Below are 57,671 nucleotides of genomic sequence, written 5' to 3'. Positions count from 1 at the left end.
GCCCAAGGTCGCCGAGTGGCTGGACGCCCTCCTGCACGGTCTACGGGACCGGATCGGCGCCCCGTCCGGCACCGCCTCCGGCACCGCCTCCAGTACCGCCGACCCCCGCTTCTCGCCGCACCTGGTCCTCGCCTTCAGCACCCCGGAACTCGTCGGCCCCGGCGCCAGGACCGGCGACCAGATCCGCTGGGTGGGCCCGTCGGTCACTGCCCGCCCCGCCCCGCCGGGCTTCCCCTGGGACTGGCTCGACCCCGCCCGCAGCACGGTCCTGGTGACCCTCGGCACCGCCAACACCGATGTCGGCGCCCGCTTCCTCCGCGAGTGCCTCGACGCGCTGCGCGCCCGGGCCGACCGGCTGCAGGCGGTGATCGCCGACCCGGCGGGCGTCCTCGGCGCGGCCGATGACGACGACAAGGGCGTGCTGATCCTCCCCACCGTGCCCCAACTCCCGCTCCTCGAACGGGTCGACGCGGTCGTCTGCCACGCAGGCCACAACACCGTGTGCGAGGCCCTCTGGCACGGCGTCCCCCTCGTCGTGGCCCCCATCCGCGACGACCAGCCCGTCGTGGCCGCGCAGGTGGCCGACGCCGGAGCGGGGGTACGGGTCAGATTCGGCCGGGCCGACGCCACCCGGCTGGGCGCGGCGATCGACGCCGTACTCCACGAGCCCGGCCACAGCGCCGCCGCCGGCCGGATCCGTACCGCCTTCCGCGCGGCGGGCGGCGCGAGCGCGGCGGCGTCCCACCTCGAAAGACTCGCCACCGGCGCAACGACCCCCGAGGAGACCCCATGAGCGACGAGCCCGAGTCCGGAGCGCCCGTGACCACCCGGCCGGAATCCAGCCGCTCCGAAGAGGTCGCGGCCCTGCGGCCGGTCTACCAGGCCGACTTGGGCAAGGGACTGGACCGCTTCTTCGAACCGCGCCGCACCACCTGCCCCTGGTGCGGCTCCGCGCGGCTCAAGACCCGCCTGCGCACCACCGACCTCATCCAGCACAAGCCCGGCCGCTTCGTTCTCGACCGCTGCCAGGACTGCCGGCACACCTTCCAGAACCCGCGCCTGAACGGCGAGGGCCTGGAGTTCTACTACCGCGACTTCTACGACGGCCTCGGCGAGAAGCAGCTCGGCAACACCTTCGCCGGCCGCACCACGATGTACCGGCGCCGCGCCGAATCCCTGCTCCCCTTCGCCTCCGCCCCCAAGAACTGGCTCGACGTCGGCACCGGCCACGGCCACTTCTGCGAGTCCGCCCGCACCGTCTACCCCGGCACCACCTTCGACGGCCTCGACTTCACCGACGGCGCCGAACTCGCCGAGTGCGCAGGCCGCGTGGAACGCGGCTACCGGGGCAGCTTCCCCGACCTCGCACCCGGCCTCGCAGGCCACTACGACGTCGTCAGCATGTTCCACTACCTCGAGCACAGCACCGAGCCCGACCTCGAACTCACCGCCGCCCACCAGGCCATCCGCCCCGGCGGCCACCTCCTCATCGAGGTCCCCGACCCCGACAGCCGCTACGCCCGCCTCCTCGGCCGCTTCTGGCTGCCCTGGCTCCAGCCGCAGCACCTCCACTTCGTCCCCGTCGGCAACCTCCGCGACCGCCTCACCGACCTCGGCTTCACGGTCCTGGCCGAACAGCACGCGGAGCCCCACGACCCCGTCGACCTCCTGGCCGCGACCTGGCTCTGCCTCGACTCCGCCGCCCCCCGCGACAACCTCCCCTGGCTCCCCACCCCGCCCGGCCCCCTGAGCCGCATCCTTCGCGGCGCCATGGTCATCGCCGGCATCCCCGCCCTCATCCTCGGCACCCTCCTCGACCGCTTCGCGGTCAAACCCGTCTCCCACCGTCTCGGCGTCTCCAACGCCTACCGTCTGCTGGCCCGCCGCGACTGAGGTCTCGTGGTGAGAGTGGACTTGCATGAATGATGCGAGAGGTCTACATTCATGAGAGTCAGCCCTCACGAAAAGGACCCACATCATGACTGCCCCCACCTCTGCCCCCACCACCCGGACCGTCGGCCTGGCCCACGGCCTGTCCGTCAGCATCGACGAGTACGGCGTCAACTCCGACGGCAGCGCCGTGCTGTTGCTGCACGCGGGCGCCGGCCCCCGTACGATCGCCGGCCTGGCGGCCGCGCTGTCCGAGCACGCGTACGTCGTCGTCCCGACCCACCCCGGCTTCGACGGCACGCCCCGCCCGCAGTGGTGCGACTCCGTCGCCGACCTGGCCTTCGCCTACCTGGACCTGCTCGACACCCTCGACCTGACCAAGGTCCTGGTCATCGGCAACTCGGTCGGCGGCTGGACGGCCGCCGAGATGGCCCTGCGCGACACCCGCGGCCGGATCCGCGCCCTCACCCTGCTCAACTCGGTCGGCATCCACGCCCACCTGAAGAAGAACCACGTCGTCGACCCCCGCACCCTGGCCCCGGCCGAGGTCAGCAAGCTGTCCTTCGCCAACGCGGCCTTCCGCCCCGACTTCTCCTCGTTCAGCGACGAGCAGCGGGCCGCGGCCGCCGCCAACATGCAGACCCTCGCGATATACGGGGGCGACGGATTCACCTACGACCCGAAGCTGCGGGGCCGCCTGCACCGCGTCACCGTCCCGGTGCTGGTCGCCTGGGGCGAGCACGACGGCATCGCACCCCTTGCCTACGGCCGCGGCTACGCGGACTCCTTCCCCAACGGCCACTTCGCGCTCATCCCCGAAGCCGGGCACTTCCCGCACATCGAGCAGCTGGGACGCACCCTCGAAGCCATCGGTGAATTCGCCGGCACCGTCGTGAAGCCCGATGAGGCCGTCTGATCCCTGCCATGCGGACCGGGCATGACGCAAGCTTCCTCTTATCATGGGAGTGAACTCGCTACCGGCCGCGGACAAGAGGTGCACCGATGACGTCGCAGAGCACGGCGGGCCGCGCCAACCAGAAACTGCGCACACGCAACGCCATCGTGCAGGCCGCGGCCGAGCTGAGCCGCACCGGCCGCGAAGTGACCATGCCCGAGGTCGCCAAGGCCGCCCTCGTCTCCGAGGCCACCGCCTACCGCTACTTCCCCGACCTGGTCAGCCTGCTGCGCGAAGCCATTGCCGACCAGCTCCCCACCCCGGCCGAAGCCCTCGCCCCCGTCGCCGGCTCCGACGACCCGGTGGAACGTATCGCCACCGCCACCGAGTTCCTGCTCCGCCACGTACTCGCCCGCCAGGGCGTCGTCCGCGCCATGATCGCCGCCACCGTCACCCGCCCCGCCGAAGCCGGTGCCCGCCCCGGCCTCCGCTTCGGCCTGATCGACCACGCACTCTCCCCTTTGGCCGAAACCCTCGGCGCCGCCAATCCGGCCGCGCTGGCCCAGCTCAAGAACGACCTCGCGGTCGTCGTCAGCGCCGAGGCCTTTTTCAGCCTCACCGACCTTTGCGGAATGGACCCCCAGGAAGCCATTACCAGCATCGTCCACACCGCCACGACTCTCACGCGGGCCGCACTGACCGGCTGATACCGAATTCCCTCCTCGCTTTCCGAAGGTCGCAGCGCCGGGAGCGCCGTGGCCAGCGACGACGTGGCCGTGTGAACCCGGACGGACCGCGATACGTGGCATGGGTGTGAGCGCTTCGGAAGTGCCGGAGCGGTCAGAGAACCGACCTTCGGTCTTTCCCAGGGGGATTTCCATGTTCCGTACACGTGCCACTGCTCTTGCCTCATTCGCGGCCGTCGGTATTCTGCTGCTTTCCGCCTGCGGTGGAAATGACGAAAGCAACGCATCGGCGGCTTCATCGTCCTCGGCCGGCGCAATCGACCTGGACTTCACCTCCGGCAGCGCCCAGCAGAACAACGCGGCCGCGAATTCCGGTGACTGGGCGACCGGCGCGGCCCCGGCCGCCGCCGCGAAGAAGCCCGTGGCCCGCAAGTGGGTGCAGCTGACGGCGGGACAGGCCGGGGCGCTGAACCCGGTGGTGGTGAACGGGGCGGGCTTCACCCTGTACCGGTTCGACAAGGACACCGCCAATCCGTCGGTGTCCAACTGCAGCGGTGCCTGCGCCACGACCTGGCCGCCCTATCTGGTGGCCCCGGGCGGCCGGGTGTTCCTCGACGGAGTGGACAAGTCGGCCATCGGCTTCATCCGGCGCGACGGAGCCTTCCAGGTCACCGTCGGCGGCTGGCCCGTCTACCTGTTCAGCAAGGACACCAAGGCCGGGGACACCAACGGCCAGGGCGTGGGCGGCACCTGGTTCGGCGTGACGCCGGACGGGCAGAAGGCCGGACAGGCCGCCGGCGGCACCGGCACCGGCTCGACCGCGCCCTCGGCTTCGCCCACGTCCTCGCCCGCGAGCAGCGTGACCGTCTTCCAGGGCGCGAACTTCGCCGACCCGGCGCAGGGCGTGGGCGGCCCCGGCTGCCAGAACGTCACCTTCTCCGGTTCGCTGCAGGTGTCCGGCTTCGTCAAGATCTGGGACGGCGCGAACTGCACGGGCAACTCGAAGATCGTCGAGTCCGATGTGGCCGACCTGAGCGCCATCGGGTTCCCCTCGGTCAAGTCCATCCGCTTCTTCAACTGACGGCCCGTGCCCGGCAGCCGACTCCGAGGGGATGAGAATCGATGCGCCAGATCCGCCAGATCCGCCAGATCCGCCAGATCCGCCAGGTCCGCCTGAACCGCCGCCCGGCAACGGCAGTCGCCTGTCTTACGGCCCTGCTGCTCGCGCTCTCCGCCACGGGCTGTGGTACGGACGCCCGGCAGGCCTCGGCCGGCTTCTCCAACCCCGTCGTCCCCGGCCTGTGGACCCCTGACCGGATGGCGGCTGCCGAATCGCCCGACCGGGCCGTGGCGAACGACCTCGGAGCCGACGCGGGCACCACCGACCCCGAGCCCGCCGCCGTACCCGCGCAGGCCGAGAACACGCCGTATCACGACAACGCGGCGGTGGTCGGGAAGATCTTCTTCGACTCCGCCGACGGCCCGGCGGTCTGCTCCGGCACGGCGGTTCAGGACCCGGCCGCCCCCGGCGCCTCCGGCCTGGTCTGGACGGCCGGCCACTGCGTGCACGGCGGCAAGGGCGGCGACTGGTTCCGCAACATCGTCTTCGTGCCCTCGTACAACAACCAGGGCCTGACCGGCGGTGCGCGCCGGACCGCCACCCAGGACCAGGTCGCACCGTTCGGAACCTGGTGGGCGGACGCGGCCGAGACCTCTCCGCAGTGGATCAGCGAAGGCACTGCGTCCGGCGGCGGCGGATCGCCGTTCGACTTCGCCGTGTTGCATGTGAAGCCGCAGCGCGGCACCGCCTCGCTCCAGGAGACCATCGGGCAGGCGGCCCCCGTGTGGTTCAACGCGCCCTCGGCGACCCGGATCCCGGCCATGGCGGCCTGGGGCTATCCGGCGGCGCGGCCCTTTGACGGGGAGCGGGTGTTCACCTGCCAGGACAGGCCGGGCCGGCTGTCGATCCGCGCCGACCAGCCGTCCCTGTACCGGATCGGCTGCACCATGACCGGTGGCGCGTCCGGCGGCGGCTGGTTCGCCAGGAACCCGGACAGCGGCGAAACGGCGCTCGTCAGCAATACGTCCATCGGCCCGGCCGACAACATCTGGCTGGCGGGACCGAGGCTGGGCGAGGGTGCGAAAGCGGTTTACGAGGCGGTCAGCGACAGGGCCGCCCTGTGATGTGCTTCTCGAACCAGTGGTGTGCGTAGGGCTCGTCGTTGAACGCGGGGACCTCCTGGAAGCCGTGCGAGTGATACAGGCTGATCGCGGCGGTGAGCGCCTTGTTGGTGTCCAGGCGCAGCACGTCGCGGCCGTGCTCGGCGGCCCGCGCCTCCAGCTCGGCCAGGAAACGGCGGCCGAGGCCGAGGCTCCGCACGTGGGGCGCGACCCACATGCGTTTGATCTCGGCCGGGGCGCCGGGCGGCAGCTTCAGACCGGCGCAGCCGACGGGCTCGCCGTGGAGCCGGGCGAGCAGGAACAGGCCGTGCGGCGGCCGGAGTTCCCCGGCGTCGGGCAACAGGCTCCGGGCCGGGTCGAAGCCGGTCTCGAAGCGCTCCTGCAACTCGGCGAAATACGACCGCAGACAGTCCTGGGCGTCGGGGTGGTCCGGGTCGACGGCGTCCAGCGTGACCGTCGCCGCGGTGAGCAACCGGTCGACCTCGGCCATGGCGGCGACCAGCCGGGTGCGCTGGGCGGCGTTGAGCGGCTCCAGCAGGGAGCCGGCCAGCTCGTCACTGCTGCTGTCCAGCGCGGCGCGCTCCGCGCGGCCCGCCTCGGTGAGCCGGACGGTGCGCACCCGTCTGTCCCGGGGCTGCGGCTCCACCGTCACCAGGCCGTCGGTCTCCAGTGAGCGCAGCAGCCGGCTGGCATACCCGGAGTCGAGCCCGAGGCGCTCGCGCAGCCGCCGTACGTCCTGGCCCTGGCCCCGCTCGCCGATCTCCCAGAGCAGCCGGGCCTCGCCGATGGGCCGGTCGCGGCCCAGGTAGTGGTCGTGGAGCACGCCCACGCGTTCGGTGACGGTGCGGTTGAACCGCCGCACCTGGTCGATCTGCGTCGCATCCATTCTCTGACTCTAGTCAGAGAATGGATCTGCGGCATGCCGTCACGCCAGCGGCAGGCGCATCCGCACCACGGTGCCGGCGCCGGGGCGGCTGCGGATCTCGCACTCTCCGCCGTGCCGGGAGACCACGGCCTGCACCAGCGCCAGGCCCACACCGCTGCCGGGGATGTCCCGCACTTCGCTGCCACGCACCAACTCGTCCCAGATGTACGGGAGTTCGTCGGCGGGGATTCCCTGGCCGGTGTCGGCCACCTCCACCACGACGTGCGCGCTCTCCTCGAAGGCCCGCAGCGCGACGGAACACCCCGGCCCGCTGTACTTGACCGCGTTGGCGACCAGATTGTGCAGCGCCAGCTCCAGCAGATCCGCGTCACCGGGCGGCTGCGACAACGGCCAGGGCACGTCCGGCACCGTCACGGTGATCTTCCGGTCGTCGCCGTCCGGCAGTTCGCCGGCCGCCTCTCCGGCCGCCTCCAGCAGTCCCGCCAGCGGCACCGGGAGGCGTTCCATCGGCTGGTCCTCGATGGCTGCCAGCTTGCGCAGATCCCTGGTGATCCGCACCATCCGCAGGACCTGGTCGTCCACTCGCGCGGCGGTGCCGCGGGCGGCCTCGTCCAGATCGGCCGCCGAGAGGTTGGCGACCCCGAGCCGGATCGCGGTCAGCGGATTCTTCAACTCGTGGTCCAGCCGCCGCAGAAAGCGCCGGTGTTCCTCCCTGGCTTCCTTCCCCGCGGTCTCCAGCAGCTGCCCGCGCATCCGTTCCGTACGCAGTCGCACCACAACGACAGCCGCCGCCACCCCCGCGGCCCCGGCTGTCAGCGCCGCGACACCCAACGCCGGGGCGAACCGCACGCTCACCATCACTTCGCCCAGCAGCAGCGCGGTGACCACGGCCGCCGCCCCGCCGGCCGACAGCACCGCCACGGCGGGCAGCCACCGGCGTATGCCCGCGCTCATGCTCCGGCCTCGACCGGGGCGATGAAGCGGTACCCCTGGCCGGTGACGGTGTCGATCCACCGGGGCCTGGCCGGATCGTCCCCGAGGACCCGCCGCAGCTCGGCGATCCGGTTGTCCACGGCACGCGTGGTGCTGGCCGTCTCCCAGCCCCACAGCACCTCCAGCAGCCTTTCCCTGGAGAGCAGTTCATCCGGGTGGGTGACCAGATAGTCCAGCAGCGCACCGGCCTTCGGAGTCAGCACCAGCTCCTGGTTCCCCAGCCACGCGCGGCGGGCGGTACGGTCCACCCGCAGCTCTCCGGCCCGCAAGGTCCTCGACGCGCTCAGCGGGGGCTGTCCGCGTCCCGACCTGCGCAGCACCGCCCGTAGCCGGGCAGTGAGTTCATAGGGATCGAAGGGCTTGTTGAGGTAGTCGTCGGCCCCCTCTTCCAGCGCCATCGCACGCTCGGCCGACTCACCCACCTGCGTCAGCAGAATGACCGGCAGCCAACTGCCGGACCGGCGGACCCGCCGCAGCACCTCACGGCCGTCCAGCACCGGCATCTGCACATCGAGAACGACGAGGTCCGGCCCCGGCACCGCCATGGCGCCGCGCAGTGCCGCCCCGCCGTCATGGACCACCTCCACCATGAAGCCGGAACGCTCCAGCAAAGGGGCCAGCTGAGCAGTGATCGCCTCGTCGTCATCGGCAAGCAACACGTGTGGCCGATGGTCCCCGCCCGTCGTGCTCACTTCGCTCCAACACCTGCCACTGGTCTCTTTTTCCATCCTGCCAAGCCATACGAATGGGGCGATTCGCCGGAAGAGAACCGTCGCGCCGAAACGATCGTATTCCGGTCCCGCGACGAATACTTACGTAGCGAGGTTGCGTAGAACTACGGAATTTCGACGGACGACGACCGCGGGGTGGCCACTGACCATCGTGGTCAGTGGCCACCCCGCCGTGGGCCGTTACCCCTCAGTCGACGCCGGTCAGGAGTTCGACGCGGCTGCCAGCACCGCCACCTGCCGATCGCCGTCGAACTCGATCTCCGCCGAGGCCCAGCAGGAGATGATGCTGTAGCACATCGCCGGATCGGCCCCGTGCGGCCGTTCTTCCTCCGCTGTGAGCATCTGCAGTGCGTCGAGGGTCAGTTCCATGGTGCTGCCTCCTGATGGTTGGGGTTGGTTCTCATGTCCCGGCTTCCGTTCGGTCCGGCATGAGCATTCGGGGCCCGCCGTACCGTAGGCGGAGCAGAAAACCGATCACGCCGGTGAGGCCGACGCCGAAGTCGGCGCAGACACGCGTGCCCGACTCGTCCGGTACGACCATCTGCCCGTCGCGTACGGTGTGCTTGGCGTACAAGCACTCGGCCAGTTCCTCGGCCCAGCCGTGGTACGGCCCGCCGAGCGCCTGCGCCATGTCGAGAAGGAACTCGCCGTCGCCGGCCAGTCCGTGGCAGACCGAGGATCCGGCGGTCCAGCGGGACCGGTGGACCGCGGTGGCCGCCTCCTCGGCCAGTTCCCGGGCCACCGGGTCACCGGTGGCCCGCCAGAGGCGCACCAGGAAGGTGCCGACCCCCGACGCCCCGCTGCACAGGTGGTGAAGCATGCCCTCGCCGCCTCTGCCCGTACGGTCGGTGCGCCAGCGCGCTCCCCAGGGGCCGCGTTCGGCCGCGTCGACGAGGGTCCGACCGGCGGCGCGGGCCAGATCGAGATAGTCCCCCCGGCCCGTCGCCGTGGCGGCGCTCACCAGGAACGAGCCGATCCCGGCGACCCCATGGGCGAAGCCCAGATGCGTAATCCCGGCCAGCACGGAATCGAAGTCGGGCGGTATCCGCCAGAACACGCCGTCGTCGGCGTGCTCGGCACAGGCGACCACACTGTCGGCGCAGTCGACGGCCCTGTCGAGGAACTCGGGCCGCCCGGTCAGCTGCCAGAAGCGCAGCTGGGTCAGGCCGGCGCCGGCGGTGCCATGGAACACGTCGGGGTTGGGCCAGCGCACCGGCAATGCCAGCGCGAGCTGCGCGGCGTGCTCCCCGAGTTCGTCATCGCCCAGATGCCGGGCGGCGTCGTGGAGCGTCCACGCGGTTCCGGCTCCGCCGAAGTAGAGGCCGGGCAGCGCCTTGGGCTCGGCGGCTCGGCGTGCGTCGATCCAGGACGCCACCCGAGCGACCGCTGCGCGCAGGTCGTCGCGGCCGAGCACCTCGTCGGCACGCGTGAGCACACCGAGAATGCCTGCCGCACCGTGCTGGACGTTGCAAGGGTCCGTGCCCGTACCCGACTGCCCGTTGGGCCACAGGCGGTCGGCGTCGCGCGCCCCCATGGTGGCGAGAACATGGGCGAGGCCGCCCTCGATCAGCTGGTCCGGCCGTGCCCGGTCACGTACCGCCGACGAGGTACGGGCGACAGTGGCGGACGCCGACGGGGGCGCCGGATCGGCGAGGAACGCCGTGAGCCGGCCCAACGACCAGCGCCGCGCGGGATCGTGCGCGCACAGGCCGCGTATCGCCGGTGCCAGCAACCGTGCGGTGCGGTTCCGCAGGCCGACCGGGCCGAGCACGTTGTCCAGCCGTTCGACCGGCGGCCGGGGGTCCGCGGGGGCGGACGCGAAGGCGGGGTCGACACCGGTCGCGAGGTGGAACAGCATGGCCCCGAGGGAGAACAAGTCGGCTGTCTGCTCCGGCGCCGGTCCGTATTTGGGCCCGGACGCGTACTCCGGCGCGCCATAACCCGGCGTGTAGACACGATGGCCCCATTGGTCGGGCTCCGCGACGCACTCCGGGTCGATCAGCCTCAACCGGTCCCCGTGGGTCACGATGACATTCGCCGGGCTGAGATCCCGGTACACCAGCCCCCTGCCGTGGACCTCGCCCAGCAGAGCGGCCAGCCGGGCCGCCAGAGCGACGGCCCGGGCCGTCGGCAGACCGAGATCACCGGCGTCCAGCGCGCGGAATTCCTCCCGCACCCAGCGGGCCAGCGTGACACCGGGGATCTCCGCCTCGACCAGGAAGACATGATCGTCCTGCTCGAACAACTCGACCATGTCGGCGCTCAGACCATGGAGCGCGGCCAGTGCCGCCGCCTCACCGCGCAGCCCGTCCCGCGCGTCCCGTCCGGTGAATCCCGCACCGACATGCGGGCGCGCCTGCTTGATGACGACATCCCGGCCCGTCTTACGGTCGACCGCGCGGTACACACCGCCACGTGCCGAGTGCCGGATCGCGGCGCGGACCGTGTACCTGTCGCCCAGGAGCACCTGCTGCGGCTGTGCGGGCGGCCCGTCACCCGGCTCCGGACAGCCGACGGGCGGCAGCCCCGCCCACGGCGGCGGGCAGAACCACGGCTTGCGCTCGTCCTTGACGACGGTGCCGTCCGGCGCGCGCAGCCGCGTCTCCTCCACACCCTCGTTGTTCCGGTACGGCACCCCGCGGAACGCGCCGTAGCGGTAGTGGACCACGCTCCCCCTGCGGTACGGCCGGTCCGACAGGATCGCCGGACCGGGCAGCCCGGCCGTCGCCGCGTCCAGCGCCTGCGCCAGCTCCGAAAAGTGCTCGTCGTCCCGTGGATAGGCGGTGATGAACTTGCCGCACTGTGCCCGGTCGCAGCGGCTGGAAGTCAGGGTCTCCACGTACTCCGTACGGGCCGCGAACTTGAACGCGCACCCGTGCCGTACCAGCACCTGCGCCGACCTGTGCAGTGTCGCGGGGGCGGACAGCGGGGTGGCCGAGACATGCAGCTTCCAGCCCTGGACGCGGGACGCACGATCAGGCGGGCTCACCCGGCACCAGAGGTCGTCCTCGGTCAGCTCCCAGCCGCTCGCGCCCCGATCGGACAGCACCAGCCGCACCAGCCCCTGAAGGGCGAATCCCCCGGTGGGGACCGCCTCCTCACCGATCGGCATGGTTTCTCCCGTCCTCTCCTACGTCGGGATCGCCCGACAGTGATTGCTGTCGGGCGATGCGCCAAGCCAACGGGGCGGCATTCAAAGAACGGTTGGCGAACGGTTTGATACCGGTTAAAGGGTCTCGCTGTGGGTGCTCCAACCGAGGCTGCTGAAGCAGAGATAGCCGGATTCCGGTTCGACGTCGAGATTCTGGAGGGCGAGAATCTGATTCATGTGTGATCGCCTGCGCTTTCAATTGTGCCGGTGAATTACGTGATGACATCATGGTGACCGGCGAGGAAAACTCCTGCCATGGCACCATTGGCCCATATGAACTCGCCCTTGTGCGCACATACAATGTCGGTGTCGGGGAGCCAGCCCTGTCCGAACCGCCAGAACCGCAGCCTGAGTTCGGTCGGTCACGCCCAACTTGGCGAACACCGCACGCAGATGATTTTTGACCGTGCTCTCGGAGATACCCAAGGTGCGTGCGATACGCCGATTCGCCATTCCCTGGGCCACCAAGTCCAGCACCTGCTGCTCCCGCCCGGTCAGCGGCCTTCCGCGCTGCTCGTTCCAGGTCATCCGGAACTCTCCTCTGATCGTGAGGGCTGCGCGGCGCGATCCAGGGTGAACAACTCGTCACCCGGACCGTGCAGGACGCGTTGCAGTGCCAGCAGTACGCCGGCGGCGCCACTGGACAGATCGGCGCTGAAGCGGAGCGAACCCTCGCCGAGGTAGCGGACGCCACGGCTGTGGGGGACGGCGTACTTCAGCAGCCCGGTGGCGACCCGAACCGCGTCCCGGCGGTGGGTCTCGCCGCCGGTCAACTCGGCGTGGTCCGCGAGGAAGTAGGCCAGTCCGGCGAGTCCCGTGTACAGGCCCGGCTCCATGGCGCAGGTATTGCGGGTGTTCGCGACCACCCGGGGCAGTGCCCGGGCACAGCGTTCGTCCGGTGCGGTCGAGACATAGCGGGCGAGGGCCGTCCCCACTCCGGCCGAACCCACGGCCAGGTAGGGCATCACACGTCTGACCACGGCGTTGTCGGAGAAGGAGAGGGTGCCGTCGGCCAGGGCGCTCCCGCGGTCCAGTTCCTCGTGGAGCAGTCGGCGTCCGGCTTCGAGGTAGCGTTCGTCGCCGGTGTCGCGGGTCAGGTAGTAGAGGAAGAGAGCCGGCCCTGAGCGGCCGTGGAACAGTCCGCGGGCATCGTGCCGGCCGAGGGTCGGGACCAGATCGGCGGTTCGAAGGATCGCGTCCCCCGCCGCGGCAGCCCGCTCCAGGTGGTGGGCGTCCCGCGTCTGCTGGTGCAGGGCGAGCCAGGTCAGGCCGACCCCGGCCCGGCCGCCGGCCAGGGTGGTGCACGACGCGGTGATGGGATGGCTGTCGGCGGCCTGCGCCAGGTCGATCGCCTCGTCCAGGTGGCCGAGTGCGGCCAGGACCCGGGCGACGCCCGCCGACCCCACGTTCAGTCCGGGTGGCAGTTCGTCACGGCGGGCCAGAGCGTCGCGGCGCAGCCGCTTCTCGATGTCGTCCGGAATCCCCAGGCCGGCGCGGTGCAGGGCGTGCACGACTCCGGCGGTTCCGTAGGCCACGCATACGGTGTTGGTCCGGAACGCCGCGGGCGGCGGCGGGAAGACCCAGTCCTGTCTGCCGGCGTCGGCCATGTCGAGCAGTCCGGCCGCCACTTGCCCGGCGAGTCGCTCAAGGCAGCCCAAGGGATCGGCATCGACTTCGGCGGGGGCCGGCAGGCCGGTGGAATCGTCCGCATTCGACTGATGGAAGGCTGTCGCCCGCGCCCACAGATCCTCCGGCAGCGGCGCCATGGCCGTCAGATCGCGCCGCAGAAGCGCGAGGTTGGACGGCACGCGCGCGACGACACTGTGCAGGGGCGCGAACAGCGCGAGAGCGAGCGCGGCCATGCCGAACCGGTCCGGCAGGAGAGGATCGGATCCGTCGGCGGTCAACGCGGGAGGCGGCACGAATCCAGGGGTGCCCATGGCGGCAGGAGGCCCGCTCACCGCCGACACGGCCTCGAAGTCGACGAACCTGGCCTCACCGGTGGGCGTGACGATGACATTCCCGGGGCTGACGTCCCCGAACCGGTACCCCAGGGCGTGCAGCCGATCGAGGGACTCGTCCAGAGATCCGAGAATGCGCCGGCAGCCGGCGAAGTACGCGGCGAAGTCCTCGGCCGGCCGGGCGGCCTTGACGATGGGGGACGTACGACCGACCCAGCTCCGGAGCGGATCTCCCGCGACATGCTCCATGACGAGGAAGTCGTGCTCCCACTCCGTGAAGTGGTCCAGCGGCTCCGGGCACACTCCAGGCGCCGCTTTGTGCACGATGCTGAGCACCTTGTGCTCATGGCGCAACTGCTCCTGCGCACTGGTGCCGTCCCAGGTGAGGCCGTTGTGGGCGCGGGCCTCCTTGATGAAGACGACACGTCCGGTACGGGTGTCCCGTGCCTGGTACGCCCCGCCGGCGTTGCTCGGCTGCAGCACTCTGATGATCTCGTAGTCACGGATGAGGATCGGACCCTCGTGATCCACCGGTTCCTCGGCGACGAAAGGGTCGGTGACGCCGTCGGGAAGGAAGAAGGCAGGCCGGCGGATGTCCGCGACATCGCGACCAGCGCCGTCGCGGACGAGTTCTTCCCTGGTGCCGTCGGGCAGCAGCCGGCTTCGGCGTTTGAACGCGCCGTATCGGTAGTGGACGGTCCGTGAGTCCCGGTAGCGGCGGTCGGAGAGAACATAGGCCCCCTCCTCCCCTTGCAGCGCGTCCGAGAGGAGGTCGAGGAGCCGTCGCGCGGTCTCGGTGTCCGGCGGATAGATGGCGCAGAACTTTCCCGCCTGCGCCCGATCGGCATGTTTGTGATGGAGGAAAACGAAGAAGACCCGGGCGGCGACATGCTTGAACGTCACGTTCTCGGTGAAACATATGTCCGCCACCACGTCGAGGACGTGCTGTGCCCGTTCCAGTCGTGCCGAGACATGAATCTTCCAGCCCTGGTCGGCACGTTGGACCTGCGGGCTGCTCCAGACCGTCCAGATGTCCTGCTCTGTTCCACGCCAGCCGGACGGCGCCCGCCCGGGAGCGAATCGCGGTCCGGGGTCGGCGATCGTGGCGAGAGGGGCGTAGTACTGCTTGTCCGCGAGCGCCTCGGCGAGAGCCTCAAGCACGGGGATTCTCCTCGGGGTTGTGTGACGAAACCGGCGTGCCGCTCACCGGCCGGTGGTGTCGGCCAGCAGCCTCTCCAGTTCCTCCACCAGGCGGACCGCCGCGGCGCGCCGGTCCGCGGCGAGGCCGCTGGGAGCGCCGCCCTGATCCGTGCGCCGGTCCGCGATGATGCGCAGGGCGATCGCGGCCTGCCGCGCGAAGAGAGCGAGCAGTTCGAGTTCGGGGAGGCTGGAGCGGGCCTGGGGAGCGGGGTCGAGGACTTCGAGCACGCCGAGTACGCGGTCGCCGTGGATCAGGGGGGCGGCCATCAGCGAGTCGGGAACGTACTCGGTGGACTCCGCCACCGAGCGGTCGAAGGAGCGGTTCTTCGAGAGATCGTCGACCACCATGGGCTCCCCCGAGGTGGCCACCCAGCCCGCGATGCCGGTGCCGGCCGGCATACGCCGCCCCACCAGGAATCCCTCGCCCTGCCCGGAGACGGCCTGGAAGACCAGCTCGTCGGTCGCTTCGTCGAGCAGCAGGACCGAGCCGGCCTGGGCGCCGAAGATGGCGCGGGCGACTTCGACGACGGACCTGAGGAGGTCCAGAGCCAGCGGATCGTCGGCCGGGCCAGGGGAGGCAGGGCCGGAGGCAGGGTCAGCGGATTCGGTTCTGCGGGGCATGTGACTCCTCTGCTACGGGGTGGCGCCGGGCACGACATGGACATTGGCCGCTGAGAGGTAGAGCGCGCTCTTGAGCTGAAAGGGCGTCATCCGGGGGTGTCTGGACAGGATTCGGGCGCACAGCCCGGTGACGAAGGGAGTGGCGAAGCTGTTGCCCGTGGTCCGGATGGTCGCGCCGCCCAGCCAGGCGACCTGCACGTTCTGCCCCGGTGCGAAGAACTCCACCGGGGGTTCGGGGTTGTACAGATACAGCCCGGGGTCGTCCTCCTGGTGGCTGCCGACCGAGATGACGGAGGCGAACCGCCAGGGGAAGCTCTCCACGGGAGTGTTGTGGGCGGAGGCGACGATCACCGTACGAGCGAAGTAGGCCTCGTCCGCGAGGGCGTGGAGCTCCTCGGCGAAACGCGTCCGGGTGGTGGACAGGCTGAGGTTCACCACGTCGAATCCCTGCTGTACGGCCCACCGCAGCCCGGCGAGCAGCACCTCGCCGGTGCCGGAGAAGCGCTCGCCGAGTACCCGCACGCTGTAGAGCTCGCAGTCCGGCGCGGTCCGGCGGATGATTCCGGCGCAGGCGGTGCCATGGCCGCAGGTGTCACCGGTGTCCGTCTCCTGGACCCGGATGCCGGTGTCGTCCTTGACCACGACCCACGAGCCGTCCACCCGGCCCACCAGAGGGTGGTCCCGTTCGACGCCGGAGTCGACCACGCAGACTCGCACCCCGCGTCCGGTGCCACCGTCGGCGGACCGGGTGGGCGGCGCGGACTCGCTGTCCGCCGCCACCGGAAGGTCTTCGGGGCGTCTGCCTCGCAGACTCCAGGTGAGCCCGTGGCCCTGCTCGGTTCCGGCGGTCGTCATCGCGTCCATTCCTCTCTGCCCGGCCCGGCGGATTTGCTGAGCGCGGTGGCCCAGCGCATCCCCGGCCGGTGGCCCTTGGCCGAGAACCGTGCCGCTGCCGTGGCCGCTGCCGCCGCCGCTTCCCTGCGCCGGCCCAACAGCCGGTAGGTGTGCGCCTGGTCGAGTGCGGCGAGTGCCTGGACGACCGGGGAGTCGGTCAGTGCCGCCGCGTCGACCGCGCGCGTGGCCAGCAGCACAGCCTGGTCGGGGCGTCCCTGGGCAGCGGCGATTCGGCTGTGCAAGCCGTCCAGGTCGACCGCGTCGGTGAGTGGCTCACCGGACCCCGCCGTTGGGGGGCCGAGCATGTCCAGCGCGGCGTCCTGCTGCCCGGTGTCGAGAAGGAGCCGGGCGGACTCGACGGTCACAGTGCGCGACAGCGTCACGGCGCCCGTTCGCCGGGCGGCATCCGCGGCGGCTTCCAGCAGCCCGATCGCCTGCTGCTGGTTGCCTGCCAGTGTCTCCACCATGGCGGTGAACACCGGGATGAAGACCTGGGCCTCCGCATAGCCGAGTTCATCGGCCAGCTGTCCGGCCTCCACCAGGCAGTCCCGGGCCGCGTCCTGCCTGTCCTGGAGGGCAAGGAGGACGGCCAGCGGGCAGTTCAGCGTCATCCTGACGGTCCGCCGTTCCCGGCCGTGCTCGGCGAGCAGACCGCGGCACCGGGCCACCGCCTCCGCAACCGGTTCCGGGCCCCGCCACAGGGAGATGCCCACAGCCCCCAGGGCGGCGGCCCGTTCGGGCTCGCCGTCCGCGTGCACCGCATGGGCGATAGCGCGGGTGAGCAAGCGGTCCGCCTCGCCGTGCCGGCCCTGCGACTGGCGTTGCTGCGCCATGCGCAGACACGCCCGTGCCTGCCCGAGTTCATCATGTGCGGCCTCGAACACCGGCAGCGCGGCCCGGGCGGTCTCGGCCGGCGAACCGGCACGGGCCTGGGGATCCACCGCCGCCAACGCCAGCCGGGCATGAGCTGCCTCAACCGGATTCGCAGGAGCGGCCAGCACGTCCCCGAGCAGCGAGCGGGCCTCGTCCGGGTGCCCCAGGGCCAGCTGGACTTCGCCGAGTCGCCGGGCAGCCGGCGTACGGCTCGGCTCGTCCGGCCCGTACAGCGTCAGTGCCCGGGTGAGCAGGTCACCGGCCCAGGGGAGGTCGGACCGCGCGAGGGCCTGCGCGCCCGCCCCGGAAAGAGCCCTGGCGGCGCGTCGGCGCAGCCCCTCGGTTCGCTCGTCCAGCAGACCGAGTTCCGCACGGCAGCGGTGCGCCTGCTCCAGGTGACCGCCGACCGCCCCCTCTCCACCGGCCTGTACGGAAGGCAGCTCAGCGGCCCGTTCGTGCCGTTCGGCTCGTGCCCGCTTCGACATGGACTGGTACGCGACTTCCTGGACCAGCCCGTTGGTGAAGCGGAAGGAGATGTGCCCGGGGCCTGACCTGTCGGCCGGCTCCACCAGCCGGCGACCGCTGAGCCGCGGCAACGCGGCGCGGACCAGGTCGTCGCCGGCGATTCCGCCGCCGGCCAGTTCGGCAAGCTCATCGGCGCCGAACTCCCGGCCGATCACGGAGGCAAGGTCGAGGACCATGCGCTCGTCCGGGTCGAGCGCGTCGATCCTCGCTCCCAGCAGGGACTGCACCGTGGGCGGCAGCGCATCCTGCGTGCCCGTCTCGGACACCATCGCCAGCAGTTGCTCCAGGTGCAGCGGATTGCCCTCCGCCCGCTCCAGCAGCCGTGTCCCCACGGCGTCCCAGTGGGCACCCACCTCCACCAGCTCCGCTGCCAGCACCGCAAGATCCTCGTGCGACAGACCGGACAGCGGCATGGGCCGGACCGCATACGAGCCGCTCGCCCAAGCGGGGCGGGTGTCGAGGAGCTCGGGCCTGGCCAGGCAGACGAGCAGTACGGCGGCGCGGCCGAGTTCCCCGGTCAACCGGTCCAGGGCGTCGAGCAGCAGCGGTCCGGCCCAGTGGCAGTCGTCGATCACCAGCACGACCGGCCGCCGCCTCGACAGCGCGGTCAGTACGCGGACGAGCGCGGCGCAGGTCTCGTCCAGCGAGGGGTTGGGCGTGCCGTCGAGCAGCAGCCCGTCGGAGAGGACTGCGACTGCCTCTGCCATGCTCACGCGGTCAGCGGAGTCGGCGAGCCCCGCCGCGTCGCAGAGGGTGTGCGGGTCGTTCGCTGCCTCCGGCAGGAGCGATGCCACCGCGTCGGCCAGCGGCCGGAGGCTTCCCTGCTCCCCATATGGTCGGCAGCGCCCGGCCCCCCGGAGCGCCGCCGGGCCGCCGGTACGGTCCAGCCACTCACGGACCAGCCTGGTCTTTCCCAGGCCCGCCTCACCGTGGACCAGGACGCACTGCGTGCCGTGCCCGCCGGCGACCCGTCCCAACGCCGCGTCGAACATGGCCAGCTCGGCGGCCCGCCCCACGAAACCGACGTCGAAGCGACGCAGCAGTCCGGGATCGTCCTGGCCGAGCCCGAGCAGCCGGTAGGCGGTCACCGCGTCGGTCTTGCCCTTCAGGAGCAGCGGTCCGACCTCGGTCGCGCGGACCGTCGGACCTGCCGCGAGCAGGGTGTGCTGTCCGATCAGGATCTGGCCGGCCGCGGCGTTCTGCTCCAGCCTGGCGGCGACGTTGACTGTTTCGCCCGAGATGAGCGTCTGCCGGGCCGAGGCATCGGAGCCGGCCACCACCGGACCGGTGGTCACGCCGATCCGGACCGTCAGCCGCACGCCCAGTGTCGCGTCGAGTTCGGTGTTCAGCCCCTCCAGGGCATCGAGCATCCCCAGGGCCGCGGCCAGAGCGCGACGGGCGTCGTCCTCGTGCACGGCCGGCACGCCGAACACGGCCATCACCGCGTCTCCGATGAACTTCTCCACTGTCCCGCCGTGCGCGGATATCTGCTGCCTCATCAGCTCGAAGTAACGAAGCGTCACGGAGCGCAGCGTCTCCGGGTCGAGAGTGCCGGACAACGCCGTGGAGCCGACCAGGTCGCAGAACAGGACGGTCACCACCTTGCGGCCCTCGACCGGTTCGGCCGGCGCCGCCGGGGCGCACGGCGAGCCACAGGACGGGCAGAAGCGGGCATCGGGTGGCAGCGAGCGCCGGCATGAGGAGCAGTGCATCACCGGTGTCCTTGGTCTGTGCGTGGCCGGCCTGACGGCCCGGCGGGTTCGGATCGGGTGTGACGACGCGGGCCCTCGGGCCCTCAGAAGAGCGCACCGCCGGCGATCTCGCTGTGGGCCTGGACCTCGGGCCCCACCTCGTCGAGTCGCTGCTTGACGTCGAGCAGCAGTTCCAGTTCCTGCGGGGTGAGGTGGCGGAGCACCTCCTGCTGCTCCTCGTTGAGCGCGTCGAGGGCGAACCCCGCCGCCTCCAGCCGGCCGAGCGTGGCATGGCGGTCGGTCATGAAAGGCCTCCTGGGTCCGCGCCGGATGGGGTGTTCGCGAGCTGAAGGAACAGCCGGGTAATGCCACGGGCGGTGTGCAGGGCGCTGACGGCCACCGCTGTCTGCTGGCCCGTGGTCAGCGGGAGACTGTCCAGCAGCTCGTCGAGCGCCGCCATGTGTCCGGTGTCCAGATCGGCGTGCTCGCGCACGGTCCGGAACGCCGCCTCCGGCAGACCGGTGACCGCGGCCAGCCGGTCCGCCAGCCAGGGCGCCGGGGCGTTGCCTTCCAGCACCGCGATGTAGCCGAGCAGGGTGACCGGGTGGTGGTGCTCGATCCAGTAGTACTGCGCACCCGCCAGCTCGGCGACCCCGACCGGGGGAAGCCCGCCGAGGACCGCGTCGGGGTCACCCCCTGCCACGGTGAGGTCGCTGAGCAGCCAGCCGTCGTGGCCCCGCTCCTCCTCGGCGTGCTCTTCGAAGTACCTGCCGAGCGGGCCCGCGACCCGGTCGTCGGCAGGCAGTTCCGCGCAGCGCCGGGCCGCCCGTTCCATCAGCGGCACCGACGCCCGGATCAGGGCGTGCATGGTCCGTACGTACGCGAGATAGCGCACGCCGAGACCGGACGGCTGCCACAGCGCGGCCGTCGCGGCCCGCAACGTGGGAGCGGCCAGGCCCAGCTTCACCCGCAGGGCCGCGGAGGCAGTCGGACGTCTCATCGCGAGCTCCCCGCAGCCCCCCGGGATACGGGGAACGGCAGCGACACAAGCTCCGCGTATCGCGCGCAGCCGTGCCGGCGCACCAGCTCGACCGGACCGGCTTCGGTCTGCATCCTGGCCGCCTCGCGGTCGAGCAGCTCCCCGAGCGGTCCGGATGCGTCCCGGACGGCGCCCGCGATAACCTCGGGATGGGCAGGCAGACTCCGGCAGCCGCCGCAGTATCCCGGGGCGGTACTCACACGTCCGTAGCGGCTGTACAGGTGGCCCGGCCCGACGGCGCGCACCATCCGCAGCACAGGCGAGGCCAGCGAACGGCGGCGTACGGTCGCCCAGCCGTCCTCGGCGATGTGCCCCAGCCGCAGGTGTTCGGGTGCGGGGCGCCGGTCGACCGCCTGCTGGTTGCAGCAGGCCAGTACGGTCCCGTCGAAGGCCACCACCGGCCAGGCGGCCATGGCGCAGGGCAGCACTCGCCCTCCACCGGCCGCCGGAACGGCGGCGGTGGCCCAGGCAGCGGCTCGGCCCAGCGGTCTGATCTCGTTCACCAGCATGGGCACGCGGTCGTCGAACTCCCGCCGGATGTTGGCGGTGACGTCGGCGAGATAGGGGTCCTCCGGCCCTGACCCCGCGAGGTGGAAGCTGACAGCCACCCCGGCGTCGAGCACCTGCCCGACGGCCCGGAACACGTCCGCGCGGGGGACCTCTTTCTCGTGGAAGGCGTCCAGGCTCGCGGAGAAGTGATCGGCGGCCGTTATCGCCCGCATGATCCTGGCCGGAATCCGGCCGCCCTTTGCGAAGAACATCCCGCTGAGGAGCGCGCTACGGGAACCGGCCGCCCTGGCCAGGCGGGCAAGGCCGGCCGCCAGACCGGGCAGCAGCAGCGGCTCACCGCCCGTCAGCATGACAACGTCGGGACGGTCGTTCGGGGTGAACGAGCCGACGAACCGGAGCAGTTGCCCGGCGTCCGGCTCCTCGCCGGCCATCGTGGACGAGGTGGAGCAGTGCGCGCAGCTCAGCGGGCAGCGCCGGGTGAGCGTCAGCAGCAGACCGGCGCAGGGGACAGGCCGCAGCCCGATGAGTTCGGCGAGTTCCATGCGCCCTCCCCGGCCACGGTCGGTGCGCCGCCCGTGGCGGCTGTCCTCAGCAGCCTCGGGGGCAGCGGTTCGATCCTGGTTGGCGAGTGCTTCGGGACCGGTATACCCGCTGACCGGATGGCCTCAGGACGGTCGGGCGGGCCGAAGTGCCCGCGTCCCGCCACTGGGCCCGGGCCTTCGCCAACGCTCTTTGAACTGCGCGGATACCGGTATCGAACCGCCTGTTGACCAGTCGCGAAGTGGCCCTGCCTAACTTTTGGTGCATAGCCCCGACGACAACCACGTCGGGCTGTTCCAGCCTTTGGACAGGAGATCACCATGTCTGACAACACCGAGCCCGTCATCGACGAGACCGAGGCCACGCCCGAGGTCGAGGCGCACAGCTCTGTCCTGGACCTGCAGGGCAAGGACCCGGCCAAGACAGAGAGCAGCTGCGTGAGCCTCGTGAGCGTGGTCGAGGCGAAGTAGGGCCATCTGCCGCGTGCGGGACGGTTCCTCTCCCCGGAAGGAACCGTCCCGGACACCGCTTTCACCGCCCTCAGGGCCTGAGCAATCGGAAGGCTGCCTTGAACCGCTCATCACCCGGCAGTGACAAGCCTGCCGGTAACAAGCTCGGCGGAATGAGAGAGTTCCGCCTGTTGTGGGTCAGTGGCCTGCTGGCCGGTCTGGGCGCTCAGATGTCATCGATCGCCCTTCCCCTCCTGGTGCTGCGGCAGACCGGTTCAGCCGTCCAGGCGGGCGTGGTGGGCACCGTGTCCGTCGGCGCGCTGCTCGTGACCATGCTCCCCGGAGGCGCGCTGGCCGACTCGGTCGAGCGGCGCCGCCTGATGCGGCTGTGCGACGTGGGCAGCCTGGCGGCCGCCGGAGCACTCGCGATCGCCGTACTCAACGGCCGGTCTCCGCTGGTCCTGGTCCTGCTGGTGGCGGTCGCCGGCGCAGTGATCAACAGTCTTTACGGGCCGGCGGCACTGGGCCTGCTCCGGACCATCGTGCCCGAGGACATGCTGAGTACCGCATCATCGCGGATGCAGGCCAGGGGCGCCGCTGCCCGGCTGGTGGGCCCCATGGCCGGCGGAGCCCTCTTCGCCGTGCACCCGGCGATGCCGTTCGCGGCCGAGGCCCTCGCGCTGCTTGCGTCGACGACCTGTCTGGCCTTCATGCGCACCCGTTCGGCGCCGGAGCCGAGCGCGGGATCGGCCTTCAGCAAGAAGGAGTTCACCGCCGGTGTGACCTTCATCTGGCACCGGCCCTATCTGCGTACGGTCCTGCTCGTTTTCGGGCTCGGCATGAACGCCGCGTTCAGCGCCACCATGTTCGTGGCGCTGGCCGTCGCGTCGCGGGGCGGCAGCTCCGGAATCGGCGCCGGCTCGGTCGTTTCACTCACCGCGGCAGGTTCGCTGGTGGGGGCTCTGGCGGCGCCGCGCCTGCCACCGGGCATTCGTCCCGGGGTTCTCATCGGCGGGACGTGCTGGGCCTGCGCGGCGGCGGTGGTGGTCATGACGCTCAACCAGAAAACGCTGCTCATAGGTCTGTTGTGCGCGATGTGCATCACTGTGGCATCCCTGGCGAGCATCGGGTTCCTCACTTCGCTGCTGGTGGCGACCCCGCAGGCCATGGTCGGCCGGGTGCAGAGCGCCGCCGGGTTCATCTCTTCGCTGGTCCAGCCCCTCGGCCCGCTGGTGGGAGGCGTCCTGCTGTCGGGCTGTGGCGCGAGCACCACCTTCGGACTGCTCGGCGCGGTCTTCGCGCTCTGCGCCGTGGTGGTGACCGGAGCCCGGTCGGTACGCAAGCAGCCCGGGGCCGCCCCGGCGGACGTCACCGCACCCGGGACGCCGCACAGGTCATCGGCACCGTAGTCCGAACTCGACAGACCCATGGGAGAACAGCCGTGCCAGACCCCCGGGAGACCCAGGCCTACTGCGTGGCCGACCGGCATTTCTACGAGACACCGAGCCGTCTGGCGGACGAGGCGGACCGGTACCCGCTGTCTCTCAGCGAGGCCCCTCCGGGCTGGCGGCGCTCCGGGCGCGGGCTGTGGACCAGCCTGATCCCGGTCGGGGTCCAGCCGGCCGAACAAGGCTGGAAGATCCACGTCTCCGCCACGCCGGAGACGGCCGAGGCGACACTCGACACCGCCGCGCGGATCTGCCTCGCCCGTGGCGTGCCGTTCAAGTTCCTCCGCAGCACAAGCGCCTTGCTGTTCGTGACGGGCAAGAACATGTCGCGTTCCAGCAGCGGAAAATTCGTCACTGTCTATCCCGAGGACGACGAGCGGTTCCGCGAGTTGGTCGCGGAACTGGCCGCCGCTCTGGACGGCAACCCGGGCCCCTACATCCTGAGTGATCTCAGAATCGGCCCGGGCCCTGTCCATGTGCGGTACGGGGCCTTCCTGGAGCAGTGGTGCCCGGGCGACGACGGCCTGCCGGTCCTGGCTCTGCGCAAGCCCTCCGGCGAGCTGGTACCCGACGACCGGGGGCCTGTGTTCCGGATCCCCGAGTGGGTGGACGTACCTCCCATGCTGGAACCCCACCTGTCCGCACGGCGGGCGGCGAAGGACGACGACTTCCCCTACGTGATCAGCAAGGCCCTCCACTTCTCCAACGCGGGCGGCATCTACCTCGCCGAGCATCGCGATACCGGTGAACGGGTGGTACTCAGGGAGGCGAGGCCCTACAGCGGGCTGGACGGCACCGGCAGTGACGCGGTCGAGCGGCTGCACCGGGAGTACCGGGCGCTCACAAAGCTCAAGGGCCTCGACTGCGTTCCGCAGGTGTACGGAGTCCGCACCGTGTGGGAACACCACTTCCTGATCGAGGAGTACATCGAGGGCGAGCGACTGCTCGAAGCCGTCGTGAGCCGGTACCCGCTGGTAAGGCATCTTGAGCCGTCCGAAGAGCAGACCACCGCTTATGTGCGCTGGGTGGCCACTGTCACCGGCGGTCTCGTCGGAGCACTGGACGCACTGCACCGACGTGGTCTGTCCTTCCGCGACCTGCACCCCGGCAACGTCATGGTGCGCCCGGACGACTCGGTGGTCCTGGTGGACTTCGAGTACGCCGCCGACCTCACGGACCGCGGCCTCCCGCCTGTGGGTGCCGCGGGGTTCGTGGCGCCCGCCGGGGCGGAGGGGGCAGAGGCCGACCAGCACGCCCTGTGGGCGACCTGGCTGATGATGCTGATGCCGATGGTGGAGATGGTGCAGCGTGATCCCGCCAAGGCCGCAACGCTGGAGGCGTTCGCCCGGGAACGCTTCCGCCTCTCACCCGAGGACGGCCCGAGGAAGCCGGTGATCCGTCGGCTCTCCTCCACGCCCGACACGCCCGACGCGGCGCCCGCAGACCTGTTCGCCGACCCGGCTGCCAACTGGCAGGCGATCCGGGACCGGCTCGTTGCCGGCATCCACGCCTGCGCCACCCCGGAACGCGAGGACCGGCTCTTCCCCGGCGACCCGGCCGTCTTCGGCACAGGCGGGTTCACGCTGGCCCACGGCGCGGCCGGTGTCCTGCACGCGCTGCACCGAGCGGGCGTACCGGTACCGGCCGAGTACAGCGCATGGCTGGTGGCCTCCGCCCGCCGGTCTCGTCCGGCTTCGCTCCGGGGCCTCTACGACGGTCTGCACGGCGTGGCGACGGTGCTCGACGAACTGGGTCTGCGGGACGAAGCCCTGGAGCTGCTGTCCCGGGCCGGTGAGGCCGGCGAACCGATGCGGGCAGGCCTCTTCGGCGGCCGGGCGGGAGTGGCACTGAACCAGTGCCACTTCGCCGTCCGTACCGGAGACGAGGCACTGCTGGACTCGGCCTCGCGCACCGCCGACCGTCTGGACGCCCTGCTCCGCGACGGCTCCCAGGAGGGTCTCGTACTGCCCGCCTCAGCAGGGCTGATGCACGGCCTCAGCGGTGCGGCACTGCTGCATCTCCGGCTGTACCGGATCACCGGGGAGAAGCGGCGTCTCGCGGCGGCGCGGGCCGCCCTCGACTGGGAACTCGGACATTGTGTGCCCATGCCGGACGGAACCGTCCAGGTGAAGGACGGCCACCGCCATCTGCTGTACCTGGACGGCGGCAGTGGCGGCGTCGCTCTCGCGGCCCGTGAGTACCTGGCTCACGCCGACGATGCCCGCCTCGCCTCCTTCGTTGCGTCCGTGCGGCGCGGCTGCGCTTACGAATTCGTACGGGAGCCGGGGCTTTTCCGGGGCCGCTCCGGGCTGATCGCCGTGCAGCGCCTCCTCGACGGGCCCGAAGCCGCGGAAGACGCCCTGCCTTCGGTCCGCAGGCTGGCCTGGCACGCGGTGTACCGGGACGAAGGCATGTTCTTCCCGGGAGCTGGCCTGCTGCGCTTCTCCGCGGACCTGGCCACCGGCTCGGCGGGGGTTCTGCTCGCGCTGCACGGTGTGTTCGAGGGGAAGGGCGACTTCCTCCCGTTGCTCCCGGCCGGTTGACGCGGCCCGGGGTCACCCCGCCAGGTCCCGGGCCACCAGGCCACGCGCGTAGATATGAGTCAGCCGTGGCAGGGCGTACAACGCGGTGTGCGCGGTGACCTCGCTCAGCGGCGAGGTCACCGCTCCGGTCTCGATGAGGCGTTCCAGCTGGCGCAGGGCGACTCCTGGCGGGCTGCCCAGCACCGCAGCGGCCTCGTCCAGGGTGAACGTCTGCGACAGCGGCAGGAGCCCGAGGCGGTGCAGCGCGGAGCGTTCCGCCTCATCCAGGTCATGCCACCCGTTGGTCAGGTGATGCCTGACCGCGATGTCGCCCGCAACGAGCTCGTCCAGCATCGTCAGGGGATCGGCGAGGCGGGCCGCGAACTCGCTGAGCGGGAGGTGGCGCAGTACGGCGAGCTTGAGGCCGCTGACCCGTACGGCCAAGGGCAGCATCCCGCAGTGAGCGACGATCTGCTCGGCGGCGGCCTGGTCGGACCGCACCCGGCCCAGGCCGAGGACACGGGTGAGAAGTTCGACGGCTTCCGCCGCGGAGTACGGCGGCACCTCGATCCGATGGGCCGAAGCGAGCCCGGCGAGCTGGGTCCGGGCTGTCACGATGGCCGCGCTGGGCTCTGCGACGGGCAGTAACGAGCGGACTCCGGCCTCGTCCAGGACATCGTCGAAGACAATCAGCGCCTTGTGGTCCGCCAGCCAGGCGCGCCAGAGCGCGGCGGCCTGTTCGGCGTCATCGGGCATCCGGTCGGCCGGCCCCGTGAGCCGCCGCAGCTCGGCCAGCAGTGACGCGCCGGTCCGCGGTGAACCGTCCTCCTCGCGGGTCCGCACCAGGAGTGTGCCGTCAGGGAACTCCTCACCCAGGCGGTGCGCGACGTGCACCGCGAGAGCTGTCTTACCCACGCCTGGCGGCCCCGCGAGGACGACCCGGCCACCGCGCGCGACCGCCTCCAGCAGCTCGCGCACCTGGTCCCTGCGGCCGGTGAAATCCGGGGTGTCCGGAGGCAGCAGCGTGGCTGCGACGTGGCGGGGGTGGTCGGCGTGACGGCCCGTACCGGTGGAGGACGAGTTCCCGGATCCTGCCTCCTTGCCGCCGAGGATCGCGCGGTAGAGCGTCTCCAGCGCTTGGCTCGGCGCCAGGCCGAGTTCACGCGACAGGTGCTGTCGCAGTCCGTCGTAGGCCGCCAGTGCCTCGGACTGACGCCCGGACCGATGCAGGGCGGTCATCTGCACAGCCGTGAGCCGCTCGCGCGACGGGTGTTGTTCCACCAGGTCGGCGAGGGTGTCGGCGACCTCGCGGGTCTGCCCGGACTCCAGGGCGGCCTCGGCCCAGTCCTCGCAGACGCCCAGGTAGCGGTTGGTCAGCCGGTCCGCCTCGGCCTGGATCAACGGGAACCGGCTCAGTTCCGGAAGCGGGGGTCCGCTCCACACGTCCAGCGACTGCCGGAACAGCCTGGCCGCGGTCCCGAAGGTGCCGTTGACGGCGGCCTCGCGCCCGGACCGGGCGAGGGTCCGGAACCGCAGGGCGTCCAGTTCGGGTTCGGCCAGCTGGAGCAGATAGCTCCCTGTGCGGTGAACAAGGCGATTCCCCGCCCCTGCCTCGCACAGCAGCTTGCGCAGCGCCGAGATGTAGACCTGGAGGTTCTTGCGCGCGGTTCTCGGCGGCTCCTCCTGCCACACCGCCTCGGTCAGCAGGTCGACCGAGACCAGCGTGTTGGGGCGGCACAGCAGCAGGGCGAGGACCAGCCGTTGCTTGAGCGGACCGAGCGGAAGTGTCCGGCCCGACACCTCCACGGTGAGCGGGCCGAGTACGGAGAATCGCACCGAGCCCGGCGTTGGCGGGACCGGTGCGGATCGTTGACCGAGGCCAGTTCGCATGGGTTCGACTGTCACAGCTGCCCGCCACAGGCACATCAGTTGAACTACGCAAGGGCTCTACGTACCGTCCGGCCCCGGCCCCGACCCTGGGGACGCCGTGCCGCTGCGGGCCACCAGGGAGGCCAGCGCGGCGCGGGAGGACACCCCCGTCTTGCGGTAGACCCGGGCCACGTGACTCTCGACGGTGCGTGGGCTGAGGTAGAGCCTGGTGGCGATCGTCTGGTTGGTGAGCCCTTCCGCGACCAGCTCGGCGATCTCCCGTTCGCGTGCGGTCAACCCGGTCAGGCCGCCGACCGGGTCGGACGTGCGGGACGGAACCCCGAACACCGCAGGGCGCACCCGTTCGGCCAGGCCGGCAAGTAGCCGCGCTCCGCCTTCTGAGGCCAGGCGGGAGCCACGGCGCCACATGACGGCCGCCCGGGAGCCGTCGCCGGCGGCTTTCATGAGGGGAGCGCCGAGCAGCAGGGATTGCGCCTCCCGAAGTGACGCCCCGGACCGCGCGCTGTCCGCCGCGGCTTCGGAGAACATCCGGGCCGCCTCGGCCGCGTCACCGCGGTGCGCGGCGACGTGGGCGAGGCAGCGCAGCGCTGCGCTCCGCTGGAGGGGCAGGCCGAGCTGTTCGGCCTCCTTGTGGGCGCGCTCGGCCCAGCGTTCGGCGCCTTCCACGTCGCCGGTGGCGACGGCGGCGGTGACGAGCAGTTCCAGATAAGTGGGGCGTACCGAGGGCTGCAGCCGCCGCAGGCCGCTTCCACCGCCGGCGTGCACCAGGACGTCCGGCACTCGGTGCGGATCGCCGGCGCTCAGCGCCGCGTAGGCGAGCATGCACCAGGCCAGCGACGCCCACCAACTGTCGTTGGTACCGGCCGCCGCCACGGCCTCCTCGGCGCAGGCCAGCGGGCCGGGATCGCCCGGAGGACGGGCCTGTAGCAGGACCTGGGCTCTGAACGCCAGGGCGAAGGCCAGCAGTTCGCCACTGCCCAGGGCACGCGCGATGGCCGCGGCCTCCTCGACCAGCTCCAACGCGTTTGTGATCCGACAGGTAGTGAGGTCGATATAGGCCTTGCACACCAGGATCTGCGGCAACAGGTAGAGCTGGCCGGTACGCCGGGCGATCTCCAGCCCCCGGTCGGCGTGCCGCGCGGCGTCGGTGTAGCTCTCCAGGAATGCCTCGGCCCAGCCGAGTATGCACAGGGATTCACACAGAGCGGCGAGGTCGTTGTCGGTGAGCGCGTCCGCGAGCCTGGCCGCAGGTTCGGCGAACTTCCGGGCGGCGGCCACGTCGCCCTCGTACGCCTCGCCCATGGCGGCGAGCGCCAGGGCGCGCACCTCACGGATCTCGTCACCGAGAGAACGAGCCATCGTCAGAGCCTCGGCGACCTCCGACCTCATATCCGGAAAGCGGACAGCGGACATCAGCCCGCAGAAGCCCAGTTCCAGGCGGAGATCGATGGTCTGGGAACGCGGTCTTCCAGGCGACCGGGCCAGTTCGCGGCGCAGCATCGCCTCGCACTCCTGAAACCGGCCGAGATGACGTTCCACCAGGGAACAGTGGACGACCGCGGAGGTGCGGATGGCGTCGGCGTCGGCGTCCGCACCAGGCATTTCGATCACCTGGTGCAGCAGGTCCCGGCTCTCCTTCAGCCCGCCGCTCACGCCGAGCGCGCGGGCGCGCAGCAGCATCAGTCTGCGGCGCCCGGAAAGGTGTTCGGGGGTGTCCGGCAGAAGCCGCAGCACGACCTTCAGCCAGTGGGCGGAGGTGGCGGGAGCGGTCGCGGCCGTCTGCTCGGCGGCTTCGGTCAGTACCGTGGCCGCCTGCGCATCCCAGCGGGTCAGCGACTGTTCGAGGTGGTGTGCCCGCTCGACGACGGACGCGCCGGCCCGGGCCAGTTCCGCAGCCGCCCGCCGGTGGAGCTCTTCGCGCCGCCAGGGGTTGATGCTTTCGTGGACCAGGGTCCGGATCAGCGGGTGGCGCAGCGCCAGCCGTCGTCCTCCCTGGCCCGGCCGGACGAGGTCGCGCCGCATCACCTGGTCCAGCGCCTGGATGACGTCGGTGACGTCGGAGTCGGTGAGGGCGCCGATCATGGCGGGAGTGGTGTGGTCCCCGAGGACCGCGGCGGCCTCGACGGTGAGGCGTTCCATCGGGCTCAGCGGTGACAGTTCGGCGAGCAGCAGCGCCTCGAGGCCGGCGGGCAGACCGTCCGGGCCGCCGTACGCGGCAGCGGCCGGGGGCGTTGAGAAAGGCGTCCGGGGCAGCCGCGCCCCGCGATGGGCCTGGAGGAGAGCGAGGAAGTACAGCGGATTGCCCTCGCTCGCCGCGTAGAGCTCGGCCGCCTGCGGCTGCGGCAGGTCGCCGGCCAGTTCTTCGACGCAGTCGCGTTCGCCGAGCGGCCCCAGAGCGAGCCGTAGCACCGCCCCGGTGTCCACGCCATCGGCCAGCGCGGTGGGGAGCGTTGCCGGCGCCTGACGGTCACGGCGAGAGACGACGAGCACCAGCGGCGCCGGTACGGGGTGCCTGATGAGGTGGTCGAGAAGTTCCAGCGACGCCGGGTCGGCCCAGTGCAGGTCGTCCAGTATCACCACCAGCCCGGCGCCGCCCAGACGGCTCAGTACGGCGACCGCCGCCTGGTACAGGCCGAAACGGTCACCCGCACCCGGCGCGCCTGCTTCTTCGATGTCGCCTCGCAGCACAGCGGGGAGCTCCGCCAACGCGGGAAAGGCTCGCAGCGCCCGTGCGTCGAGGTCGGCGAACGCGTCGGCGAACGGCCGGAACGGGCTGTGCCGCTCGTACTCCGTGGCCCAGCCCCGCAGCACGGTCAGCCCCCGGCGGCGAGCCCGCGCGCCGAACTCCGCCAGCAGCCGGCTCTTGCCGATACCGGCCTCGCCGGTGATGTCGACGACCGCCGGACCGCCCTCCCCGAGGCCCTCCAGCAGCGAGTCCAGCAGACCGATCTCCGCTGCCCTGCTGACGAACGGCGCCATGCCCGCACGCCGCCCCGACCCGTCATACGCCTCAGCCACGACGCCCCCTTCTGGACGAACGCGCACCATGCGCCGGGGTCCCCGTTCTGCCCCGGCAACCCGAGCCGGGGGCAGAACGCTGACTTCCGCTTTCCGTCCATGGCACTTTTGTACAACATCGCTGTGACAGCGCTGTGAGCCGCGAAGGCGGCGTCCACAGGGGGAAGGGCCCGCCGGCGGACGTGGCAGCGGGTGGCCGCCGAAATTGCGTAACCACATTATGTAGTTCGACTGATGTGCCTTCGTGTCCTCGCGGCTTGACTCGCCGTGGCAACCCATCTCGCGAGCACCCAACGGGTTCCGGTCCAAGCCATCAGGTGATGCCGGGCGTCCCGTCGCTCGCCGCGGTCCGAGCGATGAGGACGGCGAGGGCGGCCCGCGAAGTGACGCCGGCCTTGCGGTAGATACGGCCGAGATGGGTCTCGACCGTGCGGGGGCTGAGGTAGAGCCGGGCGGCGATCGCGGAGGAGGTCAGGCCTTCGGCGACCAGGGCGGCGATCTCCTGTTCGCGTGGGGAAAAGGACAGGAACACGGCGGCGGGCCCGTCGCCGGCCGTCGGCATGCCGGACACGGTGGGGCGGATCACGTCCGCCAGTCCGGTCAGTTGACGGGCACCGCCGGTCACGGCGAGGCGCCGGGCCCGCTCCCACATGGCGAGGGCACGGTCCGGGTGGCCGGCGGCCGCGGTCACGGGGGCTCCGATCAGCAGGCCGAACGCCTCCCACAGGACCGTGCCCCCGCGGGCCGCGAACGCCGCGGCTTCCTCGAACAGTTCGGCGGCCGCTGCCGTGTCGCCGCCGGCGAGCAGGCACTGGGCGGTGCTGCGCAGCGCCGAGGCCCGCTGCGCCGGCAGGTCCAGCTGCTCCGCCTCCTTGCGGGCCCGCTCCGCCCAGGCCGTCGCGGAGTCCGTGTCGCCGGTGATGACGGCGGAGGTGACCAGAACCTCCAGGATGAGTGGGCGCATGGACGGATGGAGGGCTTTCAGGTCCTCGCCTCCCGCGTGCAGGACGGCGCTCCGCGCGCGATGCGGATCGCCGGCGTACAGTGCCGCCTGCCCGAGCAGGCACCAGGCGATGGACGCCCACCAGTTGGTGCTCGTTCCGGCTGCGGCCACCGCTTCCTCGGCCACCTCCAGTGCGGTCCGGTCGCCCGGCGGAAGCGCGTAGGTCAGGGCATGGGCCTTGTTGGCCAGGACAAAGGCCAGCAGCTCGTCGCTGCCGATGCCGCGGGCGATGGTCTCGGCCTCGTCCGTGAGTTCCACGGCCGAGTCGACCCGGAGGGTCTGCAGGTGGACTTGCGCCTTGCACAGCAGCAGGTGCGGCAGGACATAGAGCTGGCCGCCGCGCCGGGCGACGGCCAGGCCCCGGTCGGCGTGCCGTTCGGCGTCGGCGTAACGCTCCAGGAACGCCTCCGCCCAGCCGAGGCGGGCCAGCGGCTCGCAGAGGTCCGCGAGGTCGTGATCGGTGAGTGCGTCGATGAGCTGCGCCGCCTGGTCGGTGGCCTCCCGGGCGGCGGGCATCTCGCCTTCGTACGTCTCGCCGAGGGCGGCGATCGCGAGCGCGCCCGCCTCGGCGGCCTCGTCGCCCAGTGACCGGGCCAGGCCGAGGGTGCGGGCGACGTCGGCACGCACCTGCGGGTATGCGGTGGCGAGCGGGGCGGACGAACCCAGTTCCAGGCCGAGTTCGAGGGCCTCTGCGGGAGGCGGGCCCGGCGTACGGGAGAGTTCGCGGCGGAGCAGCGCGACCGCCTCGGTGTAGCGCCCGAGGTAGCGCTCGATCGCGGCGCAGAGCGTCACGGCAGAGGTCCGCACGCCGGTCGCCCCGGGCTCGCCAGGTGGCGACATGGCGATCACTTGGTGCAGCAGGTCCCGGCTCTCCCGCAGCCCCCCGCACACGCCCAGGACCCGGGCCCTGCGCAGCATCAGGTCACGGCGCAGCGTGGCGTGTTGCGGCTGGTCGGGCAGGTGCCCGAGGGCGACGCCCAGCCAGTGGGCGCTGCTCGCGGGTGCGGTGGCGGCGGATCGTTCGGCCGCTTCGGCCAGTACGGCGACGGCCTGCGGGTCCCAGCCGGTCAGCGACCGCTCGACGTGGTGGGCGCGTTCGGTGGCGGGGGCGCCGGCGTCGGCCAGTCCGGCCGCGGCAAGGCTGTGCATGTGGATGCGTGGTACGGGGTCGGTGCACTCGTACACCAGGGCCCGCAGCACCGGATGGCGCAGCCTCCACCGACCGACGGGGCCCGGACGCAGCAGATCGCGGCCGGCCAGCGCCTCCAGGTCCGCGCGGATCCCGGCCTCGTCCCGGCCGGTCACCACGGCCAGCAGGGCGGCGGTGCCGTGGTCGCCGAGGACGGCCACCGCCTCGGCGGTACGGCGCTGCACGGCGGTCAGCGGCGTCAGTTCGTCCAGCAGGAGGGAGCCGAGCCCGGTGGAGTGCGGTGACGAGTCGTGTCCCCGGGCCTGTTCGGCTTGGAGGAGGGCGAGGAAGTACAGCGGGTTGCCTTCGCTGGCGGCGTACAGCTCGGCGGCCCGGCCGGGCGGCAGGCCGGGGGCCAGATCGGGGGCCAGGATCTCGACGCACGCGCGCTCGGTGAGCGGTCCGAGGTCCAGCCGGAGCACCGTGCCCAGGTCGATGCCCCGGGTGAGCGCGGCGGCGAGGGAGGCCGCGGTCTGACGGTCGCGACGGGCCACGACCATCACCACGGGGGCGTCCGGGGGATGGCGTACGAGGTGGTCGAGGAGTTCCAGGGACGCCGGGTCCGCCCAGTGCAGGTCGTCCAGTGCCACGACGAGCCCCCGACCGGGCCCGGCCCCGGCAATCCCTGCGAGCAGCTTCGCCACGGACCGGTACAGCCCGAACCGGTCGTCCTTCAATTCCGTTTTCCGGCCGCCGAGCGCATCGCTGAACGGCCGGTACGGGATGTGCCGTTCATACTCGGTGGCCCGGCCGCGCAGCACCGTCATCCCCCGGGCCCGCGCCCTGCGGCAGAACTCGGCCATGAGCCGGCTCTTCCCGATGCCCGCCGCCCCGGCCAGGTCCACCACGGCCGAACCGCCGTCCCCACCGAGTGTCCTGTCGAGCACAGCGTCCAGGCGCTCCAGCTCGGCCGTCCGGCTCACCAGCGGAGTCACATCCACACCTGTCCTCCCCCCGGGCACTAGGGCCTGTCCGGTCGATCTTGGCCGGGTCCGCGACGCCCAGCACGGCACCTCGCGGCGTTGCCGGAGCGCCCACAGGAAACCACCCTGCGGGCGCTCCGGCGCCTTGCGATGCACCACACCGGACGCCGCGGCCTGTCCGACCGAGATCGACCGGACAGGCCCTAGGCCGTCGGGGACTTTTGCGTACGGCGATCCTACGTAACGGATCCTTGTCAGATGCCGTGGGCGGCCAGGGCGATGAACTGGGTCACCTCGCGTGAGGCGAAGTTGTCGTCCGACACCAGGACGACGGTGCGGCGGCCGTCGGGCAGGCGGGGGCCGAGCGTGATGCCCTCGATGTTGTCCACCCGGGGCAGGCCGGCGATGTCGGACAGGTCTGTCACGAGCGTCTTGCGGACCGGCTGCACGGGGCCGTCGGCCAGGGAGTCGCGGCCGAGGACGTCGGTGGCGCCGTGCAGGTCGACCAGGAAGATGCGGGCCTTCCAGTTGTTGGCGCTGAATATGGAGGCCCGTTCCAGGACAAGGAAGCGGTCGTGGCCGAGCGCGACCAGGTCGCTGACGCCGTTGGTGTCGGTGCTGCCGTCCGGGGGAGTGGCGAACAGCGGCTCCAGCGGATACGCGTACTGCGCTGTCGGCAGGCCGGTCCGCGCGTCGTGGACGGTGAGGCGGGTGAGCGCGCCGTGGGCTGGGGTGGGGTCGTCGCCGTCCTGGTAGAGGGGGTCCTCCATGGCGGTGACGATCTGGCGGCCGTCTGGGGTGAAGGTGACGCCTTCCAGGGTCTGGTTGCGGCGGGGGCCGGTGGACTGGGAGTTCATGTGCAGCTGCGGGGGGAGCGGGAGCTGCCCGGTGTACTCGCCGGTTGTCGTGGCGCGCCGGATCCAGGGGTCGCCGAGGACGGCGGGGCCGTCGGCCGGCACGATGCGCTCGCCCTCGCTCGTCCAGGCGAGACTGCCGTCGCGTGGGTCGACGGCGATGCCCTCCGGGTCCGGGGCGACGGCGCCGGTGGCGGTCGAGGTGGGCGGGTAGGTGGTGCCGTCCGGGCGCAGCAAGGGCTGGGTGCCGGTGAGTTCGACGCCGCTGAGGCGGCTGTCGGCGAAGTCCAGGCGGACGGTGTAGAAGCGGGCGGGGCCGGTCTGCGAACGGTCGTCGCTGATGACGTAGTACGAGCCCGTCCTCGCGTCGTAACTGATGGCCGACAGCCCGCCGACGGTGGTGCCCTGGAAGGCCATGGCGTTCGGCAGCTCCTGCTCCCCGATGAAGTCCAGCCGTACGCCGCTGTCGCGGTCGGCGGCCGAGGCGCCGGTGAGGGCCGGGAGCGAGGCGAGGACGACGACGGAAGCGACGATCCGGGCGCGGGTGGCGGCACGGACGTTCATACGGACTCCTTGACGAGGCGGCGCCAGGCGAAGAACGCCAGGGCCAGCAGGGTGAAGACATACGGGATGGCCGAGACCAGCTGCGACGGGATGTCGAGGTTGCCGAGCTGTACGGCGAGGGCCTCGGCCGCGCCGAAGCCGAGTGCGGCCAGGAAGACGCCCCAGGGGCGGAGCGCGCCGAGGAAGACGGCGGCCAGGGCGATGTAGCCGCGCCCGGCCGTCATGCCGGTGACGAAGAAGGAGACGGCGCCCATGCTGAGGAACACCCCGGCGGCCCCGGCCAGCGCGCCGCTGAGCGCCAGCGCGAGGAACTGGACCCGGTGGACATGGATGCCGACCGAGCGCGCCGCCTCCGGGAACTCGCCGACCGCGCGCAGATGGAAGCCGAAGCGGGCGCGGTACAGCAGCCAGGCGACGACCGGGGCGGCGGCCAGCGCCACCCAGGTCATCAGGTTCTGCCCGCTGAGCACCGGGCCGAGGCCCGGGATGTCCTCGATCAACGGGAGGCGGACCGAGGGCAGCGCACCGCTGTGCAGCCGGCTGGTGCCGCCCTTGTCGCCCAGCAGCGCGTACACGGTGTACGCGGTCGCGCCGGACGCCAGCAGGTTGAGGCCGATGCCCGCGATGATCGCGTCCGCGCCCAGATACAGGTGCAGCACCCCCAGCAGCAGGGTGAGCAGCGCCCCGGCGGTGATCCCGCAGGCGGCCCCGGCCCACACCGAGCCGCTGTATCCGGCGACCAGGGCCCCGGTGCAGGCGGCGGTGAGCATGGAGCCTTCCAGGGCGATGTTGGGGACACCGGCCCGCTCGGCGAGCAGCCCGCCGAGGGCGGCGAGTACGTACGGCGTCGACACCCGCAGGATCGCCGCGAGGAAACCGGTGCTCAGCACGACTTCGAGGACGGAGTTCACCGGCCGGCCTCCTTCCGCGCCAGGTGGCGCTTGACGAGTTCGGGCAGCGCCCGGGCGGTTACGAGCAGCACGATGACCGCCTGGATGATCGTCACGGCCTCGGACCCGACGTCGGTCTGCTGCTCCATCACGTCGCCGCCGACCCGCAGGTACGAGTAGAGAAGCGCGGCGGCGACGACTCCGACCGGGTTGTTGCGGGCCAGCAGGGCGACGACGATGCCCTCGAAGGCCAGGCCCCCGGCCATGTCGGGCTGCAGCCCCCCGTACACCCCGAGGGCGAGGTGGGCGCCGGCCAGCCCGGCCAGCGCGCCGCCGATGACGAAGCTCCACTCGATGGTGCGCGGCACGTCGATGCCGCCGTACAGGGCGAATTCCGGGTTGGAGCCGGTCATGCGGATGCGGTAGCCCAGGGGCGTCCTGGCGAGCAGGAACCACACGGCGGCGGCGACCGCGAGCATGCCGAACAGGCCGACGTTGGCCTGGTCGAGGGGGACGCCGAAGAAGTCCGAGAGCAGCGGCAGCGCAGAGTCCGGGCGGACCGGGTCGGACTGGATGGCGGCGCTGGCGGGGGACTTGAGGTGGTCGGTGAGCAGGTAGTCGAAGACGCGCACGACGACGGCGTTGAGCATGAGCGTGGCCACGATCTCGTTGGCCCCGAGGCGTGCCTTCATCACCCCCGGCACCGCGCCCAGCGCGGCACCGGCGAGGGCGGCGGCGCCCAGTGGCACGAGTACGGCGGCGACCGGCGGCAGCGGGACGTGGATCGCCACCAGCGCGCTCGCCAGCGCCCCCGCGTACACCTGGCCCTCGGCGCCGAGGCTGATCTGCCGGGCCCGGAAGGGGATCGCGACGGACAGGCCGAGCAGCGACAGCGTCGTGGCGTCGGCGAGCCAGCGGCCGATCCGGGGGGTGCGGTCCAGGGGGCCGGTGAGCAGGGCGTTCAGGGCGCCTGAGGCGTCCTTGCCGGTCGCCAGGACCACCAGGAAGGCGATGAGGACGGCGACGGCGACGGTCAGCACCGTCATCGTCAGCTCTACGGCCGTCGAACTCCGCCGGGCGGCCAGGAAGGCGCTGCGGCCCTCCGGCTCCTCGGTCTCCGAGGTCTTCATGGTCTTCACGGTCGTGGTCATCCGACACCTGCCGTGATCCGCTCGTCGGTGTGCTGCTCCACGCCGAGCATGTAGAGGCCGGTGGCCTCCTCGGTGAGACCGGCCGGGTCGTCGAAGCGGGCGACCAGCCGGCCGTCCTTGATCACCAGCAACCGGTCGGAGAGCGCCAGCAGTTCGCCCAGGTCGGCGGAGACCAGCAGGACCGCAGCGCCCGCGTCGCGGGCTTCGACGAGCCGCTCGTACATGAAGTGCATGGCGCCGATGTCCACGCCCCGGGTGAGCTGGGCGGCCAGCAACAGGCGTGGCCCGGAGGACAGTTCGCGGGCGACGACCACCTTCTGCAGGTTGCCGCCGGACAGCGCCCCGGCCGGTACGGAGGGGTGCGGGGCCCGGATCGCGTAGCGGCGGATCAGCTCCTCCGCCAGGTCGCGTACTCGGCGCGTGCGCAGTGTGCCGCGCCGGGCGAGCGGGGGGCGGTCGTAGCGGTCGACGATGAGGTTGTCGGCGATGGACTGGTCCAGGGCCGCGCCGTTGGACAGCCGGTCCTCCGGTACGTGGGCGATGCCCGCCCGGCGGTGGGCCGCCGCGTCGAGGTGGGTGACGTCGGTGTCGTCGACGGTCACGGAGCCGGCGGTGGGGCGGCGCAGTCCGGCGAGGAGCTCCACCAGTTCGGTCTGGCCGTTGCCCTCGACGCCCGCGAGGCCGACGATCTCCCCGGCGGCGATGGCGAACGAGACACCGTGCACCGACGGTCCCGCGAGGTCCCGCACCCGCAGCACGGTGGCCCCGGGCCGCGCGGGTGACCTCGGGACCTCCAGGGACATCTCCCGGCCGACCATCATGGACGCCAGCCGGGCGGCGCTGGCCTCTTCGGTTCGTACGGTGCCGACCACGGATCCGGCGCGCATCACCGTCACCCGGTCGCTGATCTCCCGTACCTCCTTGAGCTTGTGGGAGATGAACAGCACCGTCATGCCGGAGTCGCGGAGCCTGCGGACGGCCTCGAAGAGGTCCGTGGTCTCCTGCGGGGTGAGGACGGCGGTGGGCTCGTCGAGGATGAGGATGCGGGCGCCCCGGTGCAGGGCCTTGAGGATCTCGGCGCGCTGCCGCATTCCCACGGACACCTGGTCGACCCGGGCCTCCGGGTCGACGGCCAGGCCCGCCTCCTCGGCCAGTGCGGCGGTGCGCTCGGCGGCGGCGGCCCGGTCGACGCGGCTCGCGCGGCCCGGCTCGACGCCGAGGACGACGTTCTCGGCGATGGTGAACGACGGGACCAGCATGAGGTTCTGGTGGACCATGCCCACCCCGAGGGTGATGGCGTCCTGCGGGCCCGACAGCCTGACCTGCAGGCCACGGATGCGGATCCGTCCGGCCGACGGGTGCTCCAGCCCGTACAGCAGCTTCATCAGGGTGGACTTGCCGGCGCCGTTCTGGCCGACGATCGCCCGGATCTCGCCGCCCGGTATCTCCAGGTCGACGTCGCTGACGGCGCGGGTGCCGTTGGGGTAGGTCTTGCCCAGGCCGGTGACCTCCAGGGCGGGAGGGGGCTTGTCCAGGTGTTCCACCAGTACTCCTCAGAGAGCAGAGGTCAGGAATCAGAAGGCCGAAGGGACCGTGACGGCGCCGGACTTGACCTTCGCGGCCTGCTCCTTCAGCTCGGCGCGCAGGGCGGCGGGCACGAGCTTGTCGAAGTTGGCGTTGTCCACGTAGCCCACGCCGTCCTCGGCCAGGCCGACGGCGGCGCTCTTGCCGTAGGCGAGGGTGCCGGCCTTGTTGGCCTTGGCCGCCAGGTAGAGCGCGTTGCCGGCGTTCTTGAGGATGGAGGTGACGACGGTCTGCCGCTGGTCGGCGTCGGTGAGCGTCTTGTACTGGTCGGAGTCGACGCCGAAGGTGTACCGCTTGGCGGCGACCGCCGACTCGAAGACCCCGAGGCCCGACGAACCGGCCACCGGCCACACCAGGTCGGCCCCTTGCGCGTACATCGCCGAGGCGATTTCCTTGCCCTTCGCCGGATCGCCGAACGGGTTGTCACCGCCGACGTACTGCACCAGCACACCGGAGGAGGGATTTCCGCCGGCCGCCTTGAACCCCGCCTTGAAGCCCACGACGAAGTCCTCGATGACCGGTATCTTCACCCCGCCCATCAGTCCCACCTTCCCGTTGCCGGGACTGCCGGGAAGAGCCTTGGCGGCGGCCAGCTTGTCGGCGAGGAATCCGGCCAGATAAGCGGCTTCGTTCTGCTTGAAGGTGACCGAGTAAACATTGGCGCACTTGTTGGAACAGCCGCTCTTGCCCGTGTAGTCGACGGCCGCGTCGAAGAGCCAGAACTTCTTCTGCGGGTACTCCGGGGCCAGTTTGGAGATGAAGTCGACGGTGTCGAAGGTGCCCGCGGCGAGCACGTCGTAGTCGTCGCCGGAGGCGGCGTCCTCGAATCCGGCGGCCCACTTCGTACGGTCGCTGCCCAGCTCGACGACCTTCAGGCTGTAACCGAGATCCTTCTCGGTTCTCTTCAGGCCCGCGTACGCCGAGTCGAAGAAGGAACGGTCGCCGAGGTTTCCGTTGATCACGAACTTGATTCTCGGCTTTCCGGATTTCCCGGAGTCCGTAGCGGTCGAGGAGGTTGACGCGCCGCATCCGGCGAGTGTGATGGAGAGCGCGGCGACAGCCCCCAGGATTTTGATCTTGTTCATTGTTGCGTTCTCCTTCTCGACCGGGGGAACTTCTTTTGCCATTGGCCGAAAGCTATGCAATGCAAAACGTTTTGGCTATACGCCTCTGTGTTAGGAGAATGTTTCCTGCTGCCGGGGCCGGGCAGTGAGCAGTGCGGTGGCCGCGATCGTGACGGCGCGGTCGAAATCCGCCTCGCGCTCGGCCGAGGTGAGCGCTTCTTCCCGGCTCACGTGGTCGCTGACCGTCAGTACGGCCAGTGCGTGGCCGCCCTCGGCGGCGGCGGTCGCGTAGAGGCCGGCGGCCTCCATCTCGACGGCGAGGGTGCCGTGCGCCTCCAATCGCCCGAACAGGCCCGGGCGGTCGAGGTAGAAGTGGTCGCTGGTGAACACCGGCCCGATGTGCACGCCCGTTCCGGTTTCCTCGGCCGCGCGGGCGGCCGCTCGTGCCAGGTCGAAGGAGGCGGCGTGGCTCAGGTGCACGCCGTCGATGCGATGGCTGCTCATCGCGGAGTCGGTGTGGGCGGCGGTGGCCACGACGACATCGCGCAGGCCCACCGAGGCGGGTATGCCGCCGGCGGTGCCGACGCGGACGATGCTGCGCACCCCGTAGAAGCGGAAGAGTTCGGTGGCGTAGATCGTGACCGACGGCATGCCCATGCCGGAGGCCAGGACGGACAGCGGTCTGCCCTGGTAGGTGCCGGTCCAGCCCTCGATGCCGCGTACTTCGGTGACGAGGCGGGCGTTCTGCAGGAACGTTTCGGCGATGCGCCGGGCCCGGCGTGGGTCGCCGGGCATCAGCACGTCCGGGGCGAAGTCGCCGGGGGCGGCCGAGATGTGCGGGGTGACCATCAGACGTCCTCTCTCACGGCCTGGGACAGCCAGCGGACCAGCCGGTCCCACAGCTCCGGGTAGCCCTCCCAGGCGAGAAAGCCCGGCGGGGCCCAGTGCGGGGCGAGGTCGGAGGTGAAGGCCGCGGACCGCCCGGCGCCGTATCCGCCGACCACCAGGAGCGGATGGCCGCCGCACTCGGCGAGCAGCTCGGCCCCGTCCCGTACGGTCACCTCGTTGAGCCCGAGCAGATCCGGCCATGTCCCGTCCGGCCCGCCCAGCCCGTCCACCACCGGGTGCCCGGCGACGACCCGGGGCGCGGCCCCGGCCGGCAGCTCCACCCGGTCGTCCCGGTCGTGCAGCCCGACCGGCAGCGCGGCCGCCAGCGGCGTACGGCCCCAGCGGGCCTTGGCGTCGATGCCGGTGAAGGTGAGATAGCCGCCCACCATCAACAGGCCCCCGCCGCCCTCGACATACGCCCGCAGCAGCTCGGTCCGGTCCGGCGAGGGCCGCGAGTGGCCGAATGTCTCCGGCGGGAGCTGGAAGCTGTTGGCCCCGACATCGCTGATCACGACGACGTCGTACGGGGCGAACCCCTCGGCGGTCGTGGGCAGTCGGCGGGGTATCTCGTGCGACGGCACGTACGTCACCTCGTGGCCGCGATCGCGCAGCGCGCCGAGGAAGGCGTCCGCCCCTTCGACGTACTCGGAGCTGTGGAAGGAGTCGAAACCCTTGTGGTGGATGGAGTGGGTGAACCATGACTCACCCACGAGGAGGACATGGGGCATCGCTGTGCGGCCTTTCGTTGGAGGTGTTTGCCGGCCCGTCCGGCGTTCGGGGGTCAGGGAGCTAGGGTCTGTCCGGCCGATCTTGGTCGGATAGGCCGCGGCGTCTGGTGCGGTGCATCGCAAGGCGCCGGAGCGCCCTCAGGGTGGTTTCCTGAGGGCGTTTCGGCAACGCCGCGAGGTGCCGTGCCAGGCGTCGCGGGCCCGGCCAAGATCGGCCGGACAGGCCCTAAGCCCACGACGGGGGCCGTGCTGCCGCGCACCCGCAGCCGCACCGGCAGGATGTGCCGGGAAGCAGGCGGGACCTCGCCCCGGTGGACGTACTGCAGCAGCTGGGCGGCGGCCGTGCGGCCGACGTCGTACGCCGGCTGGTGGACGGTGGTGAGGGAAGGGTGGACGCGGCCGGCGAGCATGATGTCGTCGAAGCCGGCCACCGAGACGTCGTCCGGGACGCGGAGCCCGGCGTCCTCCAGGGCGGCGACCGCGCCGAGCGCCATGAGGTCGTTGGCGGCGAACACCGCCGTGAAGTCGCGCGGGCCGTGGCCGTCCAGGGCCGCCGCCACCACGTCGTAGCCGGACCGCTCGACGAAGGCGCCCTCGACCTCGGTGACCCCCTCGTCGCCGAACGCCTCCCGGAACCCGGCGATCCGCTCCAGGCTGCTGACCAGGTCCACCGGACCGCTGACCGCCAGCACCCGGCGGTGGCCCAGCTCCCGCAGGTGCTGCCCCACGAGACGGCCGCCCGCGCGGTGGTCGGCGGTGACCAGGATGGTCTGCTCCAGCAGGCCGGGGACGACCTCGTCGGCCAGGGCGATGGGGAAGCGGCCCAGCAGCGATGCCAGCCGGTCGCGGGAGGGCGGCGAGCCGGACGCGTACACCATGCCATCGATGAACCGGCCGCGCAGCAGCTCCAGATAGCGGTCCTCGCGCTCGGGGTCGAACTCGGTGTTGCACAGGATGACCCCGTAGCCCAGGTCGTGGGCGGCGTCCTCGACCCCCTTCGCCAGCTCGGCGAAGAACTGGTTGGTGATGTCGGGCACCAGCAGCCCTATGACGTTGGTCGAGCCGGCCTGCAGGTTGCGGGCCGTCGAGGCCGGTACGTAGCCGAGCCGGCTGACCACCGCGCGGACCCGCTCGGCGGTCTCCGGCGCGACCGGCCGGTTGCCGCTCAGCACGTGGGACACCGTGGTCGGGCTCACCCGGGCGTGGGCGGCCACGTCCTTGATGGAGGCGGGCCGACGCATCCGGCGGCGGCCCTCGTCCTCGTCCCGGTCACGGGGCATAGTGCTGCACCGCCGTGCCGTGCGAGGTGTCCAGCAGCGCGGGCACCCGTGCCTCGATCTCGGCCAGCAGCCCCGGCAGGTCCACGGTCAGCAGCCGCCCGTCGCGCACCACGACCCGCCCGTCGACCAGGACCGTGCGTACGTCGCTCGCCCGGGCGCTGTAGACCAGGGCGGCCAGCGGATCGTGCACCGGCCGGCAGTGCGGGCCGCCCAGGTCGACCAGCACGATGTCCGCCGCCCGGCCCGGCTCCAGCGCGCCGATCCGGTCCCCGAGCCCGAGAGCCCGGGCGCCGCCGTGGGTGGCGAGCCGGAGGGTGTCCGACACCGTCATCCAGGTCGCGTCCCGCTCCGCCTGCTTCTGGGTCAGCGCGATGAGCCGCATCGCCTCCCACACGTCCAGCGTGTTGTGCCCGGCCGCCCCGTCCGTTCCCGCCCCGACGGCGACGCCCGCCTCCAGCAGGCTCCGTACGGGGGTGAGCGGGTTCAGCGCGTGCTTCAGGTACACCTTCGGGCAGCACGCCACGCCCGTCCGGTCCCGGTGCGCCTCCAGCAGCGGCAGGTCGGCGGCCGTGATGCCGCAGCCGTGGGCGATCAGCGCCCCGGCGTCCAGCACCCCGGTCTGCTCCAGCACCCCGATGGGGGTGACGCCGCGCCGCGCGAGGCTCGACTCGGTCTGCTCCAGGTGCTCGGCGGCATGGATGTGGACCCGTACGCCCATCTCCCGCGCCAGCTCCGCGACCCGGGTCAGGTCCGCGTCGTCCACGGTGTACGGCGCATGCGGACCGAGCGACGCGGTGATCCGTCCGCCGCCCGTGCCGTGCAGCGCGGCGGCGGTCGCGGCGCTCTCCTCCAGTGCCGCCCGGCCCCGGCTGCTGAAGTACGTCGGTGCGATGTCGGCCCGGATTCCGGTGCGTACGGCGGCCTGCGCGATCCGCTCGGCGTGGAAGTAGTGGTCGGCGAACGCGGTCACCCCGCTGAGCAGCATCTCGGCGCAGGCCAGCTCCGCGCCGAGGCCGACATCGTCGGGGGTGAGGTTGACCTCCATCGGCCAGACCCGCTCGTTGAACCAGGCCTCGACGCTCACGTCCTCGGCGGCGCCGCGCATCAGCACCATCGGGCCGTGCGTGTGCGCGTTGACCAGGCCGGGGACGGCGACCATTCCCGTACCGTCCACGGTCTCCGCCCCCGCTGGGTCCGGCCCGGAGCCCGCCGGACCCAGCCAGGCGATCACTCCGTCCTCGACCAGGATGTCCTGGTCCGCTTCCACCCGGCACAGGCCCCGCTCGGGCACCACGAGCACCGAGCAGGACGTCACGATCAGTCGCCGCATCATGGATCCTTCCGTCGAGACCGGACGCTAAGGATCCAAAACGTTTTGCACAACCCCCGTCCCGGCCGCCATCACGCTGCGGCCGGGACGGAGGCTCTGCTCCTACCTCGCGGAGACCGCGTACTTGGCGCGCCTGGAGGTCAGCCGCTGGCGCAGCACCGCGATGCCCACCACCCCGAGCGCGACGACCGTGGACAGCACCACCTGGTCCCGGCCGCCGCCGGAGGCGGTGTCGGTGAGCATGTAGCCGAGGACGAAGACGATCAGCGCGATGGTCGCCCAGGTCAGGTACGGGAAGAGCCACATCCGCACGACCAGCTTCTCCGGCGACTCCGCCTGGATGATGCGGCGCATCCGCAGCTGCGAGAAGCAGATCACCAGCCACACGAACAGCGCGATCGCACCGGAGGAGTTGAGCAGGAACAGGAAGACGGTGTCCGGGTAGGCGTAGTTGAAGTAGACCGCCACGAAGCCGAAGACCACCGATGCCAGGATCGCCGTCTGCGGTACGCCCTGACGGGCCGTACGGCCGAAGGCGGCGGGGGCGTCGCCGCGGCGGCCGAGGGAGAAGGCCATGCGGGAGGCGGTGTAGAGGCCGGAGTTGAGGCAGGACAGGACGGAGGTCAGGACGATGAAGTTCATGACCTGGCCGGCGTGCGCGATGCCGAGCGAGTCGAGCGCGGCGACGTAGGAGCCGTCCTTGGTGATGGAGGCGGAGTTCCAGGGCAGCAGCGTCAGCACGATGAAGATCGAGCCGAGGTAGAAGACGGCGATCCGCCAGATGACGCTGTTGGTGGCCTTGGTGACCGCGCGCTGCGGGTCCTCGGACTCACCGGCGGCCAGGGTGACGATCTCGCTGCCCATGAAGGAGAAGACGACCATCAGCACACCGGTGAGGATGGTGCCGGGCCCGTTGGGCAGGAAGCCGCCGTGCGAGGTCAGGTTGGACAGCCCGGCTGTGTCGCTGTGGACGCCCGGCAGGATCCCGAAGACCGCCAGCAGGCCGATCACGATGAACGCGGTGATCGCCACGACCTTGATCCCGGCGAACCAGAACTCGAACTCACCGTAGGACGCGACCGAGGCAAGGTTGGAGACGGTCAGCACGACCATCACGATCAGCGCCCATGCCCACTGCGGGACCGCCGGGATCCAGCCCTCCAGGATCTTGGCCCCGGCGGTCGCCTCGACGGCCAGCACCACGACCCAGAAGAACCAGTAGAGCCAGCCGATCGAGAAGCCCGCCCAGCGGCCCAGCGCCCGGTCCGCGTACGCGGAGAACGAACCGGAGGTCGGGTTGGCCGCGGCCATCTCACCGAGCATCCGCATGACCAGGACGACCAGCACGCCGACCAGGAGGTACGACAGCAGGATGCCGGGGCCCGCGGTCGCGATCCCGGAGCCGGAGCCGACGAACAGGCCGGCGCCGATCACGCCGCCGATGGCGATCATGGACAGATGGCGGTTCTTCAGTCCGGCCTGGAGACCGGATCCTGCTGTGGGGCTCTCACCGCTGGTCTTGGGGTTGGCGGTCGGAAGAGGGGGACGTATCGTCATCTCGACATCCAGGGAGTGGGTGTGGACAGGGACGTGCCTGTGCGAGTGATCACGTGTCGCATGGGGTGACGCCGAGGAAAATAGTTCACGGCGATCAGATAAAACAAGGGGGTCGGATCGCCCGTTTTTCCCGCGCTGTCCGAGCGGGGCTCCGCCCTGGATGAGCCGTACCCCGGCTGACCTGCCACATCTTGGGTGGGGTGGTTGCGGGTGGAGCCTTGTTTAAATGTTCACCATGCTCTAATTTTTCATGCATCACGGCGTTGATTCGTCCGTTGTGACACCCCTCGCCCTGGGAGTCCCCATGTCCAACGCCCACCTGATCCCGCTCGACCGGCCGTTAGGGTGGCGTCGTGGTGAACGCAGCGGGCAAGTTCGGGCCCTACAACCAGCCAGGGCCGGAGCGGGCGGCATCGGTCACCGGGGTGGGACACGCCCGTGCCCTGCCCGGGTCGGGCCAGAGCGGATCCGAGCTCGTCCGATCCCGCATCGCGCTGCGGGTGCGGCTGGCGACCCTGATTCCGGGTGACCGCCTGCCGGATGTCGGCGTCCTCGCCGACGAGCTGGGGATCAGCGAGATCACCGTCCGCCGCGCGCTGGAGGGCATGTGCCAGGACGGCCTGCTCGACCGCCGGCGCGGGCGCGCGGGCGGGACCTTCATCGCGCCGGGCTGGGACGCGGTCGTCGCCCTGCTGCACAACGAGGAGGAGGCGGCCTCGCTGGACGCCTTCCACCTTCTGCTCGAATGCGGCCTCGTGGCCCACAGCTCCGGCGAGGTCCCACCCGAGCAGCTGGAACGCCTCCAGGCACTGGTCACCGAGATGGACGTGGCCGAGGACCCGACCCGGCTGCTCGAACTGGAGGCCCGCTTCCACCTGGACCTCGCGGAGACCCTCGGCGGCTCCGGGATCCGGGAGTTCGCCGCCGACCTGCTCGGCCGGCTGTGCCTGCTGCAGCCGGTCCCCGAGCCCGCGATGGTGCGGGCGCAGAACCGCTGCCACGCCGAGCTGCTCGCCGAGCTCGGCCGTGGCGCGACGGACCCGGCCGTGCGCGCGGTGAAGGCCCACCAGCGTGCCCGGCTGGGCTGACGCCAGGCCGGGCCGGCCTCAGCGTCGAGGACCCCACACACCCACCACGCCGCCGCACCGGCACAACGCCACACCGCAGAAGGAGCTGCCGCCATGACAGACCCCGGAGCCGGTCCGTTGTCCTCGTCGGGCCCCGCCGTACGCACACCGCAGCGACTGCGCGGCGGCGTCCTCGGCATGGCGGACATCGCCGCCGCCACCATGGCCAATGTCGGCCCGGCCATGAGCTTCTTCTTCGGCTTCGCCTTCCTCGCCACCACCGCGGGCGTGGCCTCCCCGCTGACCATCGTCGCCGCGGGCATCGCGGTCGCGCTGCTGGGCAACACGCTGGCGCAGTTCTCCCGGGCACACCCCTCGGCGGGCAGCTTCATCACCTTCGTCGGCAAGACCTTCGGACCGGTCAGCGCGGTGACCACGGCCCTGCTGGCGGCGCTGGGCTACATCATCGCGATGGCTTCGGTCATCGCGATCTCCGGCGGGTTCGTACAGATCACCCTGCACCACTACACCGGCGTCGATCTGCCGTGGATCATCTGGACACTGCTGCTCACCGGGGTCGCGGTGGTGCTGATGTTGCGCGGGATCGTGGTCTCCACCAAGTGGGCCGGCTACTTCTTCGGCGTCGAGATGCTGGTGCTGGTCGTGGTCTCGATCGCGGCGATCGTCAACAACCGCGGCCACCTCTCGTTCGACCCGTTCCTGCCCAGCCACATCAGCCGCGGCTTCAAGGGCCTGGCCGCGGGCTTCCCGCTGGCGGTGTACCTCTTCATCGGCTGGGAGAACTCGGCGGCGCTGGCCGAGGAGACGGAGAACCCGCGGCGCAACGTCGGACGCGCGGTCTTCTCCTCCGTGGCGATCATGTCGGCGAGCTATGTGCTCTTCTCCTACGCCACGGTGACCGGCTTCGACTACGACGTGGACAAGCTCGCCGCCGCCCAGATCCCCTTCGTCGAAGTGGCCCACAGCACCCTCGGCGTACTGGCCTTCGCTGCCTACCTGGGCGGCCTGACCTCCACCCTCGGCGTGCTCGTCGCCGGCATCAACTCCCAGGCCCGCCTGGTGTTCAACGCCGGACGCGAAGGACTCCTCCCGTCCTTCTTCGGCTACGTCCACCCCACCCGCCGCACCCCGACCAACGCGATCGTCACCTTCACCGCCATCGCCCTGTTGATCATCGGCGGCTGGGGGCTGGGCCACCTGCTGGGCGACCAGGGCGGCTCGATGAACCCCGTGGTCTTCTTCACCGAGTCCTCGACGCTCGGCACCATCCTGATCCTGCTGGTCTACCTCGCCTCCAACATCGCCTTGCCGCTGTACTACCGCAGATACCGGCCGCAGGAGTTCCGCGTGATCCGGCACCTCGTACTGCCCGCACTCGGCGCGCTGGCCATCCTGGTCCCGCTCTACTACCTCGCCAAGCCCGGCCAGCCCGCGCCGTACAACTGGTTCCCCTACGCGGCCCTGGCCATCCTGCTCCTCGCCGTCGCCTACGCGACCCTCCTGGTCCGCCGCGACCCGACCCTGGCCGAACGCGTCGGCTCCATCGTCGCCGACGCCGACTGAAAACCCCCGAGGCCCGTGCGCTGTGCGGGTTGTGAGCAGGTCCGTACGAAGTCCTGTGAATCTGATCACTGCTGAGCCGGGTCTGAGTACGCTCCGTCACCGTGGGGCAGGACAAGCGTGGCGGCAGGACCATGCGCGCGAGCGGCGGCGAGGAGTGGGGCGGTGCTGGTGGCGCCAGGGGCCGGGGACAGGATCGCCGGCCGGTATCTCTTGCAGGAGCCCATCGGAACCGGCGGGATGGGTGTCGTCTGGCAGGCATGGGACCAACGGCTTGAGCGGCCGGTCGCGGTCAAGCGCGCGCGCCTGGACGACGATCGGGCAGCGCAGCGGCTCATGGCCGAGGCGCGCAACGCCGGGCGGCTGCACCACCCGAACATCGTGGGCGTGTTCGACTTCGTCGACGAGGGCGCCACCGGCTGGATCATCATGGAGTACGTACCCTCGCGCAGCCTCGCGCAGATCGTCACGGAGCGTGGCCTGCTCACGCCGGAGGAGGCCGGGCCGATCGGCTGCCAGATCGCGGACGCCCTGGTGAAGTCCCACAGCGAGGGCGTGGTGCACGGAGATGTGACGCCGGAGAACATCCTCATCACCGACGAAGGCGTCGCGAGACTCACCGACTTCGGGATCTCCCGGGCCCTCTGGAACGACGCCACGCAGAGCGGGACGGGCAGCGTGCGTGGCAAACCCCGTTATCTGGCCCCCGAGGTGGCCAAGGGGCAGCCCGCGGGGAAGAAATCCGACGTGTTCTCCCTGGGCGCCTCCCTGTACGCGGCGGTCGAGGGCCGGTCGCCGTACGGGGAAGCCGAGCACCTCATGGCGTACCTGGCCAGGGCCGTCGAGGGACACATCGAGCCCGCGCTCCGGGCCGGCCCGCTGGCCGAGCCGCTCGCCGCGTTGCTGGAGGTGGAGCCCCGGCGCCGGCCCGACGCCGCCAGGGCACGGGAGCTGCTGACGCACGCCGCCCCGCCGCTCCAGGACATCCAGGATCCGCTGCCGGAGCCCGGGCCGCCGGACCCCGTACGCCGTAGCCGCCGCCCCCTGGTGATCACGGCGGTGGCGCTGGTCACGGCGGGGGCGGTCACGGCCGGTCTCGTCCTCCTCGGCCCGTGGGCCTCGAAGGGCCGGACCGTCGCCACGGACGCGAAACCCTCGGCCACCGCACGGGCGGGCGCCATCGGTGACGCCCGTACAGCGGATCCCTGCAAGCTGCTCGACGCCGCCTCGCTGAGCCGCTTCGGCGGCACCGAACTGGCCCCGGACTATGGGGAGTTCGATCGCTGCGACGTCCTGGTGCAGAACAACAGCGGTGATGACAACGCCGACGTCCAGGTCAACCTCGACGCCAACCGGGACGAGTTCGACGACATCCTGTCCACCCGGATGGTCGGCAACCTCACGGTCGTGACACTGAAGCAGGACGGGAAGGCCTGCGAACGGGCCGTCCTGACCACCGACGGCAAGCAGATCCGCGTCATCGGGAAGCAGCTCGGCACTCCGTCGCCCGATCCGTGCGCGCTGGCCGACGCCGGCACCGATCACGTGGTCGGCGTACTGGCCGACGGCCCGGTCCCCCGGCGCTCATCGCCACCGGCCGTGAACTCCCTGGCCCGGGTCGACGCCTGCACGCTGCTCGACGCCACCGAGCTCAAGCGGCTTCCCGGCGTCAAGGTGGACAACCAGGACCGCGGCTTCGGCTCCTGGGACTGCGACTGGTCGAGCGACGACGGCAATCGCGAGGTGGAGATCCAGTTCAGCCGCGACGACTCGCTGGACGCCGAGGACGGAAAGCTGGTGAACGTCGCCGGCACGAAGAGCTACTCCATCGCGGACGAGGCCGAGGACGACAGCTGCACCGTACGGACCCCCCACCGCACCTACACGGACTCCGCCGGCGACCGCACCACCGAGCTGTTCCAGCTGACCGTGTACGCGCCACTTCCGGCCAAGCAACTGTGCGACAGCGCTGCGGGGTTCGCGGCCGTCGTCGTACGGAACATCGCGAAGCGACTGCCGGAGAAGTGACGTGACTGTGCCGGGAAGACCCGATGCCGTGGGCCGGCGCCTGCCCGCCACCCACGGCAGCCTCGCCCGGGGCGCGTCCGCGCCGCTGCCGGGCACCGTCTTCGCGCTCGCGCTGACCGGCGGCATGACGCTGGGACCCGGGGAGGGCCGCGAGGTCCTGTTCGGCCGCAACCGGCCCGAGGTGCACGTCTGCCTCGGCGAGGACGACCCGCAGGTCAGCCGCCACCAGGGCACCCTGACCCACCGGGGCGGCCGCTGGTGGGTGAGCAACGCCGGACGGCTGCCGATCCGGTGCGCCGGGGCCCGGCTGCTGTTCCGGGACGAGGAGCCGCTACCGCTCGACACCGGCTACACCCCGCTGTTCGTGGGCGGTTCGCGTGGCCGCGAGCACCTGATGGAGGTCTTCGTCACCGGCCCCGAGAGCGAGCGGCCGGTACCGCGGCACGGGGACGTCACCCGCCCGCCGCACGTGTGGGCGCTCACCGAACAGGAGAAGCTCGCCCTCGTCGTGCTCGGCCGGCGGTACCTGCTGCACGAGCCCCGGCCGCAGCCGCTCACCTGGCGGCAGACGGCCGCCGAGCTCGCCGAGTCGCAGCCGGGCGCCGGCTGGACGGACAAGCGCGTCGAGCACCTGGTCAACGGCGTCCGCACGCGGCTGTCCCGCGACGGCGTGCCCTGGCTGACCCGCGAGGAGCTCGGAGAGCCGGTCGGCAACGCGCTCAACGACCACCTGATCCGGGCACTGCTGGCATCGACCACCCTCGTACCGATGGACCTGGCGCTGATCGACGCCGCCTGACGAACCCACTCCCTCGCGGCCCCGGGACCGGTCCCGGACCGGCGGCGAACAATGCGGACGACTCGCACTCGTACCGTGACAGGGGGAGATCAGGATGGACAACCGGACGCACATCGGGGCCCGCGCACGTGATCCGCTGGCCGTGGCCCTCGGCAACGCCTCACTGCTCGGCGTCGGCTACCTGTTGCTGGGCAGGCGCAAACTCGCCGTTGCCGCCGTGGTGGTCACGGCCGCGCTCGTCTGCGGGGCTGCCTCGGTCGCCCGGCCGTGGTGCGAGGCCGTCGTGCTCGTATGGTGGGCGGCCGTCATCGCACACGGGTGGTCCCTTGCGCGGTCCCTGGTGGGTGGGCACTCCGGGCGGTTCGGGGCGCGCGAGCAGCGCCTCATCGCGCTCGGCCTCACGCTTCCGGTGCTCCTGGCCGTGGGGCTCCTGCGCTACGACGCCTCCCGGATCGACCGCAGCGTCAACGAGGCCCGCGAACGCGGCGACTGCGCCGAGGTGTTGACCGCCCAGAGCGGGGTGTGGTTCGGCCCCCGCATCGCCGATGCCCCGCTGACCGCCCGAGGCGACGGGACCGTACGGGCGTGCAACCGGCTGCGGACGGCCCGGACCGATCTGGCCACCGCGCTCAACGGATACACCGCTGCCCTGGAGGAAGGATTCGGCACCCTCGCCTCGGTCCTCGCGGAGCCCGGCAACGACAAGACGGTCGAAGCGACCCTGAACGGGTTCCTCGACGGCCTGCCCGCCAAGGACCCCTGCGACACCGTCACCGTCACCGACTGGCTCCGCGACCGGAAGCCGAGCCACGACGTACTGGACCGGTCCGCCGACACCGCCGCGCGGGTCGCACCCGCCGCACATCTCGGATGCGGCGACAAACTCATGGCGGCCGGCAACTGGGAGGACGCCCGGACGCAGTATGAGCAGCTGCTCAACCAGTACCCCGGCAACGACCTCACGGACAAGGCCCGCAAGGGACTCAGGAAGGCCACGCAGAGCATCGAGCTGGACAACGTCCGCAGCCTGCTCGCGGACGGGACCGGCTCGCAGCCCGAGTACTGCTCCCACCCGGCGAAGTACAGCGGCGCCAAGCCCGTCGGCAAGGGCGTCAACCGCGCGCTGTTCTACGCCGATGACGACTCCGCCGACGACTACTCGGACCGGCTCCCCGGCTCCTGGAAGGCCGACGACCCCACCAACGCAGTCCTGGTGGTCTGCATGGGCGAGGACGGCTTCGGATCCTCCGTCGAGACATGCACGTACAGGAACCAGGACTCAGGTGCGATCTCGGACGTGTCCTTCGACAGGATCGCGATCCCGGTGAAGGTCTACGAGTTGCGTACCGGCAAGCTCATCGCCAACCGCAAGATCCAGATCAACGGCACGAGCTGCCCCGAGTCCTTCTTCGGCTACTCGCCGTCGGACAGGTACGTCGACCCGTCCAAGTCCGATGTACGGGCCGCCTTCCGGCCGCTGGTCACTCACGGGCGAGGGGGATACCTCTGATGGCTCGGGAACAGGAACGGGAACGGGTCATTGCCGGACGGTACCGGCTGAGGCAGCGGCTGGGTTCCGGCGGCGGGGGAAGCGTCTGGCTGGCCGAGGACGAGGAGCTCCGGGCGCTCGTCGCGGTCAAGGAGATCGACGTACCGCACGAGCCGGACGCGGTCATCGGCGACCTCGTCGGCCGGGGGCGCAAGGAGGCACTCAAGGCGGCGCAGCTGCGCGAACACCCGAACGTCGTCACGGTGTACGACGTGCTGGAGGACGACGACCGACCGTGGATCGTGATGGAGTACCTGCCGGGTACGCGGGACCTGCACGCCGTCCTCAAGGAGCGCGGCCCGCTGCCGAGCGGCGAGGTGGCCCGGATCGGGGCGGCCGCCCTCGACGGGCTCTCCGCCGGGCACCGGCTCGGCATCATCCACCGGGACGTGAAGCCCTCCAACATCCTGCTGGCGCCGGACCATTCGGGCGTCCCCGACCGCCGGGTCCTGCTCACGGACTACGGCATCTCGCTGCGGCCCCGCGAGACCCGGATCACCCGGAGCGGCATGCTGGTCGGCACCCCGGGCTACCTGGCGCCGGAGCGGCTGTCCGGCGGCGAGGCGACTCCCGCGTCCGACCTGTTCTCACTCGGCGTCACCCTCTACCTCGCCGTCGAGGGCACCGCCCCCTTCGAGCGGCTCACGACGGAACCCGCCGTGCCGCGGCGGGCGAGCGGCCCGCTCAGCCGCGTCATCATGGGGCTGCTGGCCAAGGACCCGTTGGACCGTACGCAGGCGGCGCAGGCGGCCGAACTGCTCGCGGAGGCCGCGGCGACGGGGACCGGGACCACCCGCAGCGCGTCGCTGCCCGTGCCCAAAGGCCCGGGGGAGCCCGCGCCCACCCCCCGCGCCTCGGTTCGGCACACCGCCGCGCTGCTGACGCTCGCCGCCGTGCTGGTCGGGGGCGGTGGGTTCGCGCTCGGCTCCACCACGTTCCCCGCCGCGAAGGACGGGGCGGCGAAGGTCGTCGCGACTCCGTCCCCGACCCTGACCCTGACCCGCAGCGCGTATCCGTACGGCAGGCAGGCCGGATTGCGCGAGGAGCTCACGCCGGGGCAGTGCGTCGACGCCGACTGGAAGCACGGGAAGTTCAAGGGGCAGCCCGGCCTGAAGCTCGTCGACTGCTACGACGACAACCCCGACGGCCAGGTCATCACGACCGTGGCGGCGTCCGGCACGGAGGCCGTACGGGACGAGTGCACCCGGCGCACCGCCGAGCTGCGCGGCACCATGGCCGACCCGGTGCTGTACGTCCTCACGCCCGAGCCCGGGCAGAGCGAGCCGCCTGCCTCGGCCTGCCTGCTCTTCCTGAAGAACGCCACCCTCGGCGGCCCGCTCGGCGACTTCCGCAAGCTGGGCGACGAGGTGTACAGCACGCAGTTGGGCCCGGGTGACTGCATCAACGCCAAGGAGAACGATGACGACACATACGACATGACCCTGGTGAGCTGCGACAAGCCGCACGACGAGCAGATGGTCGGCTGGACCTGGGCCTCGGGCGACGGCTCGCCGGACAGCGTCGACATGGGAGAGCTCTGCCAGGAGAAGTACGGCGTCGACTGGGCCCGGGGCCAGGGACAGGAGATGTCGGGCTGGTACTCCACCGACAAGGAGTGGGAGGCCGGGTTCCGCCACGTGCTGTGCAGCGTGGTCCGGAAGGACGGCGGGAAACTTCCCGCCGGAGCCGTGAAGCCCGCGTACTGACCACGGGTCCTCGCGGACCGGTACGAGCGGGGTCTGGCCGGCCCACGACCGGCGGATCGGCCTCGCCGTGCTCGAACTCGCCGAGCGGTGGATCGCCGGTCACAGCGCGGGCTGCCCTGGCACCCCTGAGGGCGCCAGGGCAGCCCGCTCACGCGTCAGCGGTAGTCGTGCCGGTGGTGCCGGTGCCCGAACCACCCGTGGTGATGGTGGTGGTGGTGACGGCCGTGGTGGTACCCGTGCCGTCCGTCGCGTCCGTGGTCGTCGTCGTGCGACACGTGGGCACCGGCCGCTGACGACGCCGGTGTGACCGCGCCGGCGCTCACCGCGCCGCCGAGGACCATGGCGGCCGCCACGCCGAGCGCAGCCGCGAACTGGGATACACGCATAGAGATCTCCTTTCACCGCAGGCGACCAGCGCCTGCCTGGATTGGGCACCGCCAGCGTCGGCCCTCGGGGTGCGCGGCGAGCCGTGCCGCGCCCGTAAAGGCACTCAATGTGATGCATTCATGCAGTTTGTGCAACCACTCGCCTGGGCAATCCGTGCATCCGTGCCGCTGTCCCCCGCAGGGGCGGAGGCTTGCCGGGGGCGGAGCGGAATACGTACGGTCGGCGGTATGTCGGATGAATCCACGCGCGTGGCGCGGCTGCTGGACGCCCAGGCCAAGGCGGCTGACCTGTTCGCCGAGATCGAGGAGCGGGGCCTGGTCGCCGCGGGCCGGGGCGAACGCGAGGTGAGCGACCACATCCGTGACCTGGCGAACGAGATGTTCGGCACGACGCACTACTGGCACAAGCGGATCGTGCGGTCCGGACCCAACACCCTCCTGCCGTACAAGGAGAACCCGCCGGACCGCACCATCGCGGCCGACGACATCGCCTTCGCGGACTTCGGGCCGATCTTCGAAGAGTTCGAGGCCGACTTCGGGCGCACCTTCGTCCTCGGCGACGACCCCGTGAAGCACCGGCTCCGGGACGATCTGCCGGAACTCTTCGCAGCCGGGCGCCGCGCCTTCGAGGCCGATCCGGACATCACCGGCAAGCAGCTGTACGCCGAGGTGGAACGGCTGGCGGCGCAGGCCGGATGGCAACTGGGCGGCTGGCACGCCGGACACCTGGTGGGCGAGTTCCCGCCCGAGACCGACGAGTGGACGGACGTCACGGCGCACATCGCACCCGGGAACGACACACCGCTGCGCCGCCCCGACCGGCTGGGGCGGCCCTGCCACTGGATCCTGGAGATCCATCTCGTCGACCAGCAGCGTGGGTTCGGCGGTTTCCTCGAGGAACTGCTCGACCTCGGCTGACTGCCCCGGCTGCAAATGCAAACCACTGACCTTGACGGCACCGCATGTGCTGGACGATCAGGCTATCTGCTCTGGTATCTGCGTTTGGGCGGCTGCGTCGGACGGGTACCGTCATCCGGGAGGTGGTAGCCAGTGAGCCAGTCCCTTACGGTCGCCGATCCGCTGGCCGAGGTCGCCCTGACCGGTGATCTCGCCCGCCCGGCCCGGCTCACGGTGGCCGGCCTGCTCGCCTGGCCGCAGCAGCGGGTGCGGGTCAGCTTCGAGTGCGCGACCAGCGGCGTACAGCACCACCGCTTCGAGGGCCCGCTGCTGCACGATGTCCTCACCGACGCCGGGCCCGGCTTCGACCCCGCCCGCCGCAAGGACCGGCTGCGGTTCCTGATCGCCGTCACGGGAGCCGACGGGCATCACGCGCTGCTGACCTGGGCCGAGATCGACCCCGACTTCGGCCGCGCGCCCGTGCTGCTCGCGGTCCGGATCGACGACACTCCGCTGGACCGGGCCGGCCCGCAGCTCGTACTGCCCCAGGACCGTTGCGGGGCCCGGCACATCAGCGGCATCACCGCCATCACGGTGGACGGCCAGTACGTCGGGCGCCGCTGACGCCCCACCGCCCGGCAGCGGATAGCGTGCGCGGGCCGGCGCACAGAGCCCCGTGCGCGTCACGGGGGGAACCGCTCCGGGCGGAAGTCCGCAAGCATCTCGTCTCTCTTCCCGCTGAGGATCTCCGAAGCGAGCAGCCGGCCGATTATCGGGCCGAGCGTGATGCCGCTGTGGGAAACGGCCTCGTAGTAGCCCGGCACAGACGGCACCGCTCCCACCGAGGGGAATCCGTCGGCCGGGATGGGCCGGAAGGCCACCCGTGTCTGTGCGATGCGGGAGTTGCCGAGCTCGGGAACGACGTGCCGCGCCGATTCGTGGAGCAGCCGTGCGAGTTCCGCCGGCTCTTCGCCTGTGTCGATGAGTGCGTCGATCTCGCGGCTGTGGAGGACCACCGAAGCGTCTCCGTCAGGACGGATCTCGATGTGAGGCGCGTGCATGGCCCGGTGAACCGGGACCTGAGCACAGCCGATCCGGGTGACGGCGCCGGGTTCCCGGCGCATCGGCAACTGCCGCGCGACGAGCCCGGCGACGTGGGAGGCGCTGGGGCCTGCTGCGTTCACGACGATGTCGACGTCGAGACAGCTCCCATCGGACAGAGCAACTGTCCGGATGCTCCCGTCGGCACCGGTGCCGATGTCACGGACCGCGGTGCCGGACCTGAGCTCGGCGCCGGATGCAACGGCCTGGCCGACCAGGCGGCCGACGAGATTGCGTCCGTGCACCCAGGCTTCGTCGGGGTAGAACACGACCGGAACCTCGCCGGGCATCGTGAGAGCAGGTTCAAGGCGGCGGCGCACCTCGGCCCCCGTGTACACCTCGACCCGGTAGTCCCAGCCGGCCAGCAGTTCGGCTGTTTTCAGGAGCTTCGCCTCCGCTGCGGGATCGTCTGTCCAGCGCAGGTGGCCGCTGGGATGCCACCACGATTCCGGCCCGATGGTCCTGGCGAGCTCTCGGTGCGCTGCCATGCCCGCGACGTTCAGGTCGAAGTAGGACTTGCGCGCGGTCTTGTTGCTGGCGTTGGCCCATGAGAAAGACCAGTTGGTGACGCCTTCTCCCGGCCGGCCTGCGTCGATGAAGACCACCTTGGCGCCGTGCCGGGACAGGTTCCAGCCCACGCTGGCTCCGAGAATGCCCACTCCGATGACAGCAACTCGTTCAGGCCGCTTCACGGAATCGATCCTCACGAACGCCCCCTTCCCGGATCACGGGCGAACTCCCGTTTCCAGCATGCAAGCATGTGGAACGGTCAGCACTGATATTCCTTCCCGGCTGACCTGAATTTGACGCAAGGTCAGCACAGCGCCGAGCCCGATGCTGGCCAACGCAACCAGGTCATGGCGTTTCGCCCTCGTCAGAGGGCCGCGAGGTAGCGCTCGGCGCCGAGGGCGGCGGCACAGCCGGTGCCGGCGGCGGTGATGGCCTGGCGGCCGGTTTT

The 57,671-nt window shown here is 71.3% G+C and carries 45 protein-coding genes and 1 pseudogene (2 of these 46 cut by a window edge); 17 read left to right on the top strand and 29 right to left on the bottom strand.

What is annotated here, in order from left to right; all coding sequences use genetic code 11:
* The 6 genes from OG607_RS14550 to OG607_RS14525 all read left to right on the top strand — a co-directional run.
* On the top strand, nt 1-793 hold the 3' portion of the coding sequence (locus OG607_RS14550) for a glycosyltransferase (RefSeq protein ID WP_405723288.1). It extends 434 nt beyond the left edge of the window; the window shows 793 of its 1,227 coding nt (coding positions 435-1,227); the start codon falls outside the window, past its left edge; it ends in the stop codon at nt 791-793.
* On the top strand, nt 790-1,893 hold the full coding sequence (locus OG607_RS14545; RefSeq protein ID WP_405723286.1) for a methyltransferase domain-containing protein: 1,104 nt from the start codon (nt 790-792) through the stop codon (nt 1,891-1,893). The genes OG607_RS14550 and OG607_RS14545 overlap by 4 nt, the downstream gene beginning before the upstream one ends.
* Nucleotides 1,894-1,978: 85 nt before the next feature.
* Nucleotides 1,979-2,806 (top strand): alpha/beta fold hydrolase, encoded by an 828-nt coding sequence (locus OG607_RS14540; RefSeq protein WP_405723284.1) that lies wholly within the window; start codon nt 1,979-1,981, stop codon nt 2,804-2,806.
* Between the two features lie 86 nt (nt 2,807-2,892).
* Nucleotides 2,893-3,492, top strand: coding sequence for a TetR/AcrR family transcriptional regulator (locus OG607_RS14535; protein ID WP_405723282.1), 600 nt, complete (start codon nt 2,893-2,895; stop codon nt 3,490-3,492).
* A 172-nt stretch (nt 3,493-3,664) separates the two neighbouring features.
* Nucleotides 3,665-4,552, top strand: a complete 888-nt coding sequence (locus OG607_RS14530; RefSeq protein WP_405723280.1) for a hypothetical protein — start codon at nt 3,665-3,667, stop codon at nt 4,550-4,552.
* Nucleotides 4,553-4,593: 41 nt separating this feature from the next.
* Nucleotides 4,594-5,655, top strand: coding sequence for a trypsin-like serine peptidase (locus tag OG607_RS14525; RefSeq protein ID WP_405723278.1), 1,062 nt, complete (start codon nt 4,594-4,596; stop codon nt 5,653-5,655).
* Here the strand turns inward: OG607_RS14525 and OG607_RS14520 are convergent.
* The 13 genes from OG607_RS14520 to OG607_RS14460 all read right to left on the bottom strand — a co-directional run bounded on the left by OG607_RS14520 (nt 5,633) and on the right by OG607_RS14460 (nt 21,269).
* Nucleotides 5,633-6,538: a GNAT family N-acetyltransferase gene (locus OG607_RS14520; RefSeq protein ID WP_405723276.1), complete on the bottom strand. Its 906-nt coding sequence runs from the start codon at nt 6,536-6,538 to the stop codon at nt 5,633-5,635. The genes OG607_RS14525 and OG607_RS14520 overlap by 23 nt on opposite strands.
* A 39-nt stretch (nt 6,539-6,577) precedes the next feature.
* Nucleotides 6,578-7,492, bottom strand: coding sequence for a sensor histidine kinase (locus OG607_RS14515; protein ID WP_405723274.1), 915 nt, complete (start codon nt 7,490-7,492; stop codon nt 6,578-6,580).
* Complete coding sequence (locus OG607_RS14510; RefSeq protein WP_405723272.1) at nt 7,489-8,190, bottom strand: response regulator transcription factor; 702 nt, start codon at nt 8,188-8,190, stop codon at nt 7,489-7,491. Before OG607_RS14510 ends, OG607_RS14515 begins: the two co-directional genes overlap by 4 nt.
* 273 nt (nt 8,191-8,463) lie before the next feature.
* Entirely contained in the window at nt 8,464-8,631 is a 168-nt protein-coding gene (locus tag OG607_RS14505; RefSeq protein ID WP_405723270.1) for an ALQxL family class IV lanthipeptide, read from the bottom strand.
* 31 nt (nt 8,632-8,662) lie between these two features.
* On the bottom strand, nt 8,663-11,374 hold the full coding sequence (gene lanL, locus OG607_RS14500; RefSeq protein WP_405723268.1) for a class IV lanthionine synthetase LanL: 2,712 nt from the start codon (nt 11,372-11,374) through the stop codon (nt 8,663-8,665).
* Nucleotides 11,375-11,638: 264 nt separating this feature from the next.
* Nucleotides 11,639-11,941 (bottom strand): response regulator transcription factor, encoded by a 303-nt coding sequence (locus OG607_RS14495; protein ID WP_405723267.1) that lies wholly within the window; start codon nt 11,939-11,941, stop codon nt 11,639-11,641.
* Nucleotides 11,938-14,535 (bottom strand): class III lanthionine synthetase LanKC, encoded by a 2,598-nt coding sequence (gene lanKC, locus OG607_RS14490; protein WP_405723265.1) that lies wholly within the window; start codon nt 14,533-14,535, stop codon nt 11,938-11,940. Before lanKC (OG607_RS14490) ends, OG607_RS14495 begins: the two co-directional genes overlap by 4 nt.
* Nucleotides 14,536-14,577: 42 nt before the next feature.
* A complete protein-coding gene (locus tag OG607_RS14485) occupies nt 14,578-15,195 on the bottom strand; it encodes a GAF domain-containing protein (protein WP_405723263.1) in 618 nt (205 codons plus the stop codon).
* A 12-nt stretch (nt 15,196-15,207) separates the two neighbouring features.
* A complete protein-coding gene (locus OG607_RS14480) occupies nt 15,208-16,050 on the bottom strand; it encodes a S8 family peptidase (protein ID WP_405723261.1) in 843 nt (280 codons plus the stop codon).
* The gene (locus tag OG607_RS14475; protein WP_405723259.1) at nt 16,047-19,199 is read right to left on the bottom strand and encodes an adenylate/guanylate cyclase domain-containing protein; all 3,153 of its coding nucleotides are present in this window, start codon (nt 19,197-19,199) and stop codon (nt 16,047-16,049) included. Before OG607_RS14475 ends, OG607_RS14480 begins: the two co-directional genes overlap by 4 nt.
* Before the next feature lie 83 nt (nt 19,200-19,282).
* On the bottom strand, nt 19,283-19,483 hold the full coding sequence (locus tag OG607_RS14470) for an aroma-sacti cluster domain-containing protein (protein ID WP_405723258.1): 201 nt from the start codon (nt 19,481-19,483) through the stop codon (nt 19,283-19,285).
* Nucleotides 19,480-20,178: an iron-containing redox enzyme family protein gene (locus OG607_RS14465; protein WP_405723256.1), complete on the bottom strand. Its 699-nt coding sequence runs from the start codon at nt 20,176-20,178 to the stop codon at nt 19,480-19,482. Before OG607_RS14465 ends, OG607_RS14470 begins: the two co-directional genes overlap by 4 nt.
* Nucleotides 20,175-21,269 (bottom strand): radical SAM protein, encoded by a 1,095-nt coding sequence (locus tag OG607_RS14460; protein WP_405723254.1) that lies wholly within the window; start codon nt 21,267-21,269, stop codon nt 20,175-20,177. The genes OG607_RS14465 and OG607_RS14460 overlap by 4 nt, the downstream gene beginning before the upstream one ends.
* A 318-nt stretch (nt 21,270-21,587) precedes the next feature.
* Here OG607_RS14460 and OG607_RS14455 point away from each other — a divergent pair, with 318 nt between their 5' ends.
* From OG607_RS14455 to lanKC (OG607_RS14445), 3 genes are all read left to right on the top strand, one after another.
* A complete protein-coding gene (locus OG607_RS14455; protein ID WP_405723252.1) occupies nt 21,588-21,737 on the top strand; it encodes a hypothetical protein in 150 nt (49 codons plus the stop codon).
* A 152-nt stretch (nt 21,738-21,889) separates the two neighbouring features.
* Nucleotides 21,890-23,125 carry an MFS transporter gene (locus OG607_RS14450; RefSeq protein WP_405723250.1) on the top strand — a complete coding sequence of 412 codons (1,236 nt, stop codon included), beginning with the start codon at nt 21,890-21,892 and terminating at the stop codon, nt 23,123-23,125.
* A gap of 32 nt (nt 23,126-23,157) precedes the next feature.
* Complete coding sequence (gene lanKC, locus OG607_RS14445; protein WP_405723248.1) at nt 23,158-25,707, top strand: class III lanthionine synthetase LanKC; 2,550 nt, start codon at nt 23,158-23,160, stop codon at nt 25,705-25,707.
* A gap of 12 nt (nt 25,708-25,719) precedes the next feature.
* Here lanKC (OG607_RS14445) and OG607_RS14440 read toward each other — a convergent pair whose 3' ends face one another.
* The 13 genes from OG607_RS14440 to OG607_RS14380 form a co-directional block, all read right to left on the bottom strand.
* The gene (locus tag OG607_RS14440; RefSeq protein ID WP_405723246.1) at nt 25,720-27,522 is read right to left on the bottom strand and encodes a BTAD domain-containing putative transcriptional regulator; all 1,803 of its coding nucleotides are present in this window, start codon (nt 27,520-27,522) and stop codon (nt 25,720-25,722) included.
* A gap of 111 nt (nt 27,523-27,633) precedes the next feature.
* Nucleotides 27,634-30,594, bottom strand: coding sequence for an AAA family ATPase (locus OG607_RS14435; RefSeq protein WP_405723244.1), 2,961 nt, complete (start codon nt 30,592-30,594; stop codon nt 27,634-27,636).
* Nucleotides 30,595-30,907: 313 nt separating this feature from the next.
* Nucleotides 30,908-33,721: an AAA family ATPase gene (locus tag OG607_RS14430; protein WP_405736764.1), complete on the bottom strand. Its 2,814-nt coding sequence runs from the start codon at nt 33,719-33,721 to the stop codon at nt 30,908-30,910.
* Between the two features lie 242 nt (nt 33,722-33,963).
* Nucleotides 33,964-35,127 carry an esterase-like activity of phytase family protein gene (locus tag OG607_RS14425; RefSeq protein ID WP_405723242.1) on the bottom strand — a complete coding sequence of 388 codons (1,164 nt, stop codon included), beginning with the start codon at nt 35,125-35,127 and terminating at the stop codon, nt 33,964-33,966.
* The gene (locus tag OG607_RS14420) at nt 35,124-36,038 is read right to left on the bottom strand and encodes an ABC transporter permease (protein ID WP_405723240.1); all 915 of its coding nucleotides are present in this window, start codon (nt 36,036-36,038) and stop codon (nt 35,124-35,126) included. The genes OG607_RS14425 and OG607_RS14420 overlap by 4 nt, the downstream gene beginning before the upstream one ends.
* The gene (locus OG607_RS14415) at nt 36,035-37,168 is read right to left on the bottom strand and encodes an ABC transporter permease (protein ID WP_405723238.1); all 1,134 of its coding nucleotides are present in this window, start codon (nt 37,166-37,168) and stop codon (nt 36,035-36,037) included. Before OG607_RS14415 ends, OG607_RS14420 begins: the two co-directional genes overlap by 4 nt.
* Nucleotides 37,165-38,712 carry an ABC transporter ATP-binding protein gene (locus OG607_RS14410; RefSeq protein ID WP_405723236.1) on the bottom strand — a complete coding sequence of 516 codons (1,548 nt, stop codon included), beginning with the start codon at nt 38,710-38,712 and terminating at the stop codon, nt 37,165-37,167. Before OG607_RS14410 ends, OG607_RS14415 begins: the two co-directional genes overlap by 4 nt.
* 30 nt (nt 38,713-38,742) lie before the next feature.
* Nucleotides 38,743-39,837 (bottom strand): BMP family protein, encoded by a 1,095-nt coding sequence (locus tag OG607_RS14405; protein WP_405723235.1) that lies wholly within the window; start codon nt 39,835-39,837, stop codon nt 38,743-38,745.
* A gap of 90 nt (nt 39,838-39,927) precedes the next feature.
* Nucleotides 39,928-40,665: a purine-nucleoside phosphorylase gene (gene deoD, locus OG607_RS14400; RefSeq protein WP_405723233.1), complete on the bottom strand. Its 738-nt coding sequence runs from the start codon at nt 40,663-40,665 to the stop codon at nt 39,928-39,930.
* Nucleotides 40,665-41,432: a glutamine amidotransferase gene (locus tag OG607_RS14395; protein WP_405723231.1), complete on the bottom strand. Its 768-nt coding sequence runs from the start codon at nt 41,430-41,432 to the stop codon at nt 40,665-40,667. The genes deoD and OG607_RS14395 overlap by 1 nt, the downstream gene beginning before the upstream one ends.
* 53 nt (nt 41,433-41,485) lie before the next feature.
* Nucleotides 41,486-42,712, bottom strand: coding sequence for a LacI family DNA-binding transcriptional regulator (locus OG607_RS14390; RefSeq protein ID WP_405723229.1), 1,227 nt, complete (start codon nt 42,710-42,712; stop codon nt 41,486-41,488).
* Nucleotides 42,702-44,045, bottom strand: a complete 1,344-nt coding sequence (locus OG607_RS14385; RefSeq protein ID WP_405723227.1) for an amidohydrolase — start codon at nt 44,043-44,045, stop codon at nt 42,702-42,704. The genes OG607_RS14390 and OG607_RS14385 overlap by 11 nt, the downstream gene beginning before the upstream one ends.
* Nucleotides 44,046-44,144: 99 nt before the next feature.
* A complete protein-coding gene (locus tag OG607_RS14380) occupies nt 44,145-45,599 on the bottom strand; it encodes an amino acid permease (protein WP_405723226.1) in 1,455 nt (484 codons plus the stop codon).
* 353 nt (nt 45,600-45,952) lie between these two features.
* Here OG607_RS14380 and OG607_RS14375 point away from each other — a divergent pair, with 353 nt between their 5' ends.
* From OG607_RS14375 to OG607_RS14350, 6 genes are all read left to right on the top strand, one after another.
* Nucleotides 45,953-46,687, top strand: a complete 735-nt coding sequence (locus OG607_RS14375) for a FadR/GntR family transcriptional regulator (RefSeq protein WP_405723224.1) — start codon at nt 45,953-45,955, stop codon at nt 46,685-46,687.
* Nucleotides 46,688-46,780: 93 nt separating this feature from the next.
* A complete protein-coding gene (locus tag OG607_RS14370) occupies nt 46,781-48,250 on the top strand; it encodes an APC family permease (protein WP_405723222.1) in 1,470 nt (489 codons plus the stop codon).
* A gap of 162 nt (nt 48,251-48,412) precedes the next feature.
* The gene (locus OG607_RS14365; protein ID WP_405723220.1) at nt 48,413-50,275 is read left to right on the top strand and encodes a serine/threonine-protein kinase; all 1,863 of its coding nucleotides are present in this window, start codon (nt 48,413-48,415) and stop codon (nt 50,273-50,275) included.
* Between the two features lies 1 nt (nt 50,276).
* Nucleotides 50,277-51,074 (top strand): FHA domain-containing protein, encoded by a 798-nt coding sequence (locus OG607_RS14360; protein ID WP_405723218.1) that lies wholly within the window; start codon nt 50,277-50,279, stop codon nt 51,072-51,074.
* 94 nt (nt 51,075-51,168) lie between these two features.
* Nucleotides 51,169-52,584 carry a tetratricopeptide repeat protein gene (locus tag OG607_RS14355; protein ID WP_405723216.1) on the top strand — a complete coding sequence of 472 codons (1,416 nt, stop codon included), beginning with the start codon at nt 51,169-51,171 and terminating at the stop codon, nt 52,582-52,584.
* Nucleotides 52,584-54,329, top strand: a complete 1,746-nt coding sequence (locus tag OG607_RS14350) for a serine/threonine-protein kinase (protein WP_405723215.1) — start codon at nt 52,584-52,586, stop codon at nt 54,327-54,329. The genes OG607_RS14355 and OG607_RS14350 overlap by 1 nt, the downstream gene beginning before the upstream one ends.
* A gap of 155 nt (nt 54,330-54,484) precedes the next feature.
* On the opposite strand, the gene OG607_RS14345 is transcribed toward OG607_RS14350, so the two are convergent.
* Nucleotides 54,485-54,715, bottom strand: a complete 231-nt coding sequence (locus OG607_RS14345; protein WP_405723213.1) for a hypothetical protein — start codon at nt 54,713-54,715, stop codon at nt 54,485-54,487.
* A gap of 228 nt (nt 54,716-54,943) precedes the next feature.
* On the opposite strand from OG607_RS14345, the gene OG607_RS14340 reads away from it, so the two are divergent.
* Together OG607_RS14340 and OG607_RS14335 are read left to right on the top strand one after the other, a co-directional pair.
* Entirely contained in the window at nt 54,944-55,633 is a 690-nt protein-coding gene (locus tag OG607_RS14340; protein WP_405723211.1) for a M24 family metallopeptidase, read from the top strand.
* A 132-nt stretch (nt 55,634-55,765) separates the two neighbouring features.
* The gene (locus OG607_RS14335; RefSeq protein ID WP_405723209.1) at nt 55,766-56,236 is read left to right on the top strand and encodes a molybdopterin-dependent oxidoreductase; all 471 of its coding nucleotides are present in this window, start codon (nt 55,766-55,768) and stop codon (nt 56,234-56,236) included.
* Nucleotides 56,237-56,295: 59 nt separating this feature from the next.
* Here OG607_RS14335 and OG607_RS14330 read toward each other — a convergent pair whose 3' ends face one another.
* Together OG607_RS14330 and OG607_RS14325 are read right to left on the bottom strand one after the other, a co-directional pair.
* Complete coding sequence (locus OG607_RS14330; protein ID WP_405736762.1) at nt 56,296-57,405, bottom strand: NAD(P)/FAD-dependent oxidoreductase; 1,110 nt, start codon at nt 57,403-57,405, stop codon at nt 56,296-56,298.
* A gap of 182 nt (nt 57,406-57,587) precedes the next feature.
* Nucleotides 57,588-57,671, bottom strand: a pseudogene (locus OG607_RS14325) (NAD(P)/FAD-dependent oxidoreductase); its annotated part runs 425 nt beyond the window's last position; the annotation flags it as partial.

Source organism: Streptomyces sp. NBC_01537 (genome assembly GCF_045040445.1).
Lineage (GTDB): Bacteria > Actinomycetota > Actinomycetes > Streptomycetales > Streptomycetaceae > Actinacidiphila.
This window is presented reverse-complemented; position numbering and strand designations above follow the sequence as displayed.

Bases quoted from the DNA above. Each gene is read 5' to 3' on its own strand.
- OG607_RS14480 (WP_405723261.1), bottom strand. From the start codon at position 16,050: ATGACGACCGCCGGAACCGAGCAGGGCCACGGGCTCACCTGGAGTCTG.
- OG607_RS14370 (WP_405723222.1), top strand. From the start codon at position 46,781: ATGACAGACCCCGGAGCCGGTCCGTTGTCCTCGTCGGGCCCCGCCGTA.
- OG607_RS14340 (WP_405723211.1), top strand. From the start codon at position 54,944: ATGTCGGATGAATCCACGCGCGTGGCGCGGCTGCTGGACGCCCAGGCC.
- OG607_RS14465 (WP_405723256.1), bottom strand. From the start codon at position 20,178: ATGAGACGTCCGACTGCCTCCGCGGCCCTGCGGGTGAAGCTGGGCCTG.
- OG607_RS14485 (WP_405723263.1), bottom strand. From the start codon at position 15,195: ATGCCCCGCAGAACCGAATCCGCTGACCCTGCCTCCGGCCCTGCCTCC.
- OG607_RS14355 (WP_405723216.1), top strand. From the start codon at position 51,169: ATGGACAACCGGACGCACATCGGGGCCCGCGCACGTGATCCGCTGGCC.
- OG607_RS14395 (WP_405723231.1), bottom strand. From the start codon at position 41,432: ATGCCCCATGTCCTCCTCGTGGGTGAGTCATGGTTCACCCACTCCATC.
- OG607_RS14385 (WP_405723227.1), bottom strand. From the start codon at position 44,045: ATGATGCGGCGACTGATCGTGACGTCCTGCTCGGTGCTCGTGGTGCCC.
- OG607_RS14530 (WP_405723280.1), top strand. From the start codon at position 3,665: ATGTTCCGTACACGTGCCACTGCTCTTGCCTCATTCGCGGCCGTCGGT.
- OG607_RS14425 (WP_405723242.1), bottom strand. From the start codon at position 35,127: ATGAACGTCCGTGCCGCCACCCGCGCCCGGATCGTCGCTTCCGTCGTC.
- deoD (WP_405723233.1), bottom strand. From the start codon at position 40,665: ATGGTCACCCCGCACATCTCGGCCGCCCCCGGCGACTTCGCCCCGGAC.
- lanL (WP_405723268.1), bottom strand. From the start codon at position 11,374: ATGCCGATCGGTGAGGAGGCGGTCCCCACCGGGGGATTCGCCCTTCAG.
- OG607_RS14350 (WP_405723215.1), top strand. From the start codon at position 52,584: ATGGCTCGGGAACAGGAACGGGAACGGGTCATTGCCGGACGGTACCGG.
- OG607_RS14455 (WP_405723252.1), top strand. From the start codon at position 21,588: ATGTCTGACAACACCGAGCCCGTCATCGACGAGACCGAGGCCACGCCC.
- OG607_RS14525 (WP_405723278.1), top strand. From the start codon at position 4,594: ATGCGCCAGATCCGCCAGATCCGCCAGATCCGCCAGATCCGCCAGGTC.
- OG607_RS14535 (WP_405723282.1), top strand. From the start codon at position 2,893: ATGACGTCGCAGAGCACGGCGGGCCGCGCCAACCAGAAACTGCGCACA.
- OG607_RS14495 (WP_405723267.1), bottom strand. From the start codon at position 11,941: ATGACCTGGAACGAGCAGCGCGGAAGGCCGCTGACCGGGCGGGAGCAG.
- OG607_RS14545 (WP_405723286.1), top strand. From the start codon at position 790: ATGAGCGACGAGCCCGAGTCCGGAGCGCCCGTGACCACCCGGCCGGAA.
- OG607_RS14390 (WP_405723229.1), bottom strand. From the start codon at position 42,712: ATGCCCCGTGACCGGGACGAGGACGAGGGCCGCCGCCGGATGCGTCGG.
- OG607_RS14450 (WP_405723250.1), top strand. From the start codon at position 21,890: ATGAGAGAGTTCCGCCTGTTGTGGGTCAGTGGCCTGCTGGCCGGTCTG.
- OG607_RS14515 (WP_405723274.1), bottom strand. From the start codon at position 7,492: ATGAGCGCGGGCATACGCCGGTGGCTGCCCGCCGTGGCGGTGCTGTCG.
- OG607_RS14475 (WP_405723259.1), bottom strand. From the start codon at position 19,199: ATGCACTGCTCCTCATGCCGGCGCTCGCTGCCACCCGATGCCCGCTTC.
- OG607_RS14470 (WP_405723258.1), bottom strand. From the start codon at position 19,483: ATGACCGACCGCCATGCCACGCTCGGCCGGCTGGAGGCGGCGGGGTTC.
- OG607_RS14460 (WP_405723254.1), bottom strand. From the start codon at position 21,269: ATGGAACTCGCCGAACTCATCGGGCTGCGGCCTGTCCCCTGCGCCGGT.
- OG607_RS14540 (WP_405723284.1), top strand. From the start codon at position 1,979: ATGACTGCCCCCACCTCTGCCCCCACCACCCGGACCGTCGGCCTGGCC.
- OG607_RS14380 (WP_405723226.1), bottom strand. From the start codon at position 45,599: ATGACGATACGTCCCCCTCTTCCGACCGCCAACCCCAAGACCAGCGGT.
- OG607_RS14520 (WP_405723276.1), bottom strand. From the start codon at position 6,538: ATGGATGCGACGCAGATCGACCAGGTGCGGCGGTTCAACCGCACCGTC.
- OG607_RS14505 (WP_405723270.1), bottom strand. From the start codon at position 8,631: ATGGAACTGACCCTCGACGCACTGCAGATGCTCACAGCGGAGGAAGAA.
- OG607_RS14345 (WP_405723213.1), bottom strand. From the start codon at position 54,715: ATGCGTGTATCCCAGTTCGCGGCTGCGCTCGGCGTGGCGGCCGCCATG.
- OG607_RS14415 (WP_405723238.1), bottom strand. From the start codon at position 37,168: ATGACCACGACCGTGAAGACCATGAAGACCTCGGAGACCGAGGAGCCG.
- OG607_RS14405 (WP_405723235.1), bottom strand. From the start codon at position 39,837: ATGAACAAGATCAAAATCCTGGGGGCTGTCGCCGCGCTCTCCATCACA.